The 57671-nt window shown below is 59.5% G+C and carries 45 protein-coding genes and 5 pseudogenes (1 of these 50 only partly in view); 23 read left to right on the plus strand and 27 right to left on the minus strand.

Annotated elements, in window-relative coordinates:
• The 6 genes from GN234_RS28925 to GN234_RS28950 all read right to left on the minus strand — a co-directional run.
• Window positions 1–1129: the 5' portion of an aldehyde dehydrogenase gene (locus tag GN234_RS28925; RefSeq protein WP_109755596.1), read on the minus strand. Its footprint begins 362 nt before the window's first position; only the first 1129 of its 1491 coding nucleotides appear in the window; the start codon lies at window positions 1127–1129; its stop codon lies off the left edge, out of view.
• Window position 1130: 1 nt separating this feature from the next.
• Window positions 1131–2033 carry a dihydrodipicolinate synthase family protein gene (locus tag GN234_RS28930; RefSeq protein ID WP_109755595.1) on the minus strand — a complete coding sequence of 301 codons (903 nt, stop codon included), beginning with the start codon at window positions 2031–2033 and terminating at the stop codon, window positions 1131–1133.
• 142 nt (window positions 2034–2175) lie between these two features.
• The gene (locus GN234_RS28935) at window positions 2176–3495 is read right to left on the minus strand and encodes an NAD(P)/FAD-dependent oxidoreductase (RefSeq protein WP_163857895.1); all 1320 of its coding nucleotides are present in this window, start codon (window positions 3493–3495) and stop codon (window positions 2176–2178) included.
• A 246-nt stretch (window positions 3496–3741) separates the two neighbouring features.
• A complete protein-coding gene (proX, locus tag GN234_RS28940; protein WP_163857896.1) occupies window positions 3742–4770 on the minus strand; it encodes a glycine betaine/L-proline ABC transporter substrate-binding protein ProX in 1029 nt (342 codons plus the stop codon).
• Window positions 4771–4827: 57 nt separating this feature from the next.
• Window positions 4828–5781: a glycine betaine/L-proline ABC transporter permease ProW gene (gene proW, locus GN234_RS28945; protein WP_109755592.1), complete on the minus strand. Its 954-nt coding sequence runs from the start codon at window positions 5779–5781 to the stop codon at window positions 4828–4830.
• Window positions 5782–5874: 93 nt separating this feature from the next.
• The gene (locus GN234_RS28950) at window positions 5875–7035 is read right to left on the minus strand and encodes a quaternary amine ABC transporter ATP-binding protein (protein ID WP_109755591.1); all 1161 of its coding nucleotides are present in this window, start codon (window positions 7033–7035) and stop codon (window positions 5875–5877) included.
• Between the two features lie 333 nt (window positions 7036–7368).
• Here GN234_RS28950 and GN234_RS28955 point away from each other — a divergent pair, with 333 nt between their 5' ends.
• The 11 genes from GN234_RS28955 to GN234_RS29005 all read left to right on the plus strand — a co-directional run bounded on the left by GN234_RS28955 (window position 7369) and on the right by GN234_RS29005 (window position 18686).
• Window positions 7369–8337 carry a LysR family transcriptional regulator gene (locus GN234_RS28955; protein WP_176689453.1) on the plus strand — a complete coding sequence of 323 codons (969 nt, stop codon included), beginning with the start codon at window positions 7369–7371 and terminating at the stop codon, window positions 8335–8337.
• Between the two features lie 275 nt (window positions 8338–8612).
• Window positions 8613–9848, plus strand: coding sequence for an aromatic ring-hydroxylating oxygenase subunit alpha (locus GN234_RS28960; protein ID WP_176689454.1), 1236 nt, complete (start codon window positions 8613–8615; stop codon window positions 9846–9848).
• 13 nt (window positions 9849–9861) lie between these two features.
• A complete protein-coding gene (locus GN234_RS28965; RefSeq protein ID WP_233459499.1) occupies window positions 9862–10866 on the plus strand; it encodes a dihydrodipicolinate synthase family protein in 1005 nt (334 codons plus the stop codon).
• Between the two features lie 64 nt (window positions 10867–10930).
• Window positions 10931–11818, plus strand: a complete 888-nt coding sequence (locus tag GN234_RS28970; RefSeq protein ID WP_176689455.1) for a DMT family transporter — start codon at window positions 10931–10933, stop codon at window positions 11816–11818.
• Between the two features lie 463 nt (window positions 11819–12281).
• Complete coding sequence (locus GN234_RS28975) at window positions 12282–13226, plus strand: fatty acid desaturase (protein WP_176689456.1); 945 nt, start codon at window positions 12282–12284, stop codon at window positions 13224–13226.
• A 29-nt stretch (window positions 13227–13255) separates the two neighbouring features.
• A complete protein-coding gene (locus GN234_RS28980) occupies window positions 13256–14233 on the plus strand; it encodes an ABC transporter ATP-binding protein (protein WP_163857909.1) in 978 nt (325 codons plus the stop codon).
• The gene (locus GN234_RS28985; RefSeq protein WP_109755585.1) at window positions 14230–14859 is read left to right on the plus strand and encodes an ABC transporter permease; all 630 of its coding nucleotides are present in this window, start codon (window positions 14230–14232) and stop codon (window positions 14857–14859) included. The genes GN234_RS28980 and GN234_RS28985 overlap by 4 nt, the downstream gene beginning before the upstream one ends.
• Window positions 14859–15542, plus strand: coding sequence for an ABC transporter permease (locus GN234_RS28990; RefSeq protein ID WP_176689457.1), 684 nt, complete (start codon window positions 14859–14861; stop codon window positions 15540–15542). Before GN234_RS28985 ends, GN234_RS28990 begins: the two co-directional genes overlap by 1 nt.
• A gap of 48 nt (window positions 15543–15590) precedes the next feature.
• Window positions 15591–16496 carry an ABC transporter substrate-binding protein gene (locus GN234_RS28995; RefSeq protein WP_176689458.1) on the plus strand — a complete coding sequence of 302 codons (906 nt, stop codon included), beginning with the start codon at window positions 15591–15593 and terminating at the stop codon, window positions 16494–16496.
• Window positions 16497–16532: 36 nt separating this feature from the next.
• Window positions 16533–17861: an LLM class flavin-dependent oxidoreductase gene (locus GN234_RS29000; protein WP_176689459.1), complete on the plus strand. Its 1329-nt coding sequence runs from the start codon at window positions 16533–16535 to the stop codon at window positions 17859–17861.
• 42 nt (window positions 17862–17903) lie between these two features.
• A complete protein-coding gene (locus GN234_RS29005; RefSeq protein ID WP_116832863.1) occupies window positions 17904–18686 on the plus strand; it encodes a phosphate/phosphite/phosphonate ABC transporter substrate-binding protein in 783 nt (260 codons plus the stop codon).
• Between the two features lie 32 nt (window positions 18687–18718).
• On the opposite strand, the gene GN234_RS30475 is transcribed toward GN234_RS29005, so the two are convergent.
• Both GN234_RS30475 and GN234_RS30480 read right to left on the minus strand, forming a co-directional pair.
• Window positions 18719–19573: a methyl-accepting chemotaxis protein gene (locus tag GN234_RS30475; protein WP_411828795.1), complete on the minus strand. Its 855-nt coding sequence runs from the start codon at window positions 19571–19573 to the stop codon at window positions 18719–18721.
• Between the two features lie 54 nt (window positions 19574–19627).
• Window positions 19628–20662, minus strand: a pseudogene (locus GN234_RS30480) (cache domain-containing protein); the annotation flags it as partial.
• A gap of 293 nt (window positions 20663–20955) precedes the next feature.
• Here GN234_RS30480 and GN234_RS29015 point away from each other — a divergent pair.
• Complete coding sequence (locus tag GN234_RS29015) at window positions 20956–21999, plus strand: GlxA family transcriptional regulator (RefSeq protein ID WP_176689460.1); 1044 nt, start codon at window positions 20956–20958, stop codon at window positions 21997–21999.
• A 90-nt stretch (window positions 22000–22089) separates the two neighbouring features.
• On the opposite strand, the gene GN234_RS29020 is transcribed toward GN234_RS29015, so the two are convergent.
• Window positions 22090–22503, minus strand: coding sequence for a hypothetical protein (locus GN234_RS29020; RefSeq protein ID WP_109755578.1), 414 nt, complete (start codon window positions 22501–22503; stop codon window positions 22090–22092).
• Between the two features lie 285 nt (window positions 22504–22788).
• Entirely contained in the window at window positions 22789–23985 is a 1197-nt protein-coding gene (locus GN234_RS29025; protein ID WP_109755577.1) for a YbfB/YjiJ family MFS transporter, read from the minus strand.
• Between the two features lie 111 nt (window positions 23986–24096).
• Between GN234_RS29025 and GN234_RS29030 the strand changes: the two are divergent.
• Window positions 24097–24973: pseudogene (locus GN234_RS29030) on the plus strand (LysR family transcriptional regulator).
• Window positions 24974–25107: 134 nt separating this feature from the next.
• Here the strand turns inward: GN234_RS29030 and GN234_RS29035 are convergent.
• Window positions 25108–25830, minus strand: a complete 723-nt coding sequence (locus GN234_RS29035; protein ID WP_176689461.1) for a pirin family protein — start codon at window positions 25828–25830, stop codon at window positions 25108–25110.
• A 326-nt stretch (window positions 25831–26156) separates the two neighbouring features.
• Between GN234_RS29035 and GN234_RS29040 the strand changes: the two genes are divergently transcribed.
• Together GN234_RS29040 and GN234_RS29045 are read left to right on the plus strand one after the other, a co-directional pair.
• Window positions 26157–27107, plus strand: coding sequence for a GlxA family transcriptional regulator (locus GN234_RS29040; RefSeq protein WP_176689462.1), 951 nt, complete (start codon window positions 26157–26159; stop codon window positions 27105–27107).
• A gap of 183 nt (window positions 27108–27290) precedes the next feature.
• On the plus strand, window positions 27291–28781 hold the full coding sequence (locus GN234_RS29045; protein ID WP_109755572.1) for an ATP-binding protein: 1491 nt from the start codon (window positions 27291–27293) through the stop codon (window positions 28779–28781).
• Here GN234_RS29045 and GN234_RS29050 read toward each other — a convergent pair.
• The gene (locus GN234_RS29050; protein WP_176689463.1) at window positions 28728–31532 is read right to left on the minus strand and encodes an ATP-binding protein; all 2805 of its coding nucleotides are present in this window, start codon (window positions 31530–31532) and stop codon (window positions 28728–28730) included. The genes GN234_RS29045 and GN234_RS29050 overlap by 54 nt on opposite strands.
• A 348-nt stretch (window positions 31533–31880) precedes the next feature.
• Between GN234_RS29050 and GN234_RS29055 the strand changes: the two genes are divergently transcribed.
• The 7 genes and pseudogenes from GN234_RS29055 to GN234_RS29085 all read left to right on the plus strand — a co-directional run bounded on the left by GN234_RS29055 (window position 31881) and on the right by GN234_RS29085 (window position 38642).
• Entirely contained in the window at window positions 31881–32702 is an 822-nt protein-coding gene (locus GN234_RS29055; RefSeq protein WP_109755570.1) for an alpha/beta fold hydrolase, read from the plus strand.
• Window positions 32703–32772: 70 nt separating this feature from the next.
• Complete coding sequence (locus GN234_RS29060; RefSeq protein WP_109755569.1) at window positions 32773–33720, plus strand: LysR family transcriptional regulator; 948 nt, start codon at window positions 32773–32775, stop codon at window positions 33718–33720.
• A complete protein-coding gene (locus GN234_RS29065; RefSeq protein ID WP_109755568.1) occupies window positions 33717–34130 on the plus strand; it encodes a DoxX family protein in 414 nt (137 codons plus the stop codon). Before GN234_RS29060 ends, GN234_RS29065 begins: the two co-directional genes overlap by 4 nt.
• Entirely contained in the window at window positions 34123–34761 is a 639-nt protein-coding gene (locus tag GN234_RS29070) for an antibiotic biosynthesis monooxygenase (protein ID WP_109755567.1), read from the plus strand. Before GN234_RS29065 ends, GN234_RS29070 begins: the two co-directional genes overlap by 8 nt.
• A gap of 118 nt (window positions 34762–34879) precedes the next feature.
• Window positions 34880–36719 (plus strand): annotated as a pseudogene (locus GN234_RS29075) (amidohydrolase).
• A gap of 146 nt (window positions 36720–36865) precedes the next feature.
• Window positions 36866–37496: pseudogene (gene ycaC, locus GN234_RS29080) on the plus strand (isochorismate family cysteine hydrolase YcaC).
• Window positions 37497–37763: 267 nt separating this feature from the next.
• Window positions 37764–38642, plus strand: coding sequence for a LysR family transcriptional regulator (locus GN234_RS29085; protein WP_176689464.1), 879 nt, complete (start codon window positions 37764–37766; stop codon window positions 38640–38642).
• A 56-nt stretch (window positions 38643–38698) separates the two neighbouring features.
• Here the strand turns inward: GN234_RS29085 and GN234_RS29090 are convergent, their stop codons facing one another.
• The 15 genes from GN234_RS29090 to GN234_RS29160 form a co-directional block, all read right to left on the minus strand.
• On the minus strand, window positions 38699–39175 hold the full coding sequence (locus GN234_RS29090; protein WP_109755564.1) for a hemerythrin domain-containing protein: 477 nt from the start codon (window positions 39173–39175) through the stop codon (window positions 38699–38701).
• A gap of 193 nt (window positions 39176–39368) precedes the next feature.
• The gene (locus tag GN234_RS29095; protein ID WP_109755640.1) at window positions 39369–40478 is read right to left on the minus strand and encodes an NAD(P)/FAD-dependent oxidoreductase; all 1110 of its coding nucleotides are present in this window, start codon (window positions 40476–40478) and stop codon (window positions 39369–39371) included.
• 186 nt (window positions 40479–40664) lie between these two features.
• Window positions 40665–42128, minus strand: a complete 1464-nt coding sequence (gene nuoN / locus GN234_RS29100; RefSeq protein ID WP_063320468.1) for an NADH-quinone oxidoreductase subunit NuoN — start codon at window positions 42126–42128, stop codon at window positions 40665–40667.
• Window positions 42129–42135: 7 nt separating this feature from the next.
• A complete protein-coding gene (gene nuoM / locus GN234_RS29105) occupies window positions 42136–43668 on the minus strand; it encodes an NADH-quinone oxidoreductase subunit M (protein ID WP_109755562.1) in 1533 nt (510 codons plus the stop codon).
• Window positions 43669–43707: 39 nt separating this feature from the next.
• The gene (gene nuoL / locus GN234_RS29110) at window positions 43708–45561 is read right to left on the minus strand and encodes an NADH-quinone oxidoreductase subunit L (RefSeq protein WP_109755561.1); all 1854 of its coding nucleotides are present in this window, start codon (window positions 45559–45561) and stop codon (window positions 43708–43710) included.
• Window positions 45558–45866, minus strand: a complete 309-nt coding sequence (gene nuoK / locus GN234_RS29115; protein ID WP_003180046.1) for an NADH-quinone oxidoreductase subunit NuoK — start codon at window positions 45864–45866, stop codon at window positions 45558–45560. Before nuoK ends, nuoL begins: the two co-directional genes overlap by 4 nt.
• A gap of 4 nt (window positions 45867–45870) precedes the next feature.
• A complete protein-coding gene (gene nuoJ, locus GN234_RS29120; RefSeq protein ID WP_003180049.1) occupies window positions 45871–46371 on the minus strand; it encodes an NADH-quinone oxidoreductase subunit J in 501 nt (166 codons plus the stop codon).
• Between the two features lie 9 nt (window positions 46372–46380).
• Window positions 46381–46929 (minus strand): NADH-quinone oxidoreductase subunit NuoI, encoded by a 549-nt coding sequence (gene nuoI / locus GN234_RS29125; protein ID WP_003180051.1) that lies wholly within the window; start codon window positions 46927–46929, stop codon window positions 46381–46383.
• An 11-nt stretch (window positions 46930–46940) separates the two neighbouring features.
• On the minus strand, window positions 46941–47948 hold the full coding sequence (nuoH, locus tag GN234_RS29130) for an NADH-quinone oxidoreductase subunit NuoH (protein ID WP_025212983.1): 1008 nt from the start codon (window positions 47946–47948) through the stop codon (window positions 46941–46943).
• Window positions 47945–50659: an NADH-quinone oxidoreductase subunit NuoG gene (gene nuoG, locus GN234_RS29135; RefSeq protein ID WP_176689465.1), complete on the minus strand. Its 2715-nt coding sequence runs from the start codon at window positions 50657–50659 to the stop codon at window positions 47945–47947. Before nuoG ends, nuoH begins: the two co-directional genes overlap by 4 nt.
• Window positions 50660–50800: 141 nt before the next feature.
• A complete protein-coding gene (gene nuoF, locus GN234_RS29140) occupies window positions 50801–52159 on the minus strand; it encodes an NADH-quinone oxidoreductase subunit NuoF (protein WP_109755559.1) in 1359 nt (452 codons plus the stop codon).
• Window positions 52156–52653 carry an NADH-quinone oxidoreductase subunit NuoE gene (gene nuoE / locus GN234_RS29145; RefSeq protein WP_109755558.1) on the minus strand — a complete coding sequence of 166 codons (498 nt, stop codon included), beginning with the start codon at window positions 52651–52653 and terminating at the stop codon, window positions 52156–52158. The genes nuoF and nuoE overlap by 4 nt, the downstream gene beginning before the upstream one ends.
• A gap of 2 nt (window positions 52654–52655) precedes the next feature.
• On the minus strand, window positions 52656–54440 hold the full coding sequence (gene nuoC, locus GN234_RS29150) for an NADH-quinone oxidoreductase subunit C/D (RefSeq protein WP_063320475.1): 1785 nt from the start codon (window positions 54438–54440) through the stop codon (window positions 52656–52658).
• A 72-nt stretch (window positions 54441–54512) separates the two neighbouring features.
• Entirely contained in the window at window positions 54513–55187 is a 675-nt protein-coding gene (locus GN234_RS29155) for a NuoB/complex I 20 kDa subunit family protein (RefSeq protein ID WP_003180065.1), read from the minus strand.
• A gap of 10 nt (window positions 55188–55197) precedes the next feature.
• Window positions 55198–55611, minus strand: a complete 414-nt coding sequence (locus GN234_RS29160; RefSeq protein WP_003203367.1) for an NADH-quinone oxidoreductase subunit A — start codon at window positions 55609–55611, stop codon at window positions 55198–55200.
• 994 nt (window positions 55612–56605) lie between these two features.
• Here GN234_RS29160 and GN234_RS30485 point away from each other — a divergent pair.
• Window positions 56606–57487, plus strand: a pseudogene (locus tag GN234_RS30485) (methyl-accepting chemotaxis protein); the annotation flags it as partial.
• Window positions 57488–57671 lie beyond the last annotated feature (184 nt).

Raw genomic sequence — 57671 nt, forward strand, 5'->3', positions numbered from 1 at the left:
CGGACTCGGTCTCTCCACCTTGCATCACATTGAGTTTCTGCTCGGCGGCATAGTCCAGATAAGAACGCACCTTTTCGAAATGCGTTTTGCTGATCATCGCACCGAGGCGATTTTCAGGATCCAGTGGGTCACCCATTTTCCAATCGCGCAGATGCTTGCTGATCAGTTGCAGCAGCTCATCCTTGACGTCTTTATGGACGATCAGCCGTGAGGACGCCGAGCAGTTCTCGCCCATGTTCCAGAAAGCGCCGGCCGTCACATACTGGGCAACCTGATCAAGGTCTTCGCAGTCATTCATCACCACGGCGGGGTTTTTACCGCCCAGTTCCAGCACCACGCGCTTGAGGTTCGACTCGGACGCGTACTTGAGAAACAACCGGCCCGTGTCGGTAGAACCGGTGAAGCTGACCATCGCCACATCCATGTGCCGGCCGATTGCCTCACCCGCTTCCCGGCCACCGCCAGGGGTAATATTGAATACGCCTGCCGGAATACCGGCCTGATGTGCCAGTTCGGCAACGCGCAGCGCGGTCAGGGTGGTTTCCTTGGCCGGTTTGACCACGATGGAACAGCCAGCGGCCAAGGAGGGACCAATCTTCCAGGCCAGCATCAACAATGGGAAGTTCCAAGGCAGAACCAGTCCGACGACGCCGATCGCTTCGCGTACCACCATGGTTACCGCACCGTGGCCGGTCGGCGCGGTGCTGTCGTACACCTTGTCGATCAACTCCGCATGCCAGCGCAGGGTATGGATCGTGTCGGGCACATCGACGTTCTGGCATTCGCTGACAGGCTTGCCACTGTCCAGGCTTTCCAGCACGGCGAGTTCGTGGGCGTTGTCTTCCAGCAATTGGGCGAAACGCAGGAGTACCTGTTTGCGTGCGCCGGGTGACAGCTTATGCCAGCGACCATCCTCGAACGCTTGCTTGGCGGCAGCCACGGCAACGTCGACGTCACGGGTATCGCACGCCGCTATCTCGGCAAGCGTTTCACCCGTGGCAGGGTTCGTCGTGATGAAGGTTTTTCCAGAGAGGGCATCGCGGAACTCGCCGTTGATGAACGCCTGGGTAGGAAACTTCAACTGGGCGGCGATGGCCGCGTACTGTTCTTTGGTCAGTAGATCAGCCATTTCAGGCACCTCCAGTGATCTGCGCAATGTTGCGCTTGAGCTCGGTGATGACGCCTTGCAGCGCCTGCTTTTCATCAGGGTCCAGGCCGTGCAGAGGGGCGCGCAGGCCACCGGTGCGCAAGCCGTTCAGTTCACACCCGTACTTGATGGACTGGACAAACTTTCCGCCTTCCAGAAAGTCCATCAGCGGCATCATCGCCGTCATGATGCGGCGGCCTTTGTCGAAGTTTTTTTCGACAACACAGGCCTCGTACAGCGCGACGTGCTCGCGGGGGATGAAGTTGGAACCGGCACACACCCAACTGCGGGCGCCCCATGCGAAAAATTCCAGGGCTTGATCGTCCCAGCCGCAAGACAGGGCGATGTGCGGGTATTTGCAGGCCAAACGGTGCATCTGAGCCATGTCGCCGGAGCTTTCCTTGATGGCAACGATGTTTTTCACATCGCGGACTTCGTCAAAGAATTCCTCGCCCATGCTCACGCTCATCCGACCTGGATAGTTGTAAAGCATGATGGGGAGAGCGGCGGCGCGGTCCACCGCCTTGACATGCAGTGCGATCTCTTTTTGCGTCGGCAGTGCGTAGGGCGGCGAGCCAACCAACAGCGCGTCGGCCTTGATGGCTTTCGCCGCTTCGGCGTAGGCGACCGAGTCTTCAGTGCGGATGGCGCCGGTACCCACGATCAGCGGTAGACGACCGCGCAGCACGTCCTTGGCCTGGGCGGCCAGGTCGAAACGCTCCTGAGCGGTGTGGGCATAATATTCGCCGGTTGAGCCACCGATAATGATGCCGTGCACCTTGGAGTCGACCAGATACTCCAGGACTTCGGCGAAGGCTGTCTTATCGATACTGCCGTCAGAGGTCAGTGGAGTAACGGCCGGTGTGTAAATGCCTTCAAATTTCATTAATCTCGCTCCAGTTAATGTCACTGCCTATCAAGCGGCGCTGGCTCGATAGAGTCAGCGCAGCCAGTTTTTCAACCAAGGGAGACCACGTGCTGAAGATCGAGCAAGTGGTCTTCAACTTCTTCAAGTTTGTCGGGGCGGGTCAACTTTCTTTACCGGCTCGGTACTGCCCCCAGCGCAAACTTATATTGACGCCTGCTGAAACCAGTGGGGCGGGTGGGTTAGGAGATGGGCCTGGTGATTTCAAGACGAAATCGATGAGTTCAGAGTGTTCCCCAGCCAGCCAATCCGCCAAGAGTTTGCCGGTGGCGGTGCCGCGGGTAACACCTAGCCCATTGCAGCACAGTGCCCCATAGACATTGGGCGACAGCTCGCCGAAATAACCCATATGGTTACGTGAAAGAGCCAGTGCGCCTCCCCAGGTATATTCGAACGTCATCTCAGGCAACATGGGAAAGCGTTGCTCGAAAGATGCCTGATGCCTGGCGACAAAGCGTTTCAGATATTTTGAATCGCTGCGGCCGTCGGGGTTAAAGCTGAAACTGTTACGGATCAAAAGACGGTTGTCCGGTGTACGACGTACCGTGGTACCGAATGGATCCGCAGGAATGACACCCCAATAAGGCCGGCCGCCGAGGCGAGCCTGCTCTTGTTCGGTCATGGGGCGGGTCAGGCTGGCATAGGTGAACACCGGTAGCATTCGCCCTTTCAGGAAGCCGAAACTCATGCCAAAGGCATTATTGGTCAGGATCAGTTTGTCGGCGGTGATTGAACCCGCGGCGTGCTTGAGCACCGTCTTCGTGCCGTACTCCACATGAGTGATCGCGGTGTTTTCATACAGCGTCACATTATTGGGGAGGCTGTCGGCCAAACCTTTGACCAGCGCCGAAGGCTGAAGCAAGGAAGTCCCTGGTGTAAATAACGCCTTGCGGTAGAAATGCGTGCCGATATGTTCGGGCAGTTCGCCAGCCTCGATCATCTGGTAGGGCTGATCCAGTTTATCGAGTCCGCGACGGTAGGCCTCCAGGACGGCGATGCCTCTTGGTTCAACGGCTGCCTGATATTTGCCGCAATGCTTCATTTGGCAATCGATGTTGTGGCGTTCAACCAACTCTTTTAAATAACCCAGGCCACTCAGATTAAGTTTCAGTGTGGTTTTCGCCGTGGCGATATCGCCTATGTAATCCTCCGCGGCGATGTCATGCGGCAAATCGATAGCGAACCCGGCATTGCGACCGGAAGTGCCAAAGCCCACTTCCTGAGCGTCGATCAACAGGATGGAATCGTCGGGGAAATGAGCCGCTAGCTGACGGGCGGCGGCAAGCCCTGTAAAGCCAGCACCGACAATCACCCAGCGTGCGCTGCTATGGCCTTGATGGGCGGGCTTGATCTGGCGCCCCTTGCTCAAGTGGTACCACCCGCAAGATGGATCATCGGCAGGTAACGAAGATACTTTTAACATTTCAAGATCCTGTTCATTCAACCGATCCGACGTCAGTCATGCAAAAAAGGGTGCTTGGTCATTTCACGTGTGCTGAGAATCCAACGGACGTAAATGTTAAGTCTTTGCAGTTTCAATTAACGATGTGATCAGGCGGTATCGAAGTGCGTTTGCATTGCTTGGGGTATCGAATCTATCGGCTTACATCGAACGGAAAACCATTAAAGGACGGGGCAGTCATCGACTTGCCCCACCTTGGTACGGCTATTAATTATTAGCTTGTGTCGCCGCAGCGCGAGCTGTTTGCAACCATGCATCAAATTGCTGCCGATGGGCTGCTACCCACTCCTTGGCGTGACGGCGGATATCTGCGGGTTTTTTCTCGCCCTGTTGCATTTTCAAGTTCTGGGCACTTTCGTCAGCCGTGGTGATTTGCATCACCGAAAGGAACTTCAAGGCCGCCGGATTCTTCTCGGCGAAGTCTTTATTCAACACGGCCTCGACCTTATCTACCGCAAAGCCGAGATTCTTGCCCTTGTACATCGTGTCGACATCATTCTTGCCGTCAGGCAGGTCGGTTTTCGGTACTTCCAGCCATACCACATCCTTGTCTTCTACCAGAACAGTGGCGATCCATTGTGGGACCCAGGTGAAGTAGAGAATCGGTTGCCCTTCCTTGTAACGGGTAATGGTGTCAGCCATCAGTGCGAAATAGGAGCCCTGGTTGACGGTGACTGTTTTATCCAGGTCATAGGCCTTCATGTGGTGGGCGATGATCAGCTCGCAGCCCCATCCAGGATTGCAGCCCGTCAGGTCTGCTTTGCCGTCGCCGTTGGTGTCGAACAGTTTGGCGATTTCCGGTTTCTTCAAGTCAGTGAGGTACTTGATGCCATGGGCTTCAGCGGTCTTCTTGTCGATCAAATAACCTTGGAGCACGCCGGGCATGATGTCGCCCGCCTTGACCATGGTTTTATCGCCCCCGGCCTGCTGGAAGAATTTATCGTGCAGCTTGTCCCACAAGTGCACGGTAAAGTCCGCATCACCGCTACCCAAGGCCATCATCATGACGCCGTACTCGGTCTCCTTGGGCTCCTGCACCTTGTAGCCCAGCTCTCGGAGGCCTTCCATGGCTACTTCGCCACGGAATCGCTCTTCAGCGATAGAGGGGAAGATGGGGGTGACCTTTACACCGTCCCCCGGTTGGTTCGCCGAGGCGTTTGCGCACAGGGACGTAGCCGCAATGGCGAAAGCTGTAGCGCAATTGAGAATGCGACGGGAAAGCTTGAATTCAGACATCTTCACGTACCTTTTTTGGGTTTTTATCTTCAAGTGCGGCAGATCGAATAAGAGGGTTCAAGCGGTCTTGCTTCGCCCCGCAGGCTGTTTTGCGCCGAACAGGCGTAGCAGAAGGCCTACGGGACCGGTGTGATACCAGCGCAGGCTCGGGTCGGCTCCGGTGCGCGCGCCCATGGCTTGGGTCAAGCGGTCAAGGAAGATGGCAAGCAGCACCAAGCCAGTCCCACCGACCGTGGCCAAGCCCATGTCCAGGCGGCCGATGCCGCGCAGGACCATCTGGCCAAGACCGCCCACCGAGATCATCGAAGCGATCACCACCATCGACAGCGACAGCATCAGGGTCTGATTGAGTCCAGCCATAATGGTTGAGGTCGCCAGTGGCAACTGAACCCGGGTCAGCATCTGCCGCGGTGTGCAGCCAAAAGCGCGGGCGGCTTCTATTTTGTCCTCCGGTACCTGGCGAATGCCCAGATTCGTCAGGCGCACCAGAGGGGGAAGGGCGAAGACAATGGTCACAAGGATGCCCGGCACGTTGCCGATGCCGAACAGCATGACGACAGGCACTAGATAAACGAACGCCGGCAGTGTCTGCATGGCATCGAGTACGGGCCGTAGGACCTTTTCCAGATTGTCACTGCGGGCGCAGAGAATCCCCAGTGGGATACCTAGCAGGGCGCAAAAGAATACCGAAGTCAGTACGAGCGCCAGGGTGGTCATCGACTCGGACCAGACACCGATAAGGCCCAGCAGTGTGAGCGTCACAAAGCACAGCAAGGCCATGCGTTTACCGGCTAGTTGCCATCCCAGCAATGAAGACAGGATGATCCCGATGCTGGGTGGAATGCTCTGCAGAATGTATTCGACGCCGTTAAGTACTTGGTCGATCGGCCAGCGGATGGCGCGAAACACATCGCGAAAGTTGTGCACCAGAAAATTGAGGGTGCTTTCCACCCAGTCACCCAATGGAAGGGTGAGGACTTGAAACGGGTCGAGAAAACTGAACTCGGACATTAGGGCTTACCTCTTCATCTTCACCGCTGCGACGTCATGGAGGCCGCAGGTACTTCAGGTCAGGGACGCGCCAGCGTAGATGGGCGCGGCTGTTTAATGGCGGCTCAGCGTTTGCAGTAACTCGCTCTTTGACAGGGTCCCGGTGAGAGCGCCCGAACGGTCGAGTACAGGGACCGGGTAGGGCAGGTTGGCGGCGATCTCCAGTACTTCGTGCAGGGGGGTATCGGTAAAGACAGGCTGCTGTTTGTGCTGGGTGTAATGCGTGTTGCCACCCGCGCCGCTGGTATCGATATCGACCACCCCGAGTAGTTGTCCAAGTTCATCGATCAAGTAACCAAATGGCAGGCCGGCCTTGAAATGTGGCGCTTGGCCATTCGCTTTACGAACCGATTCCGGATTGAGCCTGGCCACGTCGCCTGCCTTGAGAATCCGGGAACTATCGAATCCTTTGAAGAACGTGCGTACATAGTCATTGGCCGGCTGACTGATCAACTCTTGAGGTGTGCCGATCTGTACCACCTGGCCCCCCTCCATGATCGCGATGCGGTGACCGATGCGAACAGCTTCCTCAATGTCGTGGGAAATGAAGATGATGGTTCGCTTTTGCTCGGCTTGCAGGCGAATGAGTTCTCCCTGCATCTCGCTGCGGATAAGCGGGTCCAGAGCGGAAAAGGCTTCGTCCATCAGCAGGATGGTCGGGTCGTTGGCAAGCGCGCGGGCCAGGCCTACGCGTTGCTGCATGCCGCCGGAAAGTTGATGTGGATAACTGTGCTCCTGTCCAGCAAGACCGACTTGGGCGAGGGCTTCCCTGGCGCGGCTATGCCGTTCCTTTTCACCAATGCCGGAAATTTCCAGCCCAAAGGCGGTGTTTTCCAGAACGCTCATGTGCGGCATCAAGGCAAAGGACTGGAACACCATGCCCATCTCTTTACGGCGGACATCAAGAAGGGCTTTATCAGCCAGGCCCGTAATTTCTCGACCATTCAGATAAATACTGCCTGAAGTGGGCTCGATAAGGCGGTTGAACAATCGCACCATCGTGGACTTCCCAGAACCTGAGAGTCCCATGATCACAAATATTTCACCGCGCTTAACAGCAAAGCTGGCGTCAAAAACACCAATAACTTGACCTGTTTTCTCAAAGACTTCTTTTTTGCTTGCCCCGGCGGCGAGCATTTTCATCGCCGTGTCAGGTTGCGCGCCAAATATCTTAAAAACGTTCTTAACAGAAATGATTTCGTCTGGGCTAGTCATCGCGTCCCTCCTTTGCGTGTAACCCTACAAGCGCGCGAAATCGAATTGAGCTCGAGCGTTGGTAATTTAGGCGGGCAGTAATAAAAGATAGATCTGCGCATGACATGTACCTGTTTTTTATTGTTTGCCCTTGGGGTCGGGCTTTTTTTCAATCTATAAGTATCCCGATTTTAAATCCAACAACATTTACAGGGCTTTATGGATAACCTAACGTTATCGAGACGCGCTAAAACGACCGCCTTTGCGCAATCACGACGCTTTTGTATGGCCTGGGCTAGGCTATTGAGTTACGCTCCGCCGCTTTCGCGGATGATAGGAGTGTGAGGGCTTACCATGCTCAGCAGACACGTTGACCCCGATACATTACTGCTTAGAATGCCTTCCCTTCGGGCTGTCAGGGCATTCGTCGCCGCCGCTAAATATGAAAGCTTCACTCGGGCAGCGGAGGCCCTGTGCGTATCGCAAGCCGCGATCAGTCGGCAGATTCGAGAGCTTGAAGACTCGTTGGGCGCTCAACTGTTCATGCGTGCCGGGCGCACGGTAGAACTAACCGCCGAGGGAAAGATATTTTTTGAGGCGGCGCAACTGTCGTTCGTTAATATCGCACAAGCGGCTGAAAGGATTCGTACCGCTCCGACGCAGAAGCATATCCTGACTGTTTGTTGCTCACCCGCATTCTCTGCATTATGGCTGTCCGAGTATCTTCCAGAGTTTCGGGCGACTAACCCGGATATTGAATTCAATCTGATTACCACTCAGAACTTTGTGAATATGGAACCTGGCATAGAGCCGGACATCATCATCTCAAAGATTCGCAAGGTGGGGGATGGGTATAAGAGTTATCAGTTGTGCCACGATATTATTTATCCTGTTTGCTCCCCAGCGTTTTTGGACGCACATCCCGAACTGAACTCGCTTGAAGGGGTGCGCGATTCTTCGCTACTTAATCTAAGCCCCTATGGACGGTCGGGTGTGGCTGAACATGTGGACTGGGGGGTGTGGCTGGCTTTTCTGAACGTTGATATTGATGAGCGTCCTGCCGACTGTCCGCCTATTTTTCATGCGAATGATTACAACCTGATCATGAACATGGTCTTGACCCATCAAGGCGTTGCGCTGGGCTGGAACCAGCTTGTCGGGGCAATGGTCGAGAGAGGGCAGCTCGTTCGCCCTGTCGAGCATCAGGTGACGCTTCGAAACAGTCTTCATTATGTAGCCTGCAATGAAAGGACTGAATACGAAGATGCCTGTCGGCGAGTCCGGGACTGGATTCTTTCTAAGTTTTCCAGATGGAGCATATGAGTTTTTTTTCATTTAAATCTTCTCGGTCGGTACAGCGATTGTAAGTAAAGTCTTGCCTGGAATCGGTGGGTCATAACGCTAAGTTATCAGTTGAACGACGAAAATGTAGTTTTGCCGACAGGATAGGCTGTCGTACCCTTTGTGTTAAATATGGCTAAAACATGCGTATTCAGCGGTTGCGTTGGGCAATGCTCCGCGTAGGACCCGTTGGGCCATGACACCGTTTTCTGGGCGTACTTACCATTAACCGTCAGGTTGATGCGTAGAGGATAATAATGAATATCAAAGCATCCGTGATCGACCTGATTCAAAAGCGTAAGGCGCGCCACGCGCTTCCCCGTGAGCTGTATATTGAACCTGAGGTTTTTCGTCAGGATCTTGAGCAGATTTGGCACAAGGATTGGATTTTTGCCGGGCATACCTTTGAGCTTGAAAAGCCCGGGCAATACTTGACGTTGCAGATTGGTGACTATCCAGTTTTAATCATCAGGGATAAAAGTGGTCAGGTCCGTGCTTTTCACAATGCTTGTCGTCATCGTGGCTCTAAAGTTTGTGAGCACGCCCAAGGCAAAGTTGCGAAGCTGGTTTGTCCTTATCATAAATGGACTTTCGAGCTGGACGGCAGTCTTTTGTTTGCCGGTAATATGGGGGCCGATTTCGACAGGTCTCAATACAACCTGAAACCCGTTCATTGTGAAATTGTCCATACGTACATTTATGTATGCGTCGCTGACGAGGCGCCTGAGTTCGAAAGTTTCAGGCATTCTGTAAGTCCTTTCATCGCCCCCCATTTCCTGGATCACTGCAAGGTTGCTTTCGAGTCCAACCTCGTGGAAAAGGGTAACTGGAAACTCGTATTTGAAAACAATCGCGAATGCTTCCATTGTGACGGTACGCATCCCGAATTGATGAATTCTTTTGTCGAGAATCTTTCGGTGGCCGGGGTGGGGGGCGAAGATGATCCTGAATTGACCGCGCACTGGAATCGCTGCGAAATCGCGGGCATGCCCAGCAAGCTTGTCATGGACCCGAATGGCCGTTTTCGTATGACACGCATTCCACTTTCCGCGGGCGCCGTGAGTTACACAATGGATGGTAAACCTGCTGTTACGGGGCGCCTGGATAAAAGCGGCGAGCCGGATATTGGCGCCTTGCTCTACTTTAATTACCCGTCTACCTGGAACCACTTTCTCGGCGATCACGCATTGAGCTTCCGGGTACTCCCGATCGGGCCTGGCGAAACGCTTGTGACGACCAAATGGCTTGTGCCCAGTACCGCCGTTGAAGGTGTTGACTACGAGATTGACCGGCTGACCAAGGTTTGGCTTGCCACCAACGATCAAGACCGTCGTTTGGTGGAAGGTACGCAGGCAGGTGTGACCTCACCGACTTACGAGCCGGGACCCTTCTCGGACATCGCGGAAAATGGCGTATGCCAGTTTGACGATTGGTACTGCGAAACCATGCTGACGCGCCTCCAGGCCCAGATTCCACTTAAATCGGTGGATTGATTTCCTTGCAACGATGGCCGGCGCTTTCGGCGTTGGTCATCGCTACTACGGCGTGCAAACAGCCCGGGAAGGGCGGTTGGTGCGTCCGCTGGAGAAGAACAAGAAAGGGCTCGATTCAATGTCCGCATTCGCTTTTTCCGGTCTCAACCTGGCCGTGACCACGCCGTTCGATGCCCAAGGCAGGATCGACTATCCACGCTTCGAGACGTTGCTCGAGCGCTATCTGACTGCTGGCGTAGAGGGTTTTGTCCTGAGCTCAGGGACAGGCATGCATGTCTACCTGAGCCAGGAAGAGTCCAGGCAACTGGTGGCCTTTGGCACTCAGGTTATCAAGGGGCGCGCTCGCGTCATCGTGCAAACGTCTGCCTTATTGGCGGATGAAGTGGTGCAGCGCACCCGCCATGCCGCCGAATGTGGCGCCGATGGCGTCATGGTATTGCCACCGTTTTTCGAAGGTCCAACCGACGACCAGAGCATCATCGATTTCTACGCCACGGTGTCCGAAGCCGGGTTGCCAATCATCGGCTACAACGTGCCTCAGGCGGTGGGGGTAGAAGTGACTCCTTCGCTGCTTCGCCAGTTGAGCGAGATTCCGAACTTCGTATCGGTCAAAGACAGCAGCGGCGATCTGGCCGCGCAGGCGTCGCTGATCCGCACGGGCCTGCCGACAATGAACGGCGCCGACCCACTGGTGCCGTACGCGCTCTTTGCCGGTGCGGCGGGCCTGATCTGGGGCGGGGCGAACATGGCGCCGCGTTCTTGTGTGGCGGTAGTGAAGGCCGCCATTGAGCAGGATTGGGCACGTGCCCGGGAAATCTGGCGGGCGATCGAGCCGGTGATGTCATTGATCTGGCAGGGTGATTACGTGCAATCGGTTTACGCCGGTGCCGATATCACCGGCTATGGCGCGGGTAACCCTCGCCGACCGTTGGCGCGTCTGCCTGCTGAGAAGATCGCCGTGCTAAAGGCCGCCCTTGAGCCTTTGATCGCTCTCGAAAGCCGACTTACGTGTGCGTGAGTGGCGTGCCGGGCGTGAATGATGTCGTCGTGAAGGGCAGAATCACACTCGAAATGGGGGATATATGAGCAATCAGCTGGAAAGCGCCATGCGTCACTACGAGGTTCCCAGGCCTCAACTTGGAATCATCTTGTGCCTGTTGTCGATGCTGATCTTTGCGAGCCAGGACGGGATCACCAAGGTGCTGGTCAAGGATCTGCCCATCGCGCAACTCGTCATGGTGCGCTATTGGGTATTCCTGGCCTTTGCTGTCGGTTACAGCGTTTACCAAGGTAGCTTGCGAACCGCATGTCGAAGCCAGCATCCCTTTCTGCAGGTCATCCGTGCGCTGATCGGCGTCGGTGAAATCGCTCTGTTTGGAATAGGGCTGCGCTACCTGGGCCTGGCTGAGATGCATGCCCTATACGCCGTGTTTCCCTTGATGACCCTGGCTTTGGCTGGTGCATTTTTGGGTGAGTACGTTGGAGTTCGCCGATGGATTGCCGCCGCTGTCGGTTTCCTGGGCACGGTGGTCATCCTTCGACCGGGCACCGGTGTTTTTGAACTGGCGGCGCTTATCCCATTGTTGTCGGCCCTGGGGTTCGCTGTTTTCAGCGTGCTGACCCGACGCATCAGTCAAGGTGATTCGTTTGCCACGAACATGCTCTACATGGGGTTCTTTGGCGCGATAGCCATCACCTTGCTAGGTCTTGCGGGCTGGGTGTCTCCAAGCCCGGAGCAATGGGCCCTGATCGGGGTCCTTTCGATCACAGGCGTAGTGGCCCAGCTTTTACTTATCCAAGCGCTCAGGTACGCAACAGCGGCTACGCTCCAGCCTTTCAACTACACGCTTCTGGTGTTTGCCACGTTGATAGGCCTGTTTGTGTTTGGCGAGCTTCCCGACGCATGGACAGTGGTGGGAGCATGCATGGTGATTGCCGGTGGGCTGTATGCGATCAAGGTGAAAGGTTAGGCCTCTTATTCGCTATAGGCATAAGCATAATAGAATATATTCCTTGGTCGTATTAGCCATCGTGCTAGATTGTTCCTACCGGACAACCGGATATGTTCAATCCCATTTTATGGTACGACTATGTCCGGCGCCCGAATCTTCCAAATCAGCCTTGAGGCTCTGTCCTGTGACCGAACCCAAGGAGCGATTTCTCACTCCGGCAATATCCGCCTTAGTTCTGCCTCCATTACCGTTCCATTCGTGACCGGTAAACCGCTCCCGTGTCAGGCCAACAGCGAAGCCTGCAGTGCAATCAGCGAAGGCTTGGCATTTCTTCTCTACGCCATGTGAATCGTCGCTGTTGGGCACTTCCATACCATTAGTCTAGCCAGCCATCTTCAGGTAATGCCGGTCCTGCGGGCCGCAACTTGATGCGTGAGCGAATGGGCGCCTGTTCAAAGCAATATCTACGCGATTTACAACAATGCCAAATTATTTGGATGAAGCTCATCGAGCTGAAATCGTTAAGCTGAACACGACATTCACCAGTCAAACGGAATGGCCAACCTGGCTTTTGTTGGTCGGATTCTACCTGGCCTGGGCTTTCGTTGTTTTTTATGGGGACGCGCTGGGCGAAGTATTCACCATCGTCTTGTTGATTCCGCTGGTCGTGCTCTGGATGTCGATTCAGCATGAGCTTATCCACGGTCATCCAACGCGCTGGCCAGCCATAAATAAAGCCCTGGGATATCTGCCGTTCGCCGTATGGTATCCCTACGATATTTACAGGGACACGCACCTGGCGCATCACAACGACGAGGTGCTGACGGTGCCTGGTCAAGATCCAGAAAGTCGTTATGTCACAAGTGCCTTTTGGTTGCGCTCACCTGGTTATACGAGGGTGTTGCTATGGGTAAATAAGACCTTGGGCGGGCGATTGATCATCGGCGCTCCGCTGGCAGTCATTTCACTTGTGGAAGCCGAGATAAAGGGGCTGTTTCATACTGGACGAAGCCATTGGCGGATGTGGGCTACGCATCTATCAAGTGTTGCCGTGTTGCTGGGACTGGTTGAGCAATACAGCGCCATCAGCGCGATCCAGTACATCTTCTTTGTTTCGCTTCCAGCGTTATCCATTGCAATGATCAGGTCGTTTTACGAGCATCGGCCGTCAGCGCTTCCAGAACACCGCACGGTTATCAATGAATCGTCAGGGCTATTGAGTTGGCTTTTTCTGAATCTCAACCTTCATCTGGTTCATCACGATCTTCCCGGTCTGCCCTGGTTTTACTTGCCACAGGTGTATAGGGCCAGGCGTGAACAATGGATAGCTCGAAACAATGGCTACGTCATTCATGGCTATTTCCAGTTATTGCATAGACATCTGCTCAGTCCAGTGGATTGTCCGCGCCATCCTGCCGAGCAATAAAAAATGAAAGCTAATCTAGGCGTTGGAAAATGATACGTTTTGAAGCCGTCAAGAAAACTCATAAGGGCAGCCCGCGAATGGCCGTGAGCGATTTGACGCTTCATGTCCGGGAGGGTGAGATCTGCGTGTTTGTCGGGCCAAGCGGTTGCGGCAAGACCACCATTTTGCGAATGATCAATAGGCTCGATACCCAGGACAGTGGCCGCATCTGTGTAAATGGGGTTGCGACCGACGAGCTTGACGTCGTTACGTTACGCCGTGGCATTGGTTTCATGATGCAAAGCTCGGCTTTATTTCCTCACCAGACCGTTGCAGAAAATATCGGCGCTGTACCGCGGCTCTTGGGCTGGGGTAAGTCTAAAATCCGCCAGCGCGTGAGCGAGCTCATTTCCCTGGTCGGACTTCAGCCGGAGTTTCTTGACCGATACCCGAATCAGCTGTCGGGCGGGCAGCAAAGCCGTGTCGCCCTGGCGAGGGCTTTGGCCTCGGACCCACCGGTTGTATTGATGGACGAACCCTTTGCCGCGCTTGATCCGGTGATACGCGAGCGATTGCAGGATGAACTGGTTGCGCTCCAGCGGCGTTTGCACAAGACCATCATTCTGGTAACGCATGACATGGAGGAGGCGATCAAGGTCGGCGACCGGATTGCAATATTTGAGGGGGAAGGGAGGCTTGTTCAGTTCGACACTCCTCACAATATCCTGGCCCATCCTGCTAGCGATTTCGTGAGGGGGTTTATTGGGAAAGACCCTTTATTGAAAAGACTTACGCTGATGAAAGTCGCCGATCTTCCGGCGGAAATTGACGGTGAATCCACTGTACCCGCTCCAGAGCTGGCAACCGTTACGATAAATGACTCATTGCATCACGCATTGGTGAAAATCCTCAGTGCCCCAACCGGTGTTGTAGTGCGGGTGGATGAGGCAGGAGGTTACGAAGGTTGCATCTCGATCGAGTCCCTTTATAACGCCTTGAGCGGATCCCGACCTGGAAGCCTGCAATGATGGATGGGGCGTGGATTGTTGATAATTGGCAAGCGATTGTTCAGTTGTTATTGGATCACATTCAGTTGGTCACACTGGGCCTGTGTATAGGCATGCTGGTGGCGGGCGCAATGGTGTTTTTGACACTGTGGAAGCCTGTCTTGGCTCGGCCCATGATTTATGTCAGCGGAATACTGTTCACCATTCCTTCCCTGGCACTGTTTATTTTGATAATGCCTTTTACCGGTTTGTCCAAGACCACATCGGTTATTGGCCTGAGTCTGTATTCCTTGCTGATTATTCTACAAAACACCTTGGCGGGACTTGCCAGTAACCCCCCGGACGTCCTGGAGGAAGCCCGCGCGCTAGGGTATACGCGCATGCAGAGGTTTCTGGGTGTTGAACTTCCACTGGCCTTGCCTTCGTTATTGGCAGGGCTACGAACGACATCAGTTACCTTGGTCGGGTTGGTGACTGTTACTGCGTTAATTGGTCAAGGTGGGTTGGGCCAGCTGTTCATTACCGGGTTGGCGCAAAGTTTCACTACACCTGTAGTGGTCAGCTTGGTCCTGACGGTGATGTTGGCGCTGTGTTTTGATTTTCTGTTTTATTCAATCAATAAATGGCTGGTCCCTTGGGTGCGCTAATGAACATGATCGCAAGTGTCTACCATTGGTTTTCTCTTCCTGAAAATTGGTTGGGAGAAAACGGCATACTGACGCGGCTGGCGGAGCATATTTATTACGTATCTTTAAGTATCACTATTGCTTGTGCGATAGCGTTGCCGCTCGGCGTATTCATGGCTAATTACCGCAAGGGCGCAAACCTGGCGATAGGGGTGTTCAATCTTGGCCGCGCATTGCCTTCTCTCGGCATTGTGATACTGGCAATCATGGTCATTGGCTATGAAACCAGCACGGTCATTATCGCGCTGGTTGTCATGAGCATACCGCCGATATTAACCAACACCTATGTCGGTATCGATCAGGTTGATTCGTCGTTGAAAAGTGCGGCCACCTCCATGGGCATGCGTAGATGGCAAACGTTTATTCAACTTGAACTGCCTTTGGCCTTTCCGCTGATTTTTTCCGGTTTCAGATCGGCCCTGGTGCAACTTATTGCAACGGCAACTATCGCCGCCTATGCGGGATTCGGTGGGTTGGGCAGGTTTCTCATCGACGGACTGGGTCGCAACGATACACCGCAAATTATTGGCGGCGCATTGGTGGTGTCGGCCCTTGCGATTGTCAGCGAGTGGCTCTGCTCGACGATAGAAACACTCATGGTTCGAAAATGGCGAACAGGGAATGTTGAACTGAGCGCTACATGATCAGGGCATTTGAAAGTGCCTATTAATTTTGCAGAGGTACAAGTCCAAATGAAAAACAAACAACGTTCGAAGGCTCGCTCAGTGCAATCGGTTTCATTGTTGCTGGGGTTAGGCTTGCTGGTGGGCAGCACGTTTGCCAGTGCTCAGTCCATCACCATAGGCGGGGCCAATTTTTCCGAGCAGACGATTCTCGCAAACATTTATGCGTCAGCCTTGAAAAATGAAGGGATAGAAGTCAAGACCCGGCTCAATCTGGGCAATCGCCAGATCATCGCCAAGGCCTTGGAAAATGGGGATGTCGACGTTGTACCCGAATACATAGGATCACTGCTGAGTTTTTATGATGACAAGACAGCCCTGACCAGCCAAAAGGAGATCGTCAGCGCTTTGCAACAGAAGTTACCGGCGGGCCTGCAGTTGCTTGAGCCTTCCGCGGCGGGCTCTATTACGGCTTGGGCCGTCACTAAAAAGACCGCAGAAAAGTACAACTTGCACACCTTGTCCGACCTGGCGCCTGTCTCAGCTGATTTAACGTTGGGCGGACCACCGGAAGTCGCCACTTCTGCCTTGGGCCTGCCTGGGCTGAAAGCGGTCTACGGCATCAATTTCAAGAGCGTCAAATCCCTGGACATGGGCGGGCCCTTGTCGCGGCTGGCGTTGAATTCAGGCGCTATCGACGTCGCCACCGTCGTCTCCACGCAAGGCATCCTGGCGAAAGACCCCTGGGTTGTGCTCGAGGACGACAAGCATCAACAACCCCTGCAAAACATCACGCCACTGGGGCGCAAGGCACTGCTAACCCCGGAAGTCACCAAGGTGCTCAACGAAGTTTCCGCAAAGCTGACCGATGACGATCTCAAGCAACTCAATCGCCTTGTTGATATCGATCACAAGGATCCGGCAAAAGTCGCGGCGCAGTGGGTCGCCGAAAATACCGTCAAGACGGCCAACTGAACATGAATGCGATGTTGGTGAGGTCGCGGAGGCGTTATGTCCAATAAAAGTATGATCCTGAATCTGTTCTTCTTTAATCCCCAAGGGGACCATCGTTTTTCCTGGCGCCACCCGTTGTCACCGACCCAGGAAATATTGACGCTGGGCTACTACGTAAAACTGGTGCAGGCGGCCGAGGCGGCGAAGTTCGATGCGGTTTTTGTCGCCGATCACGTGGCGGTCTGGGACTCCGTGGCCAGCGGCTTGAGGCACTATGCCAATGCCCGCCTTGAGCCCATTACGCTCTTGTCCGCACTGGCCGCTGTGACCGAGCACATCGGTCTGATGGGCACGGCTTCAACGTCCTATAACGAGCCCTTCAACATCTCGCGGTATTTTGCATCGCTGGACTATCTCAGTTCAGGGCGAGGCAGTTGGAATATCGTGACTTCCTGGCTGGAAGAGGAGGCTTCGAATTTCGGATTGTCAGGCGTGGCGAAACACGGCGATCGTTATCTGCGGGCCGATGAATTCATTCGTGTCGTCAAACAGCTTTGGGACTCATGGGAGGACGGGGCGCTTGAATTCGACAAGGGCACCGGCGATTTTGCCGATCCATCGAAAATCCATCCGATCCATCACAAAGGGACGCATTTCAGCGTGCGAGGGCCGCTTAACGTGCCGCGTCCACCTCAAGGGCATCCGGTCTTGGCCCAGGCGGGGTCTTCTGAAGCGGGCAAGGACCTGGCCGCGGCCCACGCGGACGTGCATTTCTGTTTCATCAATACGGTTGAAGAAGGACTGGCGTACAGGGCCGATTTGAATCGCCGGCTCGAGTTGAAGGGCAGGCATTCCAGTGATCTGAAAATCATTACCGGTGTGCTTCCGGTGGTTCTGGAGGATGAGACTGAGGAGGAGCGACGTCGGCAACTGGAGGACAGTCTCATTATCGATGCCGTGGCGATTGATCTGGTCTCCAGCTACACCCGCCTCGACTTGACGGGGCTCTCGCCGGACGGCCCCCTGCCAGCGTTGCCAGATGAGTCTGAGTTTGATGGCATTCGAACTGAGCTGGCCCTGCTCAAGAAGTACGATCCTTCCTTGTCTATCCGCGAAATAGGGCGCCGCTTGGTCAAGAGCTCCAGTACCTGGCTACTGATCGGAACGGCGGAACATATAGCCGATAAGCTTTCAGCGTTATACGAGTCGAATGCCGTCGATGGCTACAACCTCATGTTCCCGTTTTTGCCGACGGACTTCGAAGCATTCACGCGTGGCGTGGTGCCTTTGCTGCAAGCCAAAGGGATTTTCCGCAAGGAATATGAACCCGGGACGCTAAGGGACCGCTTGGGCTTGAAAAAACCGGCTAACAGCTTCTTGCTGTGATCAGCGCCAAGCGCCGATAACAGTCCTTTAATTGGATTTCATATGACCAGCGATCTCTCCATGTACCTCGCTCCCGCAAGGGTTTTACAGGCACAGGAAGCCTGGCTTCGACGTGTCCTGGCGATTTTGGGCGAGCACCGCGAGCAAGAGCAAATTGTTGAGCCAGCGGCCCATTGGCTTTCCCCGGACCTCTTGTTGTCCCAGACCTGCGGCTATCCGTTAGTCACATCGCTGCGGGGAAGGGTGAGGCTGATCGGGCGCCCAAGCTATGAGCTTGCCCATAGCTCGGGCGGTGACCATTGCAGTTTGCTGCTCTGTAGAGCTGATTCGGCCGTGACTGATCTGGCGGGTTTCCAGGGCAGCCATGGACTGATCAACGCTCAGGATTCCAATTCAGGAATGAATCTATTGCGTCATACACTTGCCGGGATCAGCGACCGTGGTTTTTTCTCAAGACTAACCTTCACCGGATCGCACAGAGAGAGCATGCGAAGGCTGAAAGATGGCGACGGTGATTTGGCTTCTGTCGACAGCGTCACCTACGACTATCTTGCGAGGGATAACAGTGATGAGATCGAAGGCCTGAGAGTCCTGGCGCGAAGTGTGCGCAGTCCCTGCCTGCCCTATGTAACCTCGATTCGGCGAACGCCTGCGGACGCAGACTCAATCAGGAAGGCAATGAATGAAGCCTTGAGCCAACTGCCGGAGGTTTCTCGAACGCTGGCTATCAGGGAAGTGCTGCCAGCCAGTGAGGCGGACTATGAATGTCTGCTGGAATATGAACGCCGTGCGCTCGATTGCGGCTTTTCGTTTGTATCGTCCTGAGTGAGCCATCCCTGGCTCGCCCCTCAAGCAATCTAGAACTTGAACCGTCCCACCAAACCCTTGAGCTGCCCGGAAATATCCGTCAAACGCCCCGAACCGGTTTGCGCCGAGTGGGCGTATTCCTCCACCAGCTGTGCATCGGTATGGATCTGCGCGATGTGCCGGTTGATGTCTTCGGCCACTTGGTGCTGTTCCTCTGCCGCCGTGGCGATCTGAGTGTTCTGGTCGCGAATCGAATCCACCGAGTTGCGGATCTTGTCGAAACTGTCGCGGGCCTGTTGGATGCGTTCCACGCTGGTTTGCGACACCTGCAGGCTGCTTTGCATCTGCTGGGTGACTTCCTGGGTGCGCCGCGCGAGGTTGCCCAGCAGGCTGTCGATCTCGCCCGTGGAGTCGGCGGTACGCCGTGCCAGGGCGCGGACTTCATCGGCTACCACGGCGAACCCGCGACCTTGGTCGCCGGCCCGCGCGGCCTCGATGGCGGCGTTGAGGGCCAGCAGGTTGGTCTGCTCGGCGATGGAACGAATGGTGTCGAGGATGGTGTTGATGTTCTTGCTGTCCTGTTCCAGCGCCTGCATGGTCTGGGTCGACTGCTGCAGGTCCTCGCTCAGTTTCAGCACGCTGCCGGTGGCTTCGCCGATGTGATGCTGGCCGTCATGCACGTCGCGATAACCTTCGTCCGCGCTGGAGGCCGCCTGGCTGCACGAGCGGGCAACTTCGTTGGCAGTGGCGACCATTTCATTGAACGCGGTGCTGACCAGCTCCACGGCCTGGCGCTGGCGCCCGGCGGCGTCGTTCATGTTCTGGGCCACGTGGCTGGTATCGGCTGCGGCGGTTTGCAGGTCGGAAGAGGCGCTGCCGATGCGCTGCATCAGTTGCGCGATCATGCCCAGGAACTGGTTGAACCAGCCTGCCAGGGTGGCGGTTTCGTCCTTGCCTTGTACCGAGAGTTTGCGGGTGAGGTCGCCTTCACCTTCAGCGATTTCCTGCAGACCGTTGGCAACCCCGCGGATCGGCCGCACGATTACGCTGGCGAAACTGGCGCCCACCACGGCGAAGACCACGGCCAGCGCGGCGGCGATGGCGGCGATCAGCCAAGTCAGGCTCGAGGCTTCAGCCATTACTTCGTCGCGCTTGATCAGGCCGATGAAGCGCCAGCCCAACCCTTTGGAGCTGACCACGTTGGCCATGTAGGGCACGCCTTCGATCTCGATCTGGGTCACGCCATCGCTGCTTTTGGCCAGCTCGGCATAGTTGGGGCCCAGGTCGGCCAGCGGCTTGAAGTTGTGCTTGGCATCGGCAGGGTCCACCAGGACGTTGCCGTTGGCTTCCACCAGCATCAGGTAGCCGCTCTCGCCCAACTTGATGTTCTTGACCAGTTCGGTCAGTTGCTTGAGCGACACGTCCAGGCCCACCACGCCCACGACGTTGCCGCTGGCGTCGGCGACGGTGTGTACGGTGCCGATCAGCGACACATCGTCCGGCGCCCAGTAATAGGCATCTGTACGCGCCACGGTGCCTGGTTTGGCCAGGGCGGCCTTGTACCAGGGGCGCACGCGTGGGTCGTAGTTGGTCATCTTGGGGTCGTCAGGCCAACTGGCGTAGCCACCGTCGCTCATCCCCACGGAAAGGTAGGCGGTGGTCGGATGGCTTTTGGCGAATCGGTCGAATACTTCCAGAAGCTGTTGATTGATTTCGGGGAGCGGTGTTTGTGCAGCATCGGCCAGGGAGTAATTTTTCAAACCCTTGGCCGCGATGATCCGTGGATCCTTGGCGATGTATTCGACGTTCTGGCTGATGCCATCGAAGAACTGCTTCATGCCGTTGTCGATCTGACGGATTTCACGACCGCTACTGTCCAGGAAGTTGGCTTTCGCGGCGTCGCGCAGGTTCAGCACGACAAGCACCGCCACCAGGATAACCGGGAGGCAGGCGATGGCCGCGAACGCCCATGTCAGCTTCTGTTTGATATTCATGACTTCTCCCGCGGAATTTTTTAAGTGTTGGAACGGCGGAAACAGCAGTGGTTGGCGTTGCGAGTCTCTGGAAGGGAAAAGCGCCCATGCCTACAGCCAATGTATCGACCAAAGTCGTAGGCACTTGAGGCCGTCCGTTTTGGCGCGGGTCGATCAGTAGAGGGCGTCGGTGCGATTGCACCCGGTTTGACTAGCCTGGAAGATAGCGTGGTTTGCTCTGTCTCTTTGCCTTGTGGTTAACGGCACCCACCTGCAGCAAACCCTCATCGTCTTTAAGGTATTAACGAGGCCCTATGCCAAGCGCATTCGAGAGCGTACTCAAAAACAAGAACATGGCTTATCGACCACTCGGAGCGGCACCCGCCAGCCAGTCGCCGATTCGCGTCGCGTTTATATTGATGGACAACTTCTCGATGATGTCCTTCACCGGTGCGGTGGATGCGCTGGTGACCGCCAACCTGATGAGCGACATGCCCCTCTATGAAGTGCTGACGGTGGGGGTTTCAGGAGGACAGGTGACGAGCGACCTGGGCATTGTCATCTCGACCGACATCGAGCTGGCACAGATGCCGGAAAACCAGGACGTGCTGATCGTTGCCGGCGGCTTTCGGGTGAAGTTGCAAGGCCACCCCTTGCTGCGGCGCAAGCTGCGCGCCAATGCGGCGTCCGGGGCGATACTGGGAGGGCTGTGGAATGGTGTCTTCTTTGTGGCTGATGCCAATCTGCTGGACGGTTTCGAATGCGCTGTCCACCCGGAAAGCCGCGCCATGATGGCGGAGGTGTTTCCCCATGTGAAGGTGTCCAGCCGGGCCTATGTCGTTGATCGGGAGCGGGTCAGTTGCGCAGGTGCCAACAGTTCGCTGCGCATGATGCTCCAGTTGATTCGCCAGACGGGTGGGGCGGCACTGGTGGGCGCCATCGAGGAAATTCTTCGCTGTGATGAGTCGGGCGATGATGCGACGGACTTGCCTCCGGTCTTCGTCGAGACCGACCCGACGCTGCCGGAAAGCCTCAAGCTGGCTTTGGAGCTGATGTGGCAAAACGTAGAAGAGCCTCTGACCATTGATGAGCTGGCGGCGTGCGTCAAGATTTCCAAGCGGCAGTTGGAACGACGGTTCTGCAGTTTTCTCGGTGCCACCCCAACACGCTATTACCTGGAGTTGCGCTTGACACGTGCCCGCCAGCTTATCCAGCAAACCAATCGGTCCGTGACTGAAATCGCCGTGGCGACGGGTTTCGTCAGTTCCCCGCACTTCCAGCGTCGTTTCCGGGATTTCTTTGGTGTGCCGCCTGGCAGTTACCGTTCGAAATCGGAACGCAGACAAACCTTGCGATGAAGCCGTCGCAAAATCAGAGATGAACTTTGTGATGGGCAAAGGGGGCCGTGCAACTTTGCGGGAGCAGGCTGCGGTGTTACGGACAAAAAATCAGCTGTTATCGTCTGTCTGAGTTTCGGTGGGCAGGTCTTCGGTTTGCGGGGTGGCTTGCGATGCGGTCAAGGTCGTCTCCTTGCACAACACCTTTCCGACTTCGTCGGCGATCGAGCCGTCGATGATTCGCCCTTGCATCTGGTCGAACTCGGCTTTCTCCAACCCTGCGAGACTGTTGTACATCCCCATATGCCGCACATTGCGGCTGGCGCAGTCGAGTTCCAGTTTCGTGTAGTTGGTGAAGTAGGTGCCCGTTCTCTGCACGGTGGCCTGGATGGCTGAACCACTATCGACAGACGAGACGATGGAGTACACGGCATCCGAATCATCGTAAATGTATTTGATGTTCTGGACATCCGCAGCCGCACTGCACGCAATCGAGATTAAAGCGAGGGATATAAGGGTTTTCATGCTTTCTTCCGTGAATAAGCAAGTCAGGAGTTGATGGCAAAATGAAATTATTGCCTGGGCTCGTGCATCGGGTCAATTTGCTTTGGGTAGGATCATGACCGCCGGTCAGAAACAAAATCCTTTTGGGAACTTTATAGGCCCCCATGCCTCGTGGCAACAGGCGAGCACATTTCAGGCTGAGAGTGAAGCCAGTCCAAGATGCTTCGCCGCTCCATAGATCAAAGCTTGAATTCGCCAAGTCACCCGACTTTTTTTAGAAGTTTTTCGTCTGAATGGCTTCAATGCTTACGAGTTCAGCACTTTCGAATTGCCCCATGGCGTGAAGTCGAGCGTCAGTGCAACAAGAATGGCCCCTGCGGAAATCAGGAAAAGCAAAGCGTGATGTCCGCCACTGGCATTGAACAGTGCTGAATAGGCAAACCCGGCGACCGCCTGGAAGGTCGCGAATGAAACCGTGGCACGACTCCAGGCGAGTTGTTGGCGATGATGGTTGGGTATCAGTTCATGCACCCGGGCCAGGGCCAAAGGCACAATGCCCGGTGGGAAAGAACCAATGACTACCGCCAGTAGCGCCAACGCCATGAAGGTTTGTGAAATCGCCAGCAAGCCGAGGGCAATTGCCTGCACGAGTAGCACCAGTCGAATACTCCTGCGCGCACCCAGGTGATCGGCGAGAAAGCCATAGCTCACCGGCCCGATAATCGCCCCGAGGCCATACATGACCCAGACCAGTGCCCCGACATGTGCCCCGGCCCCGAGGCCGCGGGCCACGTAGTCCACCAAAAAAACCATCGCAGGCACGAGCCCGGCGGCCATGAAGGCGTACTGGGCGAACAATCGGAAGACAGCCGCAGGCATGGGGGCGTCGGGCGCAGCGCTGGCTGCCACATGCGCCGTGTCCTGGGGCCAGCCAAACCAGCTCAGCCCGGTCAGTACCAGTGACAGGGCGCCGAGCCCCAGCCAGGTGGCTTGCAAGCCGAGGCTCAAGAGCGGTGGCACAATCGTTCCCGAACCGGCGATGCCAAGGCCGATGCCAAGGAAAATCGCACCACTGGCCAACCCTTTGCGCGCCGCCGGCACATGGGGCAATACGGTCGCCGCCACCAGTACCATGATGGCGCCGCCGGCGATTCCCGACAGTAGCCGCCAGGCGAAGTACCAGGTGACCGAAAGCGGGAAAGCACAGGCGAAAAACGCGCCGGTCACGGCCAGCATCATCAGCCGCAAGGCGTTCCTGTTGGTCAGTCGGTGGGCCATGGGACGGCCGAGCAGGGCGCCGACCAGGTATCCGACCAGATTCGCTGCCCCCAGGTAGACCACGTCATTGGCCGAAAACCAATGGGCCTCGATCAACGAAGGGATCAGCGGCGTGTAGGCGAAACGCGCCAGGCCGATGCTGACGAGGCTGGCACAGAGGCCGGCGAAGATGGGTAACCAGATGCCCGTGGGCGCGGAGTCGAGCGCAGCGGATGGAGTGGTCATGACAGCGATCCTGTGAAGGGTTTATGGCGCCCAGCATATCGGCTATCGTTGCTGCGTTTATGCAGCGATTTCGCGGCAATGCGATGCAGATTTGCATCACTGGAGAGGCAGATGAATTGGGATGATGCGCGGGTGTTTCTTGCTGTTTGCCGGGCGTCGACCTTGCGTGGTGCCGCGCGGGCATTGGGGGTGGATCAGGCGACTGTGGGGCGGCGCATCACGGCGTTGGAGAAATCCCTGAGTGCCGCGTTGTTCCTGCGCACCCCTGACGGTTACGCATTGACAGCCGTCGGCGAGGCGGCACTCGAGGCGGTGGAGAAGATGGAGCATTCGGCGCTGGAACTGGAGCGCCGGATCCAGGGCCTGGATGATCGCCTGATTGGCAATGTCCGGGTTGCCACTACCGACTCATTGGCCATCGATTTCCTGATTCCCGCCATTGCCCGCTTGCATGGACGGCACCCTGATGTGCGCGTGCAGCTGGATGCTTCCACGCAGATACTCAGCCTGGTCAAGCGGGAGGCGGACATTGCCGTACGCAACACCCGGCCCGACAACCCTGACCTGATCGCCCGGCGGATCGCGCGTTGGCCGGTGGGGCTGTTCGCGTCCCGGGCCTATGTCGATGCCCATGGCCTGCCGTCGCCCGGCAGTGAATTCGAAGGCCATGACCTGGTGGTCTACCAGCCCTACTTGCAGGGCAGCAAGGACTTTACCCTGGTCTGCGAGCCGATCAACCGCGGGCGGATCGTGGCAAGCCTGAGTTCGAGCCTGTTGGTGCGCCGTTCGATTGCCGCGGGCATCGGCGTGGGGGGAAATCCCGGTGTATATGGGGGAGCGTGACGGGCTGCTGAGGATCTGGCCGGAACGCACGCGCCCGCTGCCTTACGAGGTATGGCTGGTCACCCACGCGGACCTGCGCCATACCGCACGGGTGCGGGCGGTAATCGATGAGATTGTCGAGGTGTTTGCGCTGGAGAATGAGTGAAGCGGTCATGAGGTCCAATGTGGGAGCGAGCCTGCTCGCGATGGCGTAGGGTCATTCAGCGTTGATATTGAATGACAGGCCGCTATCGCGAGCAGGCTCGCTCCCACAGTGGGGGGCAGGCATAGACACGGCTGTCATGGCATCTGTGGCAGTTCCTGCGGCCGCAGATCGAACACCAGCACCTCGGCATCCTGGCCGTTACTCAAGGCCAGGACCTGCTCCTCGCGCACGCGCACGCCATCACCTTCCTGTAACGGCACGCCGTTGAGCTCGACAGTGCCTCGGGCGACATGCACGTAGGCATAGCGATCCGGGGCCAGGGTCAGGGTGGCGCTTTGCTCGCCATCGAACAACCCGGCGTAGACCCGTGCATCCTGGCGCACCTGGAGCGAGCCGTCGGCGCCATCCGGGGAGATGATCAATTGCAGGCGACCCTGTTTCTGCTCACGGCTGAAATGCTCCTGTTGATAGCGTGGCGTGGCGCCGCTGACGTTGGGCACGATCCAGATCTGCAGGAAGTGCACCGGCTCGTCCGCACTGTGGTTGAACTCGCTGTGGGCCACGCCGCTGCCGGCGCTCATCAATTGCACGTCACCGGGGCGAATGACCGAGCCCGTGCCCAGGGTGTCCTTGTGTTCCAGCGCCCCTTCGAGCACATAGGAAAAGATCTCCATGTCCCGGTGGGGATGCTGGCCGAAGCCCTTGGCCGCGGCGACCCGGTCATCGTTGATGACCAGCAGGTCGGAGAAGCCCTGTTGGTTGAGGTCGCGGTAGCTGGCAAAAGAGAAAGTGTGGAACGAGGTCAGCCAGCCGTGACGGGCGATGCCGCGGTCCGAAGCTTTGCGAAGGGTCAGCATGATGATTTCTCCTGATGTTTATGGGCGACGGCTGGGGCCGTTCGCCGAGTTCAGAAGAAGGTTAATGTTTATCAGGATATTCAATAAGCAGGTGAAAAACGAAAGACTGTCCTGTTTGAGTAGACAATAGAGAATGCCTACCGGCAGATGCTTCGCTTCGACATAATGCTGAGGTTTTTGAGCTACACAAAACCTGTGGGAGCGAGCCTGCTCGCGATGGCGTTGGATCAGCCAAGCACCAGTGCGACTGACCTACCGCTATCGCGAGCAAGCTCGCTCCCACAGGGGGGTATTTACAGTTTCTGGATTTTTTGGCGTCTTTCTCGATGAAAACCGTTGCAATGGTGCTGTTCCCGGATTTTCTGCTGCTCGACATGTCCGGGCCTCTCGAGGTGTTTTCCATCGCCAATCGCTACCTGGCAGCGGAACAGCGTTATCAACTGCTGACCCTGGGGACCGAGAGCGGGCCGTTGCGGGCGTCCAACGGCGTGACGGTGCTGGCCGATATCCATATCGACCAGGCATGGGCGGCCTATGACGTGTTGCTGGTGCCGGGCGGGCCGGGGGCCTATAACGACCAGCACCCGGGATTGCACACCTGGCTGCGGGCCGCGGCGCAGCGGGCTACGCGCTACGGCTCCATCTGCACCGGGGCCTTCGTACTCGGTGAAGCGGGCTTGCTCGACGGTTATCGCGTCACCACCCACTGGCATTACACCGAACGCCTGATCCAACGATTCCCCAAGGCCGTGGTCGAGACCGACAAGATATTCCTGCAGGACAGGCGCCTGATCACCTCTGGCGGCGTTACCGCCGGGATCGACCTGGCCCTGTCCATCGTCGCCCAGGACCATGGCCGCAAAGTGGCGTTGGACGTGGCCAAGGTGTTGCTGGTGGTGATGAAACGCCAGGGCGGACAGGCGCAGTTCAGCCCCTCGGTGGCGGCGGTGTCGACGCAGGAGTCGGCCATTACCCGGGTGCAGAATCATGTGATGGAACATCTGGAAGAACCCTTCACCATCGAGCGCATGGCCGCGTTGGCCGCCATGAGCGCGCGGCATTTCGCCCGGGTCTTCGCCCGTGAAGTGAAGATGACGCCCATGGAGTTCCTGCAGGGCGCGCGCATCGACCGGGCGCGTCAGTTGCTGGAGACCACCGACCTGCCCCTCAAGACTGTGGCGTTTCGCAGTGGGTTTGGCAGTGTCCGGCACATGCGTTTTTTGTTCAGTGAAAAGCTCGGCCTGACCCCGGTGCAATATCGTCAGCAGTTCAGTTGAGCCATCGGTGTCCGTCCAGGGCACCGTGATGTCCGTGGTGCTCCCTGTGCCAGCATTGTCCTGAAGCCTGTGCCTGCCAAGATAACGGCGAACCCTTTGGAAAGGATGCGCGGGAGCCGGGGCAGACGTGTTCGTTGATCCGCACACTGATGCCCGGACCGGTTATCCGGCGCTGGATCGCCCATGAACAGTTTCGTCAAACCCGACAGCGAGCCGGCGCTGAGCTTCGGTCCGTTCGTCTTCCACCGGCAGCAGCGGCTGGTCACCCGTGACGGCCAGCCCATCGCGCTGGGCGGCCGCGCCCTGGATGTTTTGCAGGTGCTGGTGGAGCATGCCGGCCGCTATGTCAGTAAGCAGACACTCATTGCACAGGTGTGGCCTGACAGCGTCGTGGAGGACATCAACCTGCGGGTGCACATCGCGGCGCTGCGGCGGGCTTTCGGTGACGGCCGGGACGGCGCTCGCTATATCCTCAATCATCCTCGGCAAGGCTATTGCCTTGCGTTGCCCCTGGCGGCGCAAGGGGGCGTCGAGTCGCCTTTCAGCTGCCGGGTCGAACGGCACAACCTGCCCGCCCGCCTGAGCCCGGTGGTCGGTCGTGACAAAGTCCTGGGGCGGCTACTGGCGCAAGTACCCCATCAACCCCTGACCACCGTGGTCGGCCCGGGCGGGGTTGGCAAGACGACCGTGGTGTTGCGGGTGGCGGAGTTGCTGCTCGAGCATTTTGACGACGGTGCCTGGTTCGTTGACCTGGTGGCTGCCGGCGATCCCGCGCAAGTGATGGCGCAGGTGGCCGGCGTGCTGGGCCTGGGGCACGGTTCTTTGGTCCGCTGCCTCGAACCCTGTCGGATGTTGCTGGTGCTCGACGGTTGCGAGCAGGTGCTCGATGGCTGTCGGGAACTGGTCCAGGCACTGGCTGCAGCGGCGCCTGGGGTGTCGGTGTTGCTCAGCAGTCGCGAAGCCTTGGACTTGCCGGATGAAAGGCTGGTGTCCCTGCCGGGGCTGGCCGTGGCGTCGCCCCAGGAACCTGAGCACCAGATCGAGGCGTGCCCGGCGGTGCAGTTACTGATCGAGCGGGTGGGCGCCCGGCAGCAGGGGTTCAAGCCGGGTAGTCGCGACTGGCCGATCCTTGCACAGATTTGCCAGCGCCTGGACGGGTTGCCACTGGCGTTGGAACTGGCGGCGGCCCAGGTCGATGCCTTGGGAGTGGCGGGGGTCCTGGAGCAATTGGATTACGGTTTGTCACTCTTGAGTCACGGGCGGCGTACGGCGGTGGCTCGACACCGAAGCCTGGAAGCGGTGCTGGACTCGAGTTTCGAACGTTTGAGCGCTGACGAACGAACCGTATTCCAGCGCCTGGCGGTGTTCGAGGGGCCGTTCACGCTCAAGGCTGCGCTGGCCGTGATCAGTTGCGCTGAACTGAGTGTCGGACCATTGCCCGGCCTGCTGTCGAGGCTGGCGAGCGTATCACTGCTGATGGTCGAGCCGCGCGCCGAAGGGGTTCGCTTCTATCTGCTCCACACTATTCGCACCTATGCCATGGACAAATTGCGGCGCAGTGGTCAGTGGCCTGTGTTTCATCGGCGTTATGTGTTGCAAGGTGCTTGGGGCGCCCGGCCTTCAAGGCCCCAACCGGCGGGTCAGCTCCTGGAGCAGCGCGCTGGCTTCCAATAAGTCGGGGGTGTCGAAACCTTCGGTGAAGCGTCGATAGACGGGCCCAAGCAGCGCCTGCGCGGCGTGGGCTTGCCCCTGGCGTTGCCACAAGCGCGCCAGGGACGTGGCGCTGCGCAGTTCCCAGGCCAAGGCATTGTGGCGACGGGCCACGGCCAGGGCAGCCAGCAGTTGTGCTTCGGCTGGCTTCACGAGGGACGGCTCGTTCTGCGCCAGCAGGGTTTCAGCGTCGGCCCGCAGGATCTCCGCCGAACACCAACCCGCGGCGCCACTGCGCGCCCGTTCGATTTGCGCCGGGACGACAAAGTCGCTGCGCAGGGTGACGGCGATGTCCTGGATCAGTCCGCTCGTCGAGCTCGTTGCCAGGGGTTGGCCATCGAATGCGCAGGCGTAATGGCAAGCCCAGTCATGGAACAGCATCACCGAATGTTTCTTGGCCTGCTGCTTCAACAGCTCGAGCCTTTCCCGGGCGGTCGAATGATCGCCGTTGTAGTGGGCGATCACGCAACCGGTCAGCGCCAGGGTGTAGCAGATCGAAATGCCGTGGTTGATCTGCAAGGCGATCTGTAACGCCAGGTTGGCGGTGCGTCGGGCTTTTTCGGCAAAACCTTGCAGCCAGAGGATGCGTGCCAGAATCGTCAGCGCGGCCACGCTCTGGTCGTATTGCACGCCGAAACCGTGGCTGAAACGGCTGAGGTGGCCGCTCTGGGCCAGGCGCTGGATCACCTGTTCGGCATCGCGCCGCGCCGCGCCCTGGTCGCCGATGAAATGCAACGCCAGCACCCGCAGGCGTTGAGTGCTCAAGGACAGGATCGGGTCGCCCTGCAAGCCCAATCGGTCGAAATCCAGGCTGTGTGCCAGGGCCTGTTGGTAGTTGCCGCAGCTGAGGTCGACGGTCATTTGCCCGGACACGGCCCGCAGCTCACCGGCCAGGTCCTGGCATTGCCGGGCCAACTGCCGGGCGGTGGCAAAGGCTCGGACCGTTGCCGGCGTGCCGCCCTCGGTGTGGTAGTTGAAACTGGCGTGGGCCAGTTCCAGGGCCAGGGTCAAGCGTGGGCAGGGAGCGGGGCTGGCCCGCAATAATTGCAACGCCTTGTTGACGTAGAGGCCATGTTCCTTGAGCAGCGACAGCTCCTGCCAGAGGGGCAGGGTGCGGGCGGTCAAGCGGATCGCCACGGCGTGTGAACCCTGCGGACCCAGGCCTCGGTCGAGTGCCGCACGGATGTCGTCGCGATAGTCGGCGTAGCGGGCGATCCACAATCGGGTGGGCGTGTTGTCCCAATCGTTTTCCGCCTGCCCCATGAGCGCCAGGCAGCGCTCGGCGTGGCGTTCCTGGCTCACTGCCAGCTCCCCGGCTTCGGTCAGTCGCTCCAAGGCATAGCTGCGGGTGGTGTCCAGCAGGCGATAGCGCACCTCTTCATCGCCGATCTCTACATTGAGCAACGATTTGGCGACCAACTGGCTGATCGACACCAGCACCTGGTCGGGCGCGACATGCTGGCCAATGATCACCGCGGCGGCGGAGGCCAGGTTGAAACTGCCCATGAACACCGCCAGCCGGCGCAAACAGGTTTGCTCGCACGTCGTGAGCAGCGCGAAGCTCCAGTCCAGCGTGGCGCGCAAGGTTTGCTGGCGCGGTGCGGCGTCGGTGTCGTTGTGAAGCAGGGCGACGCTGTCTTGCAATTGCCGGTGCAGTTCCTCCAGGGTGAAACGACCGAGTTGTCCGGCGGCCAGTTCAATGGCCAAGGGAATGCCGTCCAGTCGCTGGCAGATGTCGATCACCAACGGCACCTCGCGGTCGGTCAGTTCGAAGTCGTCACGGCTGGCCATCGCACGTTCGGCAAACAGTTGCAGCGCCGGGTACTCCAGGGCGGGATAACCCTCGATGGGCATTTCCCGGGGCGGGAACGCCAGGGCGTCCAGGCGCTGTACGTGTTCGCCTTCGGCACGCAGGCCTTCGCGGCTGGTGGCCAGGATGTGCAGGTGGGGAGCGCCACGCAGCAAGGTTTCGCTGAGCTGGGCGATGGCGTCGATCAGGTGCTCGCAGTTGTCGATCACCAGCAGCAGATGCCGCTCCTTGAGCTGGCGGGCGATGGCGTCCAGCGGATCACCGTCCTGCAGTGGCAGGTCCAGCAATGCACGCAGGTTTGGGGCGATCATGGCCGCATCGTTGAGCGACGCCAGGTCCAGCAGATGAGTGCCGTCACGATAGTGGCCGATCAGCCGTTCAGCGACCCGCAGGGCGACGGTGGTCTTGCCGATGCCGCCGGTGCCGACCAGGGTAATGAAACGCTTTCGTGGCAACTGGGCCACCAGGTTTTCCACCAGGGCCTGGCGTCCGATCATGCGCGTGCGCTGCAACGGCAGGTTGCGCGCCAACGACGGATGGGGGATATGCGCCAACTGGTCGAGGGGTTCGAATGACAGCGGCGCGACAAAGCTATAACCGCGCTGCGCCACGGTGACGATGTAGCGCTGCCCGGCCTGGCCATCCCCGAGAGCCTTGCGCAGTGCCGCGACGTGCACGCGCAGGTTAGTGTCTTCCACCACGCTCCTGGGCCAGACCCGGGCGATCAATTGCTGCTTGCTCACCACCTCGCCAGCGTGTTCGAGCAACACCAGCAGAATCTCCACGGCCCGCCGTCCCAGGCGCAACGGTTGCCCACCCTCCAATACCAGGCGCTGGCGCGGATGGACCCGATAAGGGCCGAAATGCACCGTCTGTTCGACGGGCAAGCTGAGGTATTGGCTCATGGTGCTCTCAATGTTCTGGTCCCGATGCCTGGGCTTTACCCGAGCATATTCCTCAGGTTTGGCTTCAAGCGCAACGGCGCAGGCTCTACTCCCAGCCTTCCAGTCGACGAGCCTCGTGGCGAGGGAGCTTGCTCCCGCTGGGTCGCGAAGCGGCCCCAAAAAGGCCGCATCTCCCATCAATCTGGCACACCGAGGTGACAGTCCTGGGGCTGCTGCGCAGCCCAGCGGGAGCAAGCTCCCTCGCCACAAAAGCTCCCAGTTCCAAAAAAAATTAACAACGTTTAACTCACGCAGATGCCTCTCCTGATCGGACCATAAAGCGATCCACCCACCTCAAGGAGTCATGTCATGAGCACCTTCATCACCCGCGACGGCACCGAGATTTACTACAAGGATTGGGGCAGTGGTCAACCGGTGGTCTTCAGCCACGGCTGGCCGTTGAACTCGGACAGTTGGGAGGCGCAGATGATGTTCCTGGCGTCCAACGGCTACCGGGTGATCGCCCATGACCGCCGTGGGCACGGGCGCTCCAGCCAGCCCTGGGACGGCAATGACATGGACACCTACGCCGATGACCTGGCCGAGCTGATCGAACGCCTGGAGCTGAAGAATGCGGTGCTGCTGGGTTTCTCCACCGGCGGTGGTGAAGTGGCGCGCTACATCGGTCGTCATGGCTCCGCCCGTGTCGCCAAACTCGGCCTGATCTCGGCGGTAACGCCGCTGATGCTCAAGACCCCGGCCAACCCTGGCGGCCTGCCCATCGAAGTGTTCGACGGCTTCCGCCAGGCCTCCCTGGCCGACCGTTCTCAGCTATACAAAGATGTGGCCAGCGCGTTTTTCGGTGCCAACCGTCCAGGCGCCAAAGTCTCCCAAGGCATGATCGACTGGTTCTGGATGCAAGGCATGCTCGCCGGCCACAAGAACACCTACGACTGCATCAAGGCGTTCTCGGAGACCGATCTTTCCGAAGACCTGCGCAACATCGACGTGCCGACCCTGGTGGTCCATGGCGATGACGACCAGATGGTCCCCATCGAAACCGCCGGCATTGCCGCCGCCAAGTTGCTCAAGAACTCGCAGCTGTTGGTCTACCCCGGCGCGCCCCACGGCCTGACCGACACCCACAAGGACCGATTGAACGCGGATCTGCTGGCGTTCATCCAGGGTTGACCAAGCCGCAGACCTGTGGGAGCGAGCAGCCTCGCTCCCACAGGATCGGCATTCAACAGGAATAACACCCATGAACCGCAACGATTTACGCCGTCTCGACATGAACCTGCTGGTGATCTTCGAGGCACTGATGTTCGAGAAAAACCTGACCCGCGTCGCCGAAAAGCTGTTCATGGGCCAGCCGGCGGTGAGCGCGGCGCTGGGACGCTTACGGGATCTGTTCGATGATCCGTTGCTGATCCGCCATGGTCGCGGGATGGAACCGACCCCACGGGCCCTGGCGATCCTGCAAGAACTGCAACCGGCCATGGACACGATTTCCAGCGCGGTCAGCCGGGCCAAGGCGTTCGATCCGTCCACCAGCTGCGATGTGTTTCGCATCGGGCTGTCCGACGATGCCGAGTTCGGCCTGTTTCCTCCGTTGCTGAGCCAACTGCGCGAAGAAGCGCCGGGGATCATCGTGGTGGTGCGCCGGGCCAATTTCCTGCTGATGTCGTCGCTGCTGGCCAGCGGTGAAATCAGCGTAGGGGTCAGCTACACCACCGACCTGCCGGCCAACGCCAAGCGCAAGAAACTGCGGGACATCCCTTGCAAGGTCTTGCGTGGCGACAAGCGCCCGGGGCCACTGACCCTGGACGAATACTGCGCGCGGCCCCACGCCATGGTCTCGTTCTCGGGTGACCTGAGCGGCAACATCGACCTGGACCTGGCCCGCATCGGCCGGGCCCGCAAAGTCGTGCTGGCGGTGCCGCAGTTCAGCGGGTTGCGGGCTTTGCTGGCCGGTACCGAACTGATCGCCACCGTGCCCGACTACGCCGCCTGCGCGTTGGTGGAAGGCTGCGCGTTGCGGGCCGAGGACCCGCCGTTCGAGATCAATGCCGCTGAGTTGTCGATGGTCTGGAGCGGTGTGCATGACAACGACCCGGCCGAGCGCTGGTTGCGCTCGCGTATTGCCAGTCACATGTCCCAACCGTTGCCGGCGGCCGCCTTGGCGGACCCGGTCGGAGCTCACCGATGAATACCTCTGACGAACGTTCCCTGCAGGATCTGGGCTTGTTGTTCCTGCGCCTGAGTGGTGCGCTGTTTTTGCTCTGGGTCCATGGGCTGCCGAAGCTGTTGCATTACAGCGTCGAGCTGACCCGCATCGAAGACCCGTTTCACCTTGGCGCGGCGCCGACCCTGGTCCTGGCGATTTTTGCCGAGGTGCTGTGTCCGCTGCTGATCATGGCCGGTGTGCTGGTGCGCCTGGCGTGCCTGCCGATCCTGTTTCTGCTGGCCGTGGCGCTGCTGGTGGTGCACCCGCAATGGAGCCTGGAAGAAGGGCAGTTCGGCTGGTTGTTGCTGATCGTATTTACCAGCGTATTGATTGCCGGGCCTGGACGCCTGGCGATGAACACGCGTTTTGTTGGAGTGCTTCGCCATGTCTGAATCTCAAACCGTTGAATCCACCGCGAGCCCGGCCAGACCTGGCTTTGATGAAATCGTGACCCTGGTGGTCAAGCACCGGATCAAGGCCGGCCAGGACGCGGCCTACGAGGCCTGGTTGCGTCGCACGGTGCGTGTCGCCGCCCAGTGGCCGGGGCACTTGGGAGTGGATGTGGTGCGCGGCAAGCAGGGCGGGCTGGCGCTATTCACTTGCGTGCTGCGTTTCTGCTCCACCGAGGCCATGCAACGCTGGCTGGATTCCCCGGAGCGCCGCGAGCTGGTGGAGGAGGCCACGCCGTTGCTGGCTGACGGTGATCAGACCGAAGTCGGGGCGCACAAGGAATTCTGGTTCACCCCGCTGGCCGATGCGGCCACACCGCCGCCGCGCTGGAAGCAGGCCGTGGTGACATTGCTGGTGATTCTGCCGCACACCTTGCTGGTGCCGCTGATCTGGGGGCCGTTGCTGCAACTCAACGCCTTTCTTTCCAACTACGTGGTGGCGACGTTCCTGATCACCCTGACCATCGTGCTCTCGGTGGTGTACGTGTGCATGCCGCTGGCGACCCGTTTGTTCGCACCTTGGCTTGAGGCCTCCAAAGCCCACGAACATTTGGAGCCCGGCCATGGCCAATAAGGACGACCCAACTGATCCGCTGCGCCGCCAATTGCTCGCCGCCGGGTCCTTGCTCAGTGCTGCGGCGGCTTTCTGGCCGCGGCTGTCCCTTGCCTCTACTCATCCAGAAGGAAATCCGATGAACGCCGATCTGATTCTGTTCAATGGCCAGTTCCATACCGTCGACCGTGAAAAGCCCCGCGCCAGTGCGGTCGCCATCAGCCAGGGGCGTTTCGTCGCGGTAGGGACCGACGCCGAGGCCATGGCCCTGCGCGGCAGCGGCACCCAAGTCATCGATCTCAAGGGCCGCACCGTCATCCCCGGGCTCAACGACTCGCACCTGCACCTGATCCGCGGTGGCCTGAACTACAACCTCGAACTGCGCTGGGAAGGCGTGCCGTCCCTGGCCGATGCCTTGCGCATGCTCAAGGACCAGGCCGACCGCACACCGACGCCGCAATGGGTGCGCGTGGTGGGCGGCTGGAACGAATTCCAGTTCGCCGAAAAACGCATGCCGACCCTGGAAGAACTCAACCAGGCGGCTCCCGACACCCCGGTGTTCGTCTTGCATCTGTATGACCGCGCCTTGCTCAACCGTGCCGCGCTGCGGGTGGCCGGCTACACCCGTGACACGCCGAACCCGCCAGGCGGTGAGATCGTGCGTGACAGCAAGGGTGAGCCCACCGGCATGCTGGTGGCACGGCCTAACGCGATGATCCTTTATTCGACGCTGGCCAAAGGGCCGAAGCTGCCGCTGGAATATCAGGTCAACTCCACGCGCCAGTTCATGCGTGAACTCAATCGCCTGGGCCTGACCAGTGCCATCGATGCCGGCGGCGGTTTCCAGAACTACCCGGACGACTACGCGGTGATCGAGCAGTTGGCCCGCGAGCAGCAGTTGACGGTGCGCATCGCCTACAACCTGTTCACTCAGAAGCCCAAGGAAGAACTCAGCGACTTCAAGAACTGGACCGGCAGCGTCAAGTTGCACCAGGGCGACGATTTCCTGCGGCACAACGGCGCCGGGGAAATGCTGGTGTTCTCGGCGGCGGATTTCGAGGACTTCCTCGAGCCGCGTCCGGACCTGCCGCCGGGCATGGAGCAGGACCTGGAGCCGGTGGTCCGGCATCTGGTGGAGCAGCGCTGGCCATTCCGTTTGCACGCCACTTATGACGAATCCATCAGCCGCATGCTCGACGTGTTCGAGAAGGTCAACCGCGACATTCCGTTCAACGGCCTGCCGTGGTTCTTCGACCACGCCGAGACCATCACGCCGAAGAACATCGAGCGCGTGCGGGCGCTGGGCGGTGGTATCGCGATCCAGGATCGCATGGCCTTCCAGGGTGAATACTTCGTCGACCGCTACGGTGCCAAGGCCGCCGAAGCCACGCCGCCGATCAAGCGCATGCTCGCCGAGGGCGTGCCGGTGGGTGCCGGCACCGACGCTACCCGGGTGTCGAGCTATAACCCTTGGACCTCACTGTACTGGATGGTCAGCGGCCGCACCGTCGGCGGCCTCTCGTTGCACGAAGAAGGCCTGCCGCGCCTGACCGCGCTGGAACTGTTCACCCATGGCAGCGCCTGGTTCTCCTCGGAGCAGGGCAAGAAAGGCCAGATCAAGGTTGGCCAACTGGCGGACCTGGCGGCCCTGAGCGCGGACTTCTTCAGCGTCGAGGAAGAAGCCATCAAGTGGATCGAGTCGGTGCTGACCGTGGTGGACGGCAAGGTGGTGTACGCCGCCGGCGACTTCGAAAAAACTCGGCCCGGCCAGCGTCCCGGTGCTGCCGGACTGGTCCCCGGTGGTCAAGGTCCCGGGCCACTGGCGCCCGACTTCCCCGTTGCAGGCGCAGGTTCACCAGTGCAGCGGTCCGTGCACGGTGCACGCCCACAGCCATGAACGGGCGCGGCTGTCGAACGTGCCGGTCAGCGATTTCCAAGGCTTCTGGGGCGCGTTTGGCTGCTCCTGCTTTGCCTTCTGACTGATTACACACAGATCCTCCTGTGGGAGCGGGCTTGCTCGCGAATGCGTCGGCACATCCGACAACGTCAGCAAGCTGACACACCGCTTTCGCGAGCAAGCCCGCTCCCACAGTTTTTGAAACATCCATCCCAAAGGAGTCATCCCATGAGCAACGTTCCCGCCTACAACCGTCTGAACAAAGACGACGCGGTCGTCCTGCTGGTCGATCACCAGACCGGCCTGATTTCCCTGGTCCAGGACTTCTCGCCGAACGAGTTCAAGAACAACGTATTGGCTTTGGCCGACCTGGCGAAGTTCTTCGAACTGCCGACCATCCTGACCACCAGCTTCGAAAAAAGGTCCCAACGGCCCGATCGTGCCGGAACTCAAGGAAATGTTTCCGGACGCGCCGTACATCCCGCGTCCAGGCCAGATCAATGCCTGGGACAACGAAGATTTCGTCAAGGCGATCAAGGCCACCGGCCGCAAGCAACTGATCATCGCCGGCGTGGTGACCGATGTCTGCGTGGCGTTCCCGACCCTATCGGCACTGGCCGAAGGTTTCGATGTATTCGTCGTCACCGACGCCTCGGGCACATTCAACGAAACCGTGCAACAGGCCGCCTGGGTGCGCATGACCGCTGCCGGCGCGCAGATGATGAACTGGTTCTCGGTGGCCTGTGAGCTGCACCGCGACTGGCGCAACGACATCGAAGGCCTGGGCAACCTGTTGTCCCAGCGCATTCCGAACTACCGTAACCTGATGAACAGCTACTCGGCGCTGACGGCCAAGTAAGCATGGCGGTTACTGCTGGACGACGCCCGCCTTGTGCGGGCGTTTTTGTGCCAGCCATCAACGTTTCGGCAAACTGATCTGCCGTCATCGCGAGCAGGCTCGTTCCCACAATGTCATCGAGTGTTCTCGGGCTCCATGTTCACCACGAACCCCTTGTGGGAGCGAGCCTGCTCGCGATGACAGCAGCACATGCGACACCTTCCCAACCTGTCTCATCCCAACCACAATGCCCAACAGTTCACCTTGACTGTCCACCCTGGAATGACAATGAACCCCTTCGAAGAAATGCGCATCTTTGCCCAGGTCATGGAGTCGGGCAGTTTCACCGCTGCGGCGGACAAGCTGGGGCTGTCGAAGCAGTTCGTCAGTCGCAAGCTCATGGAGCTGGAGCAGCGCCTGGGCGTGCGCCTGCTCAATCGCTCGACCCGCCGGCTCGACGTGACGCCCCTGGGCCAGCGCTACTACGAAGCGGCACTGCGCCTGCTCAATGAAGTCGAACAAGTGGAGCAGGGCATCAGCGGCCAAACCAGCGAGCCTCGCGGCACCATCCGCCTCAGCGCGCCGCTGTCCTTCGCCATGGCGCACCTGGGCAGCTTGTTGCCGTTGTTTCTGCAACGCTATCCGGGCGTCAGCGTCGAGGTGGACCTGAGCGACCGCTCGGTGGACCTGTTGGGGGAGGGCTATGACCTGGCGCTGCGCATCGGTGTGCTTGAGGATTCGACGCTGATTGCCCGGCGCATCGCGACCATCGAACGGGTGTATTGCGCCAGCCCGACCTACCTGGCACAACGAGGCACACCCGCGCGGCCCGAAGACCTGCGCAACCACGAGTGTTTGCCCTATGGTCACAGCCGCCAGATGCAGTGGCGTTTCGTGGGCGCTGGCAAACTACTGACCTTGGAGGTCACAGGGCGCATGCGCGCCAATAACGGTGATTTGCTCAGGGACGCGGCCATTGCCGGCATGGGCATCACCTATCTGCCGACGTTCATCCTGGGCGATGCCTTGAAGGATGGGCGACTCGTCCAGGTCTTGAAAGGCTTCGAGACCGAACCGTTGGCGCTGTCGGCGGTATATCCCCAGCACCGACAAAGTGCACGCCCGGTGCAGGCGTTGGTGGAATTCTTGCGTGAACAAATGCAGTAAAGCGCCGCGACGCATTCAGCCGTCCCATGACGGCTGAAGCATCCACGGCGCTTCGATCAGGCGGCGAGGTTGGCGCTACTCAGTTCTTTTTTGTACTGCGCTTTCATGGTTTCCATGTCTGCACCCAGGGCATCGAGTTTTGCCTTGCCCAGCAGTTTTTTCGCGAGGGGGAACATTTCTTTTTCTTCTTCCTCGATGTGGTGCTCAAGCAGTTCCTTGACCACTTTCACTCGACCGGCGAATTCCGGTTGGGTTGGATCGGTGGTTTTCAGGTCCGGTAGTACCAGTGAGTCGACGGTGCGGTGTTCTTCCTTGGCCTCGTAATACATTTCGGCCTCGTCCTTGCCCCCTGCCTGCTTGAAAGCCGGGTAAAGAATTTCTTCTTCCAGGCGTGTATGGATGGAAATTTCCATTTCCAGTTTCGCCAACAGGTCAGTGCGTTTTTTCACGGCACGGTCGGTCGACTCGCTCAGTTGAGTCAGGATGGCTTTGACGCGTTCGTGGTCGGCTTTCAACAGGTCGATGGCGTTCATAGTAGCTCCAGGCAATTCACGGTTACGGGTTGGCTTCAAGCGCCAACGCCGTGTAAGAGGTAAATTGCATCAGCCGTGCCAGTTGGGCCTTAATAAAAAGTTGTTTAAAAACAATTGGTTGAATTTGTCGCTGGTTTTATGTTCGTGCAAGCTGCAAGAGGCTGGGGAAAACGCCTTGCACTTTGCGCTATGGCTAAACGCTTGCAATCAGTTGCCGGACCCGTGTGGCAATCGCCAGGCAGGAGGTCAGCCCTGGCGATTCAATCCCGAACAGGTTGATCAATCCCGGAACCTGATGTTCGGCTGGGCTGCTGATGAGAAAGTCACGGGCAGGCTCGCCCGGGCCGGAGATTTTCGGACGCAGGCCGCTATAGCTCGGTTGCAGGCTCTGGTCCGGCAGGTCTGGCCAGTAATTGCGGATCGCCGGGTAGAAGGCTTCGGCCCGGGCCGGGTCGACTCGGTAGTCTTCGCGCTCGACCCATTCGACATCGGGGCCGAAACGCGCCTGGCCCGCGAGGTCCAGGGTCATATGGATGCCCAGGCCGGCGGCTTCCGGCGCGGGGTAGACCAGGTGCCGGAACGGCGCCCGTCCGGCCAGGCTGAAGTAGTTGCCCTTGCAGAGGTGGTCGTCGGGCACCGTTTGCGGCGCCAGGCCGTCGATGCGGCGGGCGAGGGCGGGTGCCTGTAGGCCGGCGGCATTGATCAGTCGGCGGCAGGACAGGCTCATCTGCGCCGTGCCGCCCAATTCCAGCAGAAAGCCATCGGCACTGATCCGTGCGCTCGACAGAGGCGTATGAAACGCGAGAGTCGCCCCGGCCGCTTCGGCGTCACCCTGCAAGGCCAACATCAAGGCGTGGGAATCGACGATACCGGTGGAGGGCGAATACAGCGCGGCGACGCACGCCAGGGCGGGCTCCAGTTCCAGCGCCTGTTGCCGATCGAGCAAGCGCAGGTCGTCCACGCCATTGGCCAGGCCTCGTTCGAACAGGGCGTTGAGCCCGGCCTTCTGCGTCTCGTCCTTGGCAACGATCAACTTGCCGAGGCGGCGGGTCTCGACACCGTGGTGCTCACAATAGTCATACAACCTGTGCCGACCTTCGACGCACAACTGCGCCTTGAGGCTACCCGTTGGGTAATAGATGCCGGCATGAATGACTTCGGAGTTGCGCGAACTGATGCCCATGCCGATGGCTTCACCCGCCTCGATCAGCAGCACCTCGTGACCAGCCCGGGCCATCTCCCGAGCCACGGCAAGCCCGACAACGCCAGCACCCACGACCACGCATTCAAAATCGACTTTCAACCGCATCTCTCCTTCAACACGTGCCAGTTGGCTGGTCTCAAGGATAGCCCTGCTGGAGCATTTGGACGTCATGTCGCCTGGATGGATTCCACGTTGCTCGGTGCGCAGGGCTTTGGTTTTCATCAGCCAAAAAAAAGCCCGTATCTCGCGATACGGGCTTTTTCGATTGGCTACAGCATCCAGGCATCAGCCCGTCAGGCCTGCCTGCTGGACCAGGGTCAGCAACGGCTGCGGGTACACACCGAGGAAGAACGCCAACACGGCGATGGCCAGCAGCATCACGCCGCCTGCCTTTTGCTCCCAGTGCAACTCGGCATCGTGGCGACGCAGGTTCGGTTCCATCAGGTACAGGGTGACCATGACGCGCAGGTAGTAGAACACGCCGATGGCACTGCCCAGCACCAGGGAGCCGACCAGCCACCATTGGTGAGCCTCGACGCCGGTGGCGATGATGTAGAACTTACCGATGAAACCGGCGGTCAGCGGGATACCGGCCAGGGACAGCATCATCACGGTCAGCACGGCGGTCAGGTACGGACGGCGCCAGAACAGGCCGCGATATTCGTACAGGGCATCAGCGTCGCGGCCGTTGTACGGCGAGGACATCAGGGTGATCACGCCGAAGGCGCCGAGGCTGGTGATCACGTAGGTGACCAGGTACACGCCGATGGCTTCCACGGCCAGGCCCTTGCTGGCGATCAGAGCGATCAGCAGGTAACCGAAGTGAGCGATGGACGAGTAACCCAGCAGACGCTTGAGGTTGCTTTGGGTCAGTGCCAGCAGGTTACCGAACAGGATCGACGCGATGGCGATGATGGTCAGTACGTTGCTCAGCACACCGCTGCTGGCCACTGGCGAGATCTGGAACAGCCGCACCATCACCGCGAACACTGCCACTTTCGACGCGGTGGCCAGGAACGCCGCCACCGGCGCCGGGGCGCCTTCGTAGACGTCCGGGGTCCAGAGGTGGAACGGTACCAGCGACAGCTTGAACGCCAGGCCGATCAGCATCATGCCCAGGCCCAGTTGTGCGATCGGGCTAGGCAGGCCGGTGGCCGCCAGGGCCTGGCCGATGCCGACGAAGCTCAGGGTGCCGGCTTCGGCGTAGAGCAGGGCCATGCCGAACAACAGGAACGCGGAACCGGCCGCCGACAGCACCATGTACTTGATGCCGGCTTCCAGGGAGCGCTTGTTGAAGAAGGCGTAGGCCACCAGGCCGTAGACCGGTACCGACAGCAGTTCCAGGCCGATGAACAGGCTGGCCAGGTGCTGGGCGCTGACCAGCACCAGGCCACCGGCGGCGGCCATCAGGATCAGCAGGTACAGTTCTTCGCGGTTGCCCGGGTAACCCGAACCGCCATCGCCGAGGTAGGCGTGGGCGAGGGTGACGCAGGCCAGGGTGGCGACCAGGATCAACGCCATGTAGAGGCAGGCGAAGCTGTCGATCTGCATCAACGGCGTGACCGCCAGGGGCGCGACTTTCAGGGCCGGCAGAATCGACAGCAGGGCCAGGTTCAGCCCCGCCACCGACAGCAGGAAGGTCTGTGAGTGATTGCGGCGCCAGGCGATTGCCAGCATCACCACGATGATCGTGGCGCTGGTGATCAACAGCGGCGCAAGCGCGATAAAGTGTTGAATCGTGAATTCCATAGCGCTCTTACCGGGCCGAAGCGAGTTGAGAGAAGGCGGTGCCGAGCCACTGCTGCACGCCATGCATGGTGGCGGCAGAGGTGTCGAGGAACGGCTGCGGGGAAACGCCGAGGTAAACCAGCAGCACCGCAAGGCCGAGCACCATGATCAGTTCGCGACCGTCCATGCCGCGCAGCACTTCGTCCGACTTGGACGGGCCGAAGTAGGCGCGGTGGATCATGATCAGCGAGTAGACCGAACCGAACACCAGGCCGGACGTCGCGATGGCGGTGATCCATGGCGCACTGGCGAAGGTGCCGATCAGGATCAGGAACTCGCCGACGAAGTTGCCGGTGCCCGGCAGCCCCAGGGACGCGGCCGCGAAGAACAGGCTGATGGCCGGCAGGTAGGCGATACGCGACCAGATGCCGCCCATCTCACGCATGTCCCGGGTGTGCAGACGCTCGTACAACTGACCGCTGAGGATAAACAGTGCGGCGGCCGACAGGCCGTGAGCCAACATCTGGATCACCGCGCCTTGCAGGGCCAACTGGCTGCCGGAGTAGATCCCGATCAGTACGAAGCCCATGTGCGAAACGCTGGAGAAGGCGATCAGGCGCTTGATGTCGGTCTGGGCGAAGGCCAGGAATGCACCGTAGAAAATCCCGATCAGGCCCAGGGTCATGGCAATCGGTGCGAACTCCGCCGAGGCGTTGGGGAACAACGGCAGGGCAAAGCGCAGCAGGCCATAGGCCGCGGTCTTGAGCAAGATACCCGCCAGGTCCACGGAACCTGCGGTCGGTGCCTGGGCGTGGGCGTCCGGCAGCCAGGAGTGGAACGGCACCACCGGCAGCTTCACCGCGAAGGCGATGAAGAAGCCCAGCATCAGCACGTACTCGGTGGTCTTGGACATCTGCACTTTCAACAGGTCGGCGTAGTTGAAGGTAATCACGCCAGTGTTGTTGAAGTTGACCAGCACCAGGCCAAGGATCGCCACCAACATGATCAGGCCGGACGCCTGGGTGAAGATGAAGAACTTGGTCGCCGCGTAGATCCGGGTTTTCTTGCCGTCCGAAGAACTGTGACCCCAGAGCGCGATGAGGAAGTACATCGGCACCAGCATCATTTCCCAGAAGAAGAAAAACATGAACAGGTCCAGCGCCAGGAACACGCCGACGACACCGCCCAGGATCCACATCAGGTTCAGGTGGAAGAAACCGACGTGGCGCTGGATCTCTTTCCAGGAGCAGAGGACCGAGAGGATACCCAGCAGGCCGGTCAGCAGGATCATCAGCAGCGACAGGCCGTCGAGGGCCAGGTGCACGCTGATGCCGAAGCGCGCGATCCAGGCGTGCTTGAATTCAAGCGCCCAGGTCGGATCGGCGCCAGGGGCCGGAGCGAATGAATAGTCGCCGGTCGCCCACAGCCAGAGGCCGAGCGCGAGTTCCAGGGACATGGTCAGCAGCGCAATCCAGCGCGGGAGCGTGGAGCTGGAGCGCTCCGCGATCCAGCACAGCAGGCCGCCGATGAAGGGGATCAGGATTAGCCAGGGCAGAATCATGACGGGCTCGTTTCCTTTCGCAAGTTCGCAAGGTTCATATCAGACCGCTACCAGCACGATGGCGCCGATAACCAGCACGGCGCCAGCCGCCATGGAAGCCGCATACCAACGCAGTTGACCGGTCTCGGTACGGCTCAGGGCAGTGTGGCCGCCCTTGGCCATGCGCGGGATCAGGCCAATGGTCTGGTCGAGCGGGTCTTTGCGCAGAATGTGGCTGATCGCAAGGTATGGCTTGACGAACAGTTTGTCGTAGATCCAGTCGAAGCCCCAGGCGGCGAACCACCAGGCCGAAAGGAAACGCCCGATGCCGCTGTTGGCGATGGCCGTGACGAAACGACGCTTGCCCAGGAACAGCAGGGCGGCCAGCAGGATACCCGCCAGGGCGATGGCGCCCGAGGCGATTTCCAGGCTGTGCTTGGCTTCGCCGCCGGCATGGCCGACGCTTTGCGGCAGCACATCGGCCAGCGGTGGGGTGATCATGGCGCCGACGAAGGTCGACAGCACGATCAGCACCGACAGTGGCAGCCAGTGGGCAATGCCGTGGCCGGCGTGGGCTTCGGTCTTGGCCTCACCGTGGAACGCGATGAAGATCAGGCGGAAGGTGTACAGCGAGGTCATGAACGCACCCACCAGGCCGGCATAGAGCAGGCCTTGGTTACCGCTGGCGAACGCTTCCCAGAGGATCTCGTCCTTGGAATAGAAACCGGCGGTGACCAGTGGCAGGGCCGCCAGGGCCGCGCCGCCGACGATGAAGCTGGCGTAGGCCAGCGGCAGTTTCTTCCACAGGCCGCCCATCTTGAAGATGTTCTGCTCGTGGTGGCAGGCAACGATCACCGCACCGGAGGCAAGGAACAGCAGGGCCTTGAAGAAGGCGTGGGTCATCAGGTGGAAGATCGCGCCTTCCCAGGCACCGACGCCCAGGGCCAGGAACATGTAGCCGATCTGGCTCATGGTCGAGTAGGCGAGGATGCGCTTGATGTCGGTCTGTACCAGCGCGGCAAAACCGGCCAATACCAGGGTCACGCCGCCGACGATGCCGACCAGGTGCAGGATGTCCGGCGCCAGGGCGAACAGGCCGTGGGTACGGGCAATCAGGTAGACACCGGCGGTGACCATGGTCGCGGCGTGGATCAGTGCCGAAACCGGGGTAGGGCCGGCCATCGCGTCCGCCAACCAGGTTTGCAGCGGCAGTTGCGCGGATTTACCGACGGCGCCACCCAGCAGCATCAGGGTCGCCAGGACGATCCAGAAGTCACCGACCTTGAAGTGTTCCGGCGCCTTGACCAGCAGTTCCTGGATGTTCAGCGTGCCCAGTTGCTGGAACAGGATGAACAGGCCGATGGCCATGAACACGTCGCCGATCCGGGTCACGATGAACGCTTTGAGTGCGGCATTACCGTTGTTGCGGTTGCTGTAGTAGAAACCGATCAACAGGTACGAGCACAGGCCCACGCCTTCCCAGCCGAAGTACAGGAACAGCAGGTTATCGCCGAGCACCAGGAACAGCATGCTGGCGATGAACAGGTTGGTGTAGGCGAAGAAGCGCGAATAACCGGCTTCACCGCGCATGTACCAGGAGGCGAACAGGTGGATCAGGAAACCCACGCCGACCACCACGCCGAGCATGGTGAGGGACAGGCCGTCCAGATAGAGGGCGAAGTTCGGCGTGAAGCCTTCCACCGCCATCCAGCGCCACAGCACCTGCACGAACACACCGCCTTCGGGCGGGGCGACGTTGAATTGCCAGATCACGTAGGCCGTGACGATGGCAGACAGGCCGATGGAACCCACGCCAACCAGCGCCGAAAGGTTTTCCGACCAGCGTCCACGAGAGAACGACAGCAGCAGGAAACCGATGAGGGGGAATACGAAAGTCAGAAAGAGTAGGTTCATCCGCGCATCTCGCTGGCAGCGTCGATATCGAGAGTGTGGAAGCGGCGATACAGCTGCAACAGGATCGCCAGGCCGATACTGGCCTCGGCGGCTGCCAGGCTGATCACCAGGATGAACATGATCTGTCCATCCGGCTGCGCCCAGCGAGCGCCCGCGACGATGAAGGCCAGGGCGGAGGCATTCATCATGACCTCCAGGCTCATCAGCACGAACAGAATGTTGCGGCGGACCATCAGGCCGACCAGACCGAGGCAGAACAGGATGCCGGCAACCGCCAGACCATGCTCGAGAGGGATAGCAGGCATGTGATTACTCCTTCGCCTCGTTACGGCCCAAATGGAACGCCGTGACGGCTGCGGCAAGCAGCAGCATCGAGGCGAGTTCGACCACCAGCAGGTACGGACCGAACAGGCTGATGCCCACGGCCTTGGCGCCTACGGTGGTGTGGCCGATGGCCTGGCCGCTCTGGTGAGCGAACAGCACATACAGCAGTTCACCCAGCAGCAGGGCGGACAGGATCACCGGTCCAGCCCAGATGCCGGGCTTGAGCCAGGAGCGTTCCTGCTGGACCGCGGCCGGGCCGAGGTTGAGCATCATCACCACGAACACGAACAGCACCATGATGGCGCCGGCGTAGGCGATCACTTCCAGGGCACCGGCGAACGGCGCGCCGAGGGCGAAGAAGGTCATGGCCACGGCGATCAGCGAAATGATCAGGTAGAGCAGGGCGTGCACGGGGTTGGTGTTGGTGACCACGCGAAGCGTGGACACCACTGCAATACCCGATGCGAAATAGAAAGCGAATTCCATCTTTCTTCCTTAAGGCAGCAAGCTCTTCACGTTGATCGGTTCGGCTTCGTTCTGCGCGGCGCCTTTTGGCTTACCGGCAATGGCCATACCTGCAACACGATAGAAGTTGTAATCAGGGTTTTTACCGGGACCGGAAATCAGCAGATCTTCTTTCTCGTACACCAGGTCCTGACGTTTGAACTCGGCCATCTCGAAATCCGGCGTGAGCTGGATCGCGGTGGTCGGGCAGGCTTCCTCGCAGAGGCCGCAGAAAATGCAGCGCGAGAAGTTGATGCGGAAGAAGTCCGGGTACCAGCGACCGTCTTCGGTTTCAGCTTTCTGCAGCGAGATGCAACCCACCGGGCATGCCACGGCGCACAGGTTGCAGGCCACGCAGCGTTCTTCGCCGTCGGGGTCGCGGGTCAGGACGATACGGCCACGGTAACGCGGCGCCAGGTAGACCGGCTCCTCCGGGTATTGCAGGGTGTCGCGCTTGCGAAAGCCATGGCCGAAGATCATGACCAGGCTTCGCAGTTGGGTACCGGTACCCTTAACGATGTCGCCAATATATTTGAACATGGGTCAAATCCTCACTGAACCGCGGCCGCAGGCGCGTTCATCAAAACGATCGCAGCGGTCACCAGCATGTTGATCAGGGTCAGCGGCAGGCAGAATTTCCAGCTGAAGTCCATCACCTGGTCGTAGCGTGGGCGCGGGATCGAGGCGCGCAGCAGGACGAACAGCATGATGAAGAACGCGGTCTTCAGGGCGAACCAGACGAAGGACAGTTGCGGCAGGATGCCGAACGGACCGTGCCAGCCACCGAAGAACAACGTCACCAGCAATGCCGAGATCAGGATGATGCCGATGTACTCACCGACGAAGAACATGCCCCATTTCATGCCGGCATATTCAATGTGGTAACCGTCGGCCAGTTCCTGTTCCGCTTCCGGCTGGTCGAAGGGGTGACGGTGAGTCACGGCCACGCCAGCGATGAAGAAGGTGCAGAAACCGAAGAACTGCGGAATGATGAACCACAGGTTCTGGGCCTGGTACTCGACGATGTCGCGCATGTTGAACGAACCGGCCTGGATCACGATGCCCATGAGCGCCAGGCCCATGAACACTTCGTAGGACACGGTCTGGGCCGAGGCCCGCAGGCTGCCCAGCAGGGCGAACTTGTTGTTGCTCGACCAGCCGGCGAACAGCACCGCATACACCGACAGGCCGGCCATGGCGAAGAAGAACAGCAGGCCGATGTTCAGGTCCGCCACGCCCCAGGTCGGGGTGATCGGGATGATCGCGAAGGCGATCAGCAAGGCGCTCATGGCCACGACCGGTGCCAGGGTGAAGATCACCTTGTCGGCAAACGGCGGCGTCCAGTCTTCCTTGAAGAACATCTTGATCATGTCGGCGGCGATCTGGAACATGCCGAACGGGCCGACGCGGTTCGGACCGTAGCGGTCCTGCCACCAGCCCAGCAGGCGACGTTCGACGAAGCTCAGCAACGCGCCGCAGACCACCACGGCCAGCAGGATCACGATGGCCTTGAGGACCGTCAGGATCACAGCGATCACTTCAGGGGTGAACCAGCTCATTGCGCTGCCTCCTGCAGACCGTCGACGGTTTTGCCGAATATCGCCGGTGGGATACCCGCCAGGCCAGCTGGCAGGGCCACCAGGCCGGCGCCCAGTTCTTCATTGATGCGCAGCGGCAGGCGCAGGGTCTGGCCGGCCACGTTCAGGCTCAGCAGGGCGCCATCGTTGACACCCAGGCGGTCGGCTTCGGACTTGGCCAGCGATACATAGGCGGCTGGGATGCGTTCCTGCACCGGCGCGGCCTTGGAAGAGTTCTCTTCGCTGCCGAACAGGTGATGGAACGGCACGACCTGCCAGGTACCCGGTGCCGGGTTGAAGGCGCGCGGCACGCTGGCGAACCAGCTCAGGCCATCGCCCTGACTCTCGATCAGGCGTGTGCCCGGGTCGCCGGCACGCAGGTGACCGCCGACTTCGTCCTGGAACTTGTTCCAGGCTTGTGGCGAGTTCCAGCCCGGCGACCAGGCGAATGGCACCTGGGAGCGCGGCTCGGTCGAACCCGAGTAGCCTTCCATGGAGAACGAGAACGCAGTGTCCTTGTCCTGGGAGGTACGCGGCTCATGCACGCTGATGTTCGCGCGCATGGCGGTGCGACCGCTGTAGCGCAGCGGTTCGCGCGCCAGCTTCAGGCCTTTGATGCGGAACGAGGCCGACGGTGCGGCATCGACGATCCGGGCCAGTTGCGGGTTGCTCTCGGCGCAGGCGGCGGTGGCATGGTCCAGTTGCGTCCAGTCCACCGGCTGGTTCAGCAGGGTCGAGCGCAGGGCATGCAACCAGCGCCAGCCTTCGTGAACCAGGATGCTGGCGTCCAGGTAAGTCGGGTCGAATACCTGGAAGAAGCGCTGGGCGCGGCCTTCCTGGCTGACCAGCGTACCGTCGCCTTCGGCGAAGCTCGCCGCCGGCAGCACCAGGTGGGCGCGGTCGGTGGTGGCGGTTTTCTGATGGTCGGCGACGATCAGCACTTTCGCGGCGTTCAGGGCGGCGTCCACCCGGGCTTTGTCGGTGCGGGTGTACAGGTCGTTTTCCAGTACCACGATGGCGTCGGCGCTGCCGTCGATCACCGCTTGCAGCGCTGCGTCCACCGATTCGCCACCGAGCATGGCCAGGCCGAGGCTGTTGGCTTCCGGCACGATCAGGCTGATGGAACCGTTCTTCTCCCGCAGCTTCAAGGCCTTGGCGATGTTGGCGGCGGCTTCGATCAAGGCCTTGGAACCCAGGGAGGTGCCGGCGATGATCAGTGGGCGCTTGGCTGCCAAAAGGGCATCGGCGATGCGCTGGGCCAGGGCGGCGGCTTCGCTGTCCAGGCCGTCGACTGCCGGGGCGCTGGCGTCCAGGGCGTGGGCCACGGCGAAACCGATGCGCGCCAGGTCGTCAGGGGCGGCGTGGACGCATTCTTCGGCGACGTCGTCGAGCTTGGTTTCGGCGAGGCTGGCGATGAACAGCGGGTTCAATGCGTGCTGGCCGATGTTCTTCACGGCGGCGTCGAGCCATGGCTGTACGCGCATGGCGTCGGCCATGTCTTCAGCCTTGCCCTTGACCGACTGGCGCAGGGCCAGGGCCATGCGCGCGGCGGTCTGGGTCAGGTCTTCGCCAAGGACGAACACTGCGTCGTGGTCTTCGATGTCGCGCATCGTCGGCACCGGCAGCGGGCTGTCCTTGAGCACTTGCAGGACCAGGCGGATGCGTTCCAGCTCGCCGGCCTCGATGCCACTGTAGAAGTGCTCGGCGCCGACCAGTTCACGCAGGGCGTAGTTGCTTTCCAGGCTGGCCCGTGGCGAGCCGATGCCGACGATGTTGCGTCCGCGCAGCAGTTCGGCGGCCTTGTCCAGCGCTTCGTCCAGGCTCAGTTTGGCGCCGCCCGCCAGCAGTGGCTGGCGTGGACGATCCTTGCGGTTGACGTAGCCATAGCCGAAACGGCCACGGTCGCACAGGAAGTACTGGTTCACCGAACCGTTGAAGCGGTTCTCGATGCGACGCAGTTCACCGTAGCGCTCGCCCGGAGAAATGTTGCAACCGCTGGAGCAGCCATGGCAGATGCTCGGCGAGAATTGCATGTCCCACTTGCGGTTGTAGCGCTCGGAGTGGGTCTTGTCGGTGAACACACCGGTCGGGCAGACCTCGGTGAGGTTGCCGGAGAATTCGCTTTCCAGGGTGCCGTCTTCGACGCGACCGAAGTACACGTTGTCGTGGGCACCGAACACTCCCAGGTCGGTGCCACCGGCGTAGTCCTTGTAGAAACGCACGCAGCGATAGCAGGCGATGCAGCGGTTCATCTCGTGGGAGATGAACGGGCCGAGGTCCTGGTTCTGGTGGGTGCGCTTGGTGAAGCGATAACGGCGCTCGTTGTGGCCGGTCATCACCGTCATGTCTTGCAGGTGGCAGTGACCGCCTTCTTCACAGACCGGGCAGTCGTGAGGGTGGTTGGTCATCAGCCATTCGACGACGCTGGCGCGAAACACTTTCGCTTCTTCGTCGTCGATGGAGATCCAGCTGCCGTCGGTGGCGGGGGTCATGCAGGACATGACGATCCGACCACGCTTGTCGTTTTCGTCGGTGTACTGCTTGACCGCGCATTGGCGACAGGCGCCTACGCTGCCAAGGGCGGGGTGCCAGCAGAAATAAGGGATGTCGAGGCCCAGGGACAGACATGCCTGTAACAGGTTGTCTGCGCCATCGACTTCGAGCTCTTTGCCGTCTACGTGGATAGTGGCCATGGTTCAAAGTTCTTCGTTGGCCCGGTGTCAGCGGGCGTGGCTAATGGAATCTTGTTATTCGTCCGAATCCAAACAGCCTGGGTAAAAGGCGTCATCGGACGAAAGGCGAAGGGCACGGACCCTTCGCCTTTTAAAGCGTCGTTACGCGCCGACCATGGTCGGCGTGACCACCTGATTGAGATCACCGGCGCGGGTTGGCGCGATGCCGGCCTCGAATTCAGGGCGGAAGTATTTGATTGCGCTGCCCAACGGCTCCACGGCACCCGGTGCGTGAGCACAGAAGGTCTTGCCTGGGCCGAGGAAACCCACCAGACCCAGCAGGGTCTCGATGTCGCCGGCCTGGCCTTCGCCGTTTTCAATGGCGCGCAGCAGCTTGACGCTCCACGGCAGGCCATCGCGGCAAGGGGTGCAGAAACCGCACGACTCACGGGAGAAGAACTCTTCCATGTTGCGCAGCAGCGAGACCATGTTGACGCTGTCGTCCACCGCCATGGCCAGGCCGGTACCCATCCGGGTGCCCACCTTGGCGATGCCGCCGGCATACATTTGTGCGTCCAGGTGTTCCGGCAACAGGAAACCGGTACCGGCGCCGCCAGGCTGCCAGCACTTGAGCTTGTAGCCGTCGCGCATGCCGCCGGCGTAGTCCTCGAACAGCTCGCGACCGGTAACGCCGAATGGCAGTTCCCACAAGCCAGGGTTCTTGACCTTGCCGGAGAAGCCCATGAGCTTGGTGCCCATGTCTTCGCTGCCGTCGCGGGCCAGGGATTTGTACCAGTCCACGCCGTCGGCGATGATCGCCGGGACGTTGCACAGGGTCTCGACGTTGTTCACGCAGGTCGGCTTGCCCCACACGCCGACGGCGGCAGGGAAGGGCGGCTTGGAGCGCGGGTTGGCGCGACGGCCTTCGAGGGAGTTGATCAGCGCGGTTTCTTCACCGCAGATGTAACGCCCGGCGCCGGTGTGGACGAACAGCTCGAAATCAAAACCCGAGCCCAGGATGTTCTTGCCCAGCAGGCCGGCAGCCTTGGCTTCTTCCACGGCACGGTTCAGGTGCTTGGCGGCGGTGGTGTATTCGCCGCGCAGGAAGATATAGCCACGGTAGGTCTTCAGCGCGCGGGCGCTGATCAGCATGCCTTCGATCAGCAGATGGGGCAGTTGCTCCATCAGCATGCGGTCTTTCCAGGTGTTGGGCTCCATTTCATCCGCATTGCACAGCAGGTAGCGGATGGTGATGGATTCGTCCTTGGGCATCAGGCCCCACTTCACGCCAGTGGGGAAGCCCGCGCCGCCACGGCCCTTGAGGCCGGAGTCTTTCACGGTCTGGACGATGTCGTCCGCAGCCATGTCGGCAAACGCCTTGCGCGCGGCGGCGTAGCCGTTCTTGGCCTGGTATTCGTCCAGCCACACCGCTTCGCCGTCGTCACGCAGACGCCAGGTCAGGGGATGGGTTTCGGCCGAACGCTGGATGCGGTTGGCGGGCCCGAAGGAAGTCAGGGTCATACGTAGCCCTCCAGCAGTTTGGCGACGCCGTCAGGCTGGACGTCACCGAAGGTGTCGTCGTCGATCATCAGCGCCGGCGCCTTGTCGCAGTTGCCCAGGCAGCACACCGGCAGCAGGGTGAAGCGGCCGTCGGCGGTGGTCTGGCCCAGGCCGATGCCCAGCTTGCTCTGGATTTCGCTGACCACGGACTCGTGGCCGCCGATGTAGCAGACCATGCTGTCGCAGACGCGAATGATGTGGCGGCCCACTGGCTGGCGGAAGATCTGGCTATAGAAGGTGGCGACGCCTTCGACGTCGCTGGCCGGAATGCCAAGGATCTCGCCGATGGCGTAGAGCGCGCCATCGGGCACCCAGCCACGTTCCTTCTGGACGATCTTCAGGGCTTCGATCGACGCCGCGCGCGGGTCTTCGTAGTGATGCAGCTCGTGCTCGATGGCCGAGCGCTCGGTTTCGCTCAAGGCGAAACGGTCTGTCTGGATAAGCGTGCTGTTCATGCTTAGCGGTCCACGTCGGCCATAACGAAATCGATACTACCCAGGTACGCGATCAAGTCCGCGACCATGCTGCCTTTGATCACTGAAGGGATCTGCTGCAGGTGCGGGTAGCTTGGGGTGCGAATCCGGGTGCGGTAGCTCATGGTGCCGCCGTCGCTCGTCAGGTAATAACTGTTGATGCCCTTGGTCGCTTCGATCATCTGGAAGGATTCGTTGGCCGGCATGACCGGGCCCCACGAAACCTGCAGGAAGTGCGTGATCAGGGTCTCGATGTGTTGCAGCGTGCGCTCTTTGGGCGGCGGCGTGGTCAGCGGGTGGTCCGCCTTGTACGGGCCTTCCGGCATGTTGCGCAGGCACTGGTCGATGATCTTGATGCTCTGGCGCATTTCCTCGACGCGAACCATGCAGCGGTCGTAGGCATCGCCATTGGCCGCCAGCGGTACTTCGAATTCGAAGTTTTCATAGCCGGAGTAAGGACGCGCCTTGCGCAGGTCGAAGTCGCAACCGGTGGACCGCAGGCCGGCACCGGTGACGCCCCATTCCAGGGCTTCCTTGGTGTTGTAGGCAGCGACGCCGATGGTACGACCCTTGAGAATGCTGTTCTGCAGGGCGGCCTTGGTGTATTCGTCCAGGCGCTTGGGCATCCACTCGACGAAGTCCTTGACCAGTTTCTCCCAGCCCCGCGGCAGGTCGTGGGCAACGCCACCGATGCGGTACCAGGCCGGGTGCAGGCGGAAACCGGTGATGGCTTCGATCACCGTGTAGGCTTTCTGGCGGTCGGTGAAGGTGAAGAACACCGGGGTCATGGCGCCGACGTCCTGGATATAGGTACCCAGGAACAGCAGGTGGCTGGTGATGCGGAAGAACTCGGCCATCATGATGCGGATGACGTCGACCTTCTCCGGGACCTTGATCCCGGCCAGTTTTTCCACCGACAGCACGTACGGCAGGTTGTTCATCACGCCGCCGAGGTAGTCGATACGGTCGGTGTACGGGATGAAGCTGTGCCAGGACTGGCGCTCGGCCATTTTTTCGGCACCACGGTGGTGGTAGCCGATGTCAGGCACGCAGTCGACGATCTCTTCGCCGTCCAGTTGCAGGATGATACGGAACGCACCGTGGGCCGAAGGGTGGTTCGGGCCGAGGTTGAGGAACATGTAGTCCTCGTTGGCACCCGAACGCTTCATGCCCCAGTCTTCAGGCTTGAAGCGCGCGGCTTCTTCCTCGAGCTGTTGCTTGGCCAGGGACAGGCTGAACGGGTCGAACTCGGTGGCGCGGGCCGGGAAGTCCTTGCGCAGCGGGTGACCTTCCCAGGTCGGCGGCATCATGATGCGCGACAGATGCGGGTGACCGGGGAAGTCGATCCCGAACATGTCCCACACTTCACGCTCGTACCAGTTGGCGTTCGGCCAGATGCCGGTCACGGTCGGCACGCTGAGGTCGCTCTCGGACAAGGCGACCTTGATCATTACGTCACTATTACGTTCGATCGACAGCAGGTGATAGAACACGGTGAAATCGACGCCGTCGGGCAGCCCTTGACGCTTGGTGCGCAGGCGCTCGTCCACGCCGTGCAGGTCATAGAGCATGACGTACGGCTTGGGCAGGTTGCGCAGGAAGGTCAGGACTTCGACGAGCTTGGCGCGGGCAACCCAAAGCACCGGCATGCCGGTACGGGTCGGCTGGGCGGTGAACGCCTCGGGGCCAAAACGGTTGTTCAGTTCGACGACCACATCCTGGTCGTCTGCCTTGTAAGGCGGGATGTACAGAGCACTGCCTGTAGTCATGGTTATTTATCGCTTTCGGTCAACGTAAAGAATGAAGCCAGGTTCTCGTTTCTTATGCAGAGCAGAGCTGGATCAGACTTCGTCGGGGCTGCGCAGGTTGGTGACTGCGATACGCTGTTCGCGGCGCTGTTCCTTTTGCGATGGCATCTCGGCGCGATAGACGCCTTGATCGCCAACGACCCAGGACAGCGGGCGACGCTCCTGGCCAATCGACTCCTGCAACAGCATCAAGCCTTGCAGGAACGCTTCAGGGCGAGGGGGGCAGCCAGGCACGTAGACGTCCACGGGCAGGAACTTGTCCACCCCTTGAACGACGGAGTAGATGTCGTACATGCCACCGGAGTTGGCGCACGAACCCATGGAGATGACCCACTTGGGTTCGAGCATTTGCTCGTAGAGGCGCTGGATGATCGGCGCCATCTTGATGAAGCAGGTACCGGCGATAACCATGAAATCCGCCTGGCGTGGTGATGCCCGGATAACCTCGGCGCCAAAGCGCGCGATGTCGTGGGGCGCCGTGAAGGCGGTGGTCATTTCCACGTAGCAGCACGAAAGGCCGAAGTTGTACGGCCACAGGGAGTTCTTGCGACCCCAGTTGACCGTGCTGTTCAGCACGTCTTCGAGCTTGCCCATGAAGATGTTTTTGTGGACTTGATCTTCTAACGGATCAGCGACGGTTTCCCGCTCGCCAATCGGATACTGCTCGTTAGGAGCATCGGGGTCGATCCTGGTGAGATTGTATTGCATTGCCAAAGCCTCATTGTTTCAGCTTCGCTTGCCGCTTGCGCCGAGCTTCCGGAGCCCAATCAAGTGCCCCCACCCGGTAAAGGTAGACAAGACCTGCCAACAGAATTGCTATGAAAACGAGAGCTTCGACGAATCCGGTCCAGCCGCTTTCGCGGACGGACACAGACCATGCAAAGAGAAAGAGGGCTTCGATATCGAAGATCACGAACAGCATCGCGACCAGATAGAATTTGGCTGAGAGCCGCAAGCGGGCGCCACCGGTAGGTAGCATGCCGGACTCGAACGGTTCATTTTTGCTGCGGCCCCAGGCTTTTGACCCAAGCAGGCTCGACACGCCGAGCATGAAAGCACACAGGCCAACGACGCCCAGAAGGAAAATGGCAAAGCCCCAGTTGTGGGCCATGAGTCCTGTCGCTTCGGACATGCTGGAAATCCTTAACAGAGAGCAAAGGTCTCTGAGCTTGAATGAAATAACGCAGTGACGATATGTCGCAGCAATCAATCGCGGTGATTTTATGGCTAAACACCGGGCAAGTAAAATTCCTATAGCGAAATTATTTATTGGAATAAGGACATAGCGCGCCCCCAAGACCCTGCAGCCCAGGCCCCATGGGCATTGGCCGACTATTCATTAATAATATTTCGTGCGGAATGCAACAATGATAATGACTTCCAAATGATAATTGTTATTGTTTGTGGCGGCCTTTCTACGCTGCACTTAGTGCCGTGCCTGAGGGGCTGTCTTACATCGCCGCTACTGCAGTTGTCAGCGTCGGACGTTTTACTCCTTTTCGGACTGCCCAATACTGCGTTCGATCAATTTTTCTATCCGTGCGCCGAAGTTTTGTCGGGGAGGGCCCATGCAGGTCGGATCTGCATGGGGACTGCTCCTGTGGGAGTCAAGCTTGCCCGCGATCCCGGCAACGCGGTCCCGAGGCAGACTGCGTTCGCTCTTCGCGGACAAGCCTGACTCCCACAGTTGCAGGCTTGCTCTTACAGCGTAGGTCGCTTCAAAAAAAACGGGTGAAAAAAACCGGGTGCTCAGATCAATGTTGCTCAGTCGGCCCGCGCCTGTGGCCAGGGGATTTGCGCATTAAGCGACACCGTTTTTGCGAGCGAAAATTGGCACGAGATTGGCTTAAGGTCTTGAACGAGTGATATCAAATGGCTATCTTTGTGGTTCATTCATCTAATCATCTATATCAATGTTGGTTAGATTTCCGCTCCCTTCTTATATAGCCGCGTCAGTTTTCATCGTTCGCGGCTGATACCAAAGGAATGTCATGAACTCTCGGATCGCGAATATGAGCGTTATGCTCAAGCTGGCTTTGGGCTTTGCTGTTGTGCTGCTTTTGACCGCTATTGTCGCCGCGACCGGCTGGTTCAGCCTGGGGAAAATGATCGAGCGCACTGATCGAATGACCAGCATCACCGAGCTCGGCAACCGTCTCGATCACCTGCGCAGGGCGCGCTTGCAGTACCAGTTGGACAGGGGTGATGAACAAAAGGGTGCATTGATCCAGGCGTCGCTGGAGCAGTTCGTCACCCAGCAGAAAATCCTGGCAAAAGAGCTGAAGAAACCTGAAAACCTGAACAAACTTGCGCTGATCGAGCAGGCCAGCACGCAGTATCAAGTGGCACTGAATACGATGCGCGAGGCTTATCGCAATGACGCAGCCATGCGCAAGGAGATGGGCGTCAATGCGGTCAAGGGCGCGGCGCTGATTGCCCAGGTCATCACTGACGTAGAAGCGATGCCTGCCTCGGATGAGCGCTTTGACCTTTATAAGCTCATCCTCAAGGCCAAGGAGGACGTGGCGCTGGTGCGTTATGAAGTGCGTGGCTATACCGGCAACCCCAACAGCGCCACCGAACAAGCCGCCACCCGCCAGCTCGAAAATGCGTTCAAGAGCATCGAAACACTCAAGAGCGCTTTTGGTCCCACCTATACCGACACCATCAAGCAACTGGAAACCGCGTTGATTGCTTACCGCCGTTCGGTGCAGGACTTCACTGCCAGTAATCAGGCCATTGGCAGGGCCGTGCAGGACACCATCGATTTGGGCGAAACCATCACCCGCCTGACCGATGAAATGTATGCCAGCCAACTGGTCTCCCGTGACGAAGACAGCGCCCAGGCCCGCGTCCTGCAACTGAGCTGCACCGCCTTGGCGATGTTGCTGGGGATTTTTGCCGCCCTGATCATCACGCGCCAGATTACGCGGCCGTTGCAGGACACATTGGCTGTGGTCGATCGCATTGCCGCAGGGGACCTCACGCAACACATGATCGTGACTCGTCGTGATGAGCTGGGTGTCTTGCAGCAAGGTATCGAGCGCATGGGTACCACCTTGCGTGACCTGATCGGTGGTATCCGCGATGGCGTCACCCAAATCGCCAGTGCCGCCGAAGAGCTATCGGCTGTCACCGAGCAGACCAGTGCTGGGGTCAATAGCCAGAAAATCGAGACCGATCAGGTGGCGA

This window comes from Pseudomonas bijieensis (genome assembly GCF_013347965.1).
GTDB lineage: Bacteria > Pseudomonadota > Gammaproteobacteria > Pseudomonadales > Pseudomonadaceae > Aquipseudomonas > Aquipseudomonas bijieensis.

Bases quoted from the DNA above. Each gene is read 5' to 3' on its own strand.
- GN234_RS29070 (WP_109755567.1), top strand. From the start codon at position 34,123: ATGTCTGAATCTCAAACCGTTGAATCCACCGCGAGCCCGGCCAGACCT.
- GN234_RS29060 (WP_109755569.1), top strand. From the start codon at position 32,773: ATGAACCGCAACGATTTACGCCGTCTCGACATGAACCTGCTGGTGATC.
- GN234_RS28965 (WP_233459499.1), top strand. From the start codon at position 9,862: ATGGCCGGCGCTTTCGGCGTTGGTCATCGCTACTACGGCGTGCAAACA.
- GN234_RS28930 (WP_109755595.1), bottom strand. From the start codon at position 2,033: ATGAAATTTGAAGGCATTTACACACCGGCCGTTACTCCACTGACCTCT.
- GN234_RS28955 (WP_176689453.1), top strand. From the start codon at position 7,369: ATGCTCAGCAGACACGTTGACCCCGATACATTACTGCTTAGAATGCCT.
- GN234_RS29090 (WP_109755564.1), bottom strand. From the start codon at position 39,175: ATGAACGCCATCGACCTGTTGAAAGCCGACCACGAACGCGTCAAAGCC.
- GN234_RS28985 (WP_109755585.1), top strand. From the start codon at position 14,230: ATGATGGATGGGGCGTGGATTGTTGATAATTGGCAAGCGATTGTTCAG.
- GN234_RS29000 (WP_176689459.1), top strand. From the start codon at position 16,533: ATGTCCAATAAAAGTATGATCCTGAATCTGTTCTTCTTTAATCCCCAA.
- GN234_RS28975 (WP_176689456.1), top strand. From the start codon at position 12,282: ATGCCAAATTATTTGGATGAAGCTCATCGAGCTGAAATCGTTAAGCTG.
- GN234_RS29020 (WP_109755578.1), bottom strand. From the start codon at position 22,503: ATGAAAACCCTTATATCCCTCGCTTTAATCTCGATTGCGTGCAGTGCG.
- GN234_RS29065 (WP_109755568.1), top strand. From the start codon at position 33,717: ATGAATACCTCTGACGAACGTTCCCTGCAGGATCTGGGCTTGTTGTTC.
- nuoJ (WP_003180049.1), bottom strand. From the start codon at position 46,371: ATGGAATTCGCTTTCTATTTCGCATCGGGTATTGCAGTGGTGTCCACG.
- GN234_RS29160 (WP_003203367.1), bottom strand. From the start codon at position 55,611: ATGTCCGAAGCGACAGGACTCATGGCCCACAACTGGGGCTTTGCCATT.
- proX (WP_163857896.1), bottom strand. From the start codon at position 4,770: ATGTCTGAATTCAAGCTTTCCCGTCGCATTCTCAATTGCGCTACAGCT.
- GN234_RS28950 (WP_109755591.1), bottom strand. From the start codon at position 7,035: ATGACTAGCCCAGACGAAATCATTTCTGTTAAGAACGTTTTTAAGATA.
- GN234_RS29085 (WP_176689464.1), top strand. From the start codon at position 37,764: ATGAACCCCTTCGAAGAAATGCGCATCTTTGCCCAGGTCATGGAGTCG.
- GN234_RS28960 (WP_176689454.1), top strand. From the start codon at position 8,613: ATGAATATCAAAGCATCCGTGATCGACCTGATTCAAAAGCGTAAGGCG.
- nuoI (WP_003180051.1), bottom strand. From the start codon at position 46,929: ATGTTCAAATATATTGGCGACATCGTTAAGGGTACCGGTACCCAACTG.
- nuoM (WP_109755562.1), bottom strand. From the start codon at position 43,668: ATGATTCTGCCCTGGCTAATCCTGATCCCCTTCATCGGCGGCCTGCTG.
- GN234_RS29015 (WP_176689460.1), top strand. From the start codon at position 20,956: ATGCCAAGCGCATTCGAGAGCGTACTCAAAAACAAGAACATGGCTTAT.
- GN234_RS28990 (WP_176689457.1), top strand. From the start codon at position 14,859: ATGAACATGATCGCAAGTGTCTACCATTGGTTTTCTCTTCCTGAAAAT.
- GN234_RS29025 (WP_109755577.1), bottom strand. From the start codon at position 23,985: ATGACCACTCCATCCGCTGCGCTCGACTCCGCGCCCACGGGCATCTGG.
- GN234_RS29005 (WP_116832863.1), top strand. From the start codon at position 17,904: ATGACCAGCGATCTCTCCATGTACCTCGCTCCCGCAAGGGTTTTACAG.
- GN234_RS29050 (WP_176689463.1), bottom strand. From the start codon at position 31,532: ATGAGCCAATACCTCAGCTTGCCCGTCGAACAGACGGTGCATTTCGGC.
- nuoN (WP_063320468.1), bottom strand. From the start codon at position 42,128: ATGGAATTCACGATTCAACACTTTATCGCGCTTGCGCCGCTGTTGATC.
- GN234_RS28995 (WP_176689458.1), top strand. From the start codon at position 15,591: ATGAAAAACAAACAACGTTCGAAGGCTCGCTCAGTGCAATCGGTTTCA.
- GN234_RS29155 (WP_003180065.1), bottom strand. From the start codon at position 55,187: ATGCAATACAATCTCACCAGGATCGACCCCGATGCTCCTAACGAGCAG.
- nuoL (WP_109755561.1), bottom strand. From the start codon at position 45,561: ATGAACCTACTCTTTCTGACTTTCGTATTCCCCCTCATCGGTTTCCTG.
- GN234_RS29040 (WP_176689462.1), top strand. From the start codon at position 26,157: ATGAAAACCGTTGCAATGGTGCTGTTCCCGGATTTTCTGCTGCTCGAC.
- GN234_RS29055 (WP_109755570.1), top strand. From the start codon at position 31,881: ATGAGCACCTTCATCACCCGCGACGGCACCGAGATTTACTACAAGGAT.
- GN234_RS29045 (WP_109755572.1), top strand. From the start codon at position 27,291: ATGAACAGTTTCGTCAAACCCGACAGCGAGCCGGCGCTGAGCTTCGGT.
- nuoE (WP_109755558.1), bottom strand. From the start codon at position 52,653: ATGAACAGCACGCTTATCCAGACAGACCGTTTCGCCTTGAGCGAAACC.
- GN234_RS28980 (WP_163857909.1), top strand. From the start codon at position 13,256: ATGATACGTTTTGAAGCCGTCAAGAAAACTCATAAGGGCAGCCCGCGA.
- nuoF (WP_109755559.1), bottom strand. From the start codon at position 52,159: ATGACCCTGACTTCCTTCGGGCCCGCCAACCGCATCCAGCGTTCGGCC.
- GN234_RS28935 (WP_163857895.1), bottom strand. From the start codon at position 3,495: ATGTTAAAAGTATCTTCGTTACCTGCCGATGATCCATCTTGCGGGTGG.
- GN234_RS28970 (WP_176689455.1), top strand. From the start codon at position 10,931: ATGAGCAATCAGCTGGAAAGCGCCATGCGTCACTACGAGGTTCCCAGG.
- proW (WP_109755592.1), bottom strand. From the start codon at position 5,781: ATGTCCGAGTTCAGTTTTCTCGACCCGTTTCAAGTCCTCACCCTTCCA.
- nuoH (WP_025212983.1), bottom strand. From the start codon at position 47,948: ATGAGCTGGTTCACCCCTGAAGTGATCGCTGTGATCCTGACGGTCCTC.
- nuoC (WP_063320475.1), bottom strand. From the start codon at position 54,440: ATGACTACAGGCAGTGCTCTGTACATCCCGCCTTACAAGGCAGACGAC.
- GN234_RS29035 (WP_176689461.1), bottom strand. From the start codon at position 25,830: ATGCTGACCCTTCGCAAAGCTTCGGACCGCGGCATCGCCCGTCACGGC.
- GN234_RS30475 (WP_411828795.1), bottom strand. From the start codon at position 19,573: ATGATCGCGCAACTGATGCAGCGCATCGGCAGCGCCTCTTCCGACCTG.
- nuoK (WP_003180046.1), bottom strand. From the start codon at position 45,866: ATGCCTGCTATCCCTCTCGAGCATGGTCTGGCGGTTGCCGGCATCCTG.
- nuoG (WP_176689465.1), bottom strand. From the start codon at position 50,659: ATGGCCACTATCCACGTAGACGGCAAAGAGCTCGAAGTCGATGGCGCA.